The organism is Allokutzneria oryzae (assembly GCF_042429765.1).
Classification (GTDB): Bacteria; Actinomycetota; Actinomycetes; order Mycobacteriales; family Pseudonocardiaceae; genus Allokutzneria; species Allokutzneria oryzae.
Genome location: NZ_JBHLZU010000027.1, coordinates 179,806 through 237,476, shown reverse-complemented (window position 1 = coordinate 237,476; position 57,671 = coordinate 179,806). Strand labels below are relative to the sequence as shown.

Sequence of the window (57,671 nt, the reverse complement as noted above, 5' to 3'; positions counted from 1 at the left end):
GCGACCGGTACTCCCTGCCGACGCGGGCCCACGCGCAGCTCGCGACCACGGCGATCACGTCCGACTTCGTGCTGGAGCAGGTGAACCTGCCGTTCGACGCGCGGGTTCTGGCGGAACTGCGCGCGGTCGACCCCGACGCCGTCGCCGCCGCGCTCCGCTCGGCGGGCCTCGGTGAGTACGAGGTCCAGGCCGCGCTCGGGCGCCTGTGGGAGATGCGGGAGCACGGCACGATCACCGGCCAGTCCTGGGACCGCCGCATCCGGGGCGAGAACCTGCCCGGTGAGTACCTCCCGATCGCCGAGGACTCCCTCACGACCGTGCCGCAGCCGGGCACCGCCCTGCCCATGACACCGGAGGTCGTCCAGCGCGCGGCGCAGCTGGCAGGTCTTGAGGCCGATCTGGCCGCGATCGGCAACCTCGTCCTCGACCACAGCGAGGAGACCCTCGGGTGGTTCGAGGAGGAGAACGCCCTTGGTGCGACCCCGGTCGTGGTGACCGGCGAGGACGGCACGCCGCGCAGGGGCGGTGACGAGATCTGGCTGGCGCCCGCGGCCTTCGCGAACATGGACACGCTGGTCGAGGTCCTGGCCCACGAGCTCGCCCACGCCAAGCAGCTGCGCGCCGGGCTCACCCCCGCCAACACCTCCGTCGACCTGCTCGAAAGGCACGCCCACGCCGAGGCACACGCCGCCATCAGCAGAGCACGCGGCTTCGCGCCCCAGCCGGTGCCCATGCCCACCCTCGGCCAGGAACCGCCGGTCCCGGGTACGGAACACCGGGAGTTCCTGCTCCACGGCGAGCACCACGAGCGACAGCTGCTGGAGCGGCTGTCGGGCAACGTGAGCGTGCGGAGGCTGGAGATCGGCGGCAGCGGGGCCTACGTGGTCAGCGACGCCGACGGCATCATCGGTGTCTACAAGCCCGAAGAGGAGCTGCCCGGCATGCCGGGGGTGCCCGACGGCAGGCCGATGCGCGAGGTCGGCGCCTCCGAGCTGGCGAAAGCCCTCGGCTGGCAGGACCTCGTTCCCGTCACCGCGTGGTGGGAAGGAGAGCACGGCCGGGGTTCGGTCCAGGTGTGGGTCCCGAACACCAGGGCGGGCAACCGCAACGCCCAGGGCTACGACGCCGTCGACGTGCAGCGGGCCGCGGTGCTCGACTACGTCATGGCGAACATGGACCGGGGCGGCGCCAACTACCTCTCGATCGGCGACAACCGGTTCATCCTGATCGACCACGGCTACTCGTTCCCGCCCATGGCCCAGCTGACCGGGCCGGAGCGCCCGCTGTTGTCCGACTTCGTGCGGATGCAGCGCAACGAGCCGCTCGGCGCCGGGGTGATGGCCCAGGTCCAGGCCCTGAGCGTCGACAGGCTCGGCGAGATCCTTCGCGAGCTGGGCTTCGGCGAGGAGCAGATCGCCGGCGCGCAGGCGCGGCTCGGTGAGATCCAGCAGCGCGGAATGATCACCGGCGAGAAGTGGGACGGGCACTTCGAGTGGCCGAAGGACGCGTGGCACAACGGTGCCGTGCCGGTCGAACCGGCGCGGCCGGAGGTGGCACCCCTCACGGAGAACGTCGGGGACGGTGTTCCGCTCGCGGCCATCGACTTCATCGCGCAGGACGCGCATCGCTTCTTCGGCGCGGGCGGGCAGCTGCTGGTCGCACAGCCCGGGACACCGCAGTGGGAGTGGTTCCAGCGGCAGGCGGACGAGTCGCTGTTCGACGCCGACGCGAACCTCGCGGTGGTCGCCTACGCCCCCGACGGCACGATCCTTGCGGCGACCACCGCCTCGGTCACCGAGGACAGCCTGATGACGCGCGGAGGAACCCCCTTCGAGGGCGCGCCCGGCGCCAGGACGGCGACGCAGCTCATGCTCGCCGAGGTCGCCATGCAGAACGGGCTCGCCGTGCTCGACGCGGTCGAGGACCCCGCCGCCGAGGGCTACCACAACGCGCTCGGCCGTCGCCTCAACGAGCACGCGCTGGAACTCGACTGGCTCTACCAGGAGCTGGTGGCAGAACACGGTGTGGAGAACGCTTTCACCAAGTTCCAGGAGACGTATCCCGGGGAGACGCTCTACACCTCGGTGTGGACTTCGGAGGACGCCGAGCAGGTCGCTCTCCAGGTCAGGCACCAGCTGGGCCGCCTCGCAGAACAGGACCAGGCAGCGGCGACCGCCCGGGGCGCCGAGGCACCGAACGAGGCGCGGGAGGCGACGGAAGCCGTCGACCACGAAGTCCTGCTCCACGACGGGGACGGCATCGCCGAGGACGGATCCAGCCCGGCCGAGCGCGCGCTGCGGGCGCGGCTGGACGACGTCACCGCCACGCCTTACCGCTACGGCGGCTCTATGGCCAAGATCACTCCGCTCGACGGTGACGACAAGGTCGTCTACAAGGCGGAGGGGGAGGACGACTGGCCAGCCAGCCAGGAGGCGCGCGAGATCGCCGCCTTCCGGGTGGTCGAGGAACTCTCCTGGAGCGACCTGATGCCGGTCACCACGGAGTGGACCGACGGGCCGGACGGTCGCGGTTCGGCTCAGCTGTGGGTGCCGGACTCCCGTGCCCCGCACCAGGACATCGCCGAGTACGGGATGTACGACGTGCAGCGGACAGCGGTCGTCGACTACGTCATCGGCAACTTCGACCGCAACACCAGCAACTACCTCACGGCGAACGGCAAGCTGGTGCTGATCGACCACGGCCTCAGCTTCCTCACCGAGCTCATGCGCGACGCGGGCGACGAGATGCCGCTGCAGTCGGAGTTCGTGCTGCGGATGCGGGGCGAGACTCTCGACCCACGAGTGCTCGCGGCCGTGGACAACGTGAACGTGGACCGGTTGACGCAGCGACTGCGGGCGCTCGGCATCGAGGACTCGGAGATCGCGGACGCCGTCGCCCGACTCCAGGAGATCCGGGACAACCGGAAGATCACCGGGGAGACCTGGGGCGGCGTCATCGAGGCCGGCACGCGAACCCATGGCCGTCCCGCGGCCGAGGTGGGTGCCGACTCCGTCCCGGCGACAGCGGCCGGCCTGCCGCAGACGATGCAGACGGTGCGGGAAGCCGCCGAGCTCGCGGGTCTCACCAGCGCGCTGGAGACGCTCGACAACGTCGTGATCGCCAATGACACGCTCATGACCGCGCGGCTGGAGCGGGAACAGAAGCTCGGTTCCACGCCAGTCGATCAGGACGGCAGGGTCGTCCTGTTGTCCCCCAACGCGTTCGTGGACATGGACACGCTGACTTCCACGCTCGTCGAACAGCTGGCGATCGCGAAGCGGCTCCAGGCAGGGCTCAGCCCCGACAACACGGAGGAGGGCGCGTCCCTCGCCCGCGGTGCGACGCCAGACTCCGTGGAGATGTCCACCGAGGGCCGACGCCCCCTGGAGCCCGGCAGGGAGAACGACGAGTTCCTGCTCCACGGCGGGGACGGCATCGCCGAGGACGGTTCCAGCCCCGCTGAGCGCGCGCTGCTCGCGCGGCTGGACGACGTCACCGCGCCGCCCTTCCAGTACACGGGCTCCAGGGCCGTCATCATCAGGCTGGACAACGACGACAAGGCCGTCTACAAGTCGGACGAGCACGGCAACTGGACGGACAGCCAGCCAGCACGCGAGGTCGCCGCCTACCGGCTGGCCGAGGAGCTGGGGTGGGCCGACCTGGTTCCGGTCACCACGGAGTGGGCCGACGGGCCGGACGGGCGCGGCTCGGCGCAGCTGTGGGTGGCGGATTCGCGGGCTCCTTACCCCGACATCACCAGGTACGACGCGTTCGACGTGCAGCGGGCCGCGGTGTTCGACTACATCATCGGCAACATCGACCGCAACACCGGTGACTACCTCACGGTGAACGGGAAGCTGGTCCTGATCGACAACGCGGCCAGCTTCTACGACGCGAGCATGGGCGAGTTGAGCGACCGGTTGCCGCTGCAGTCCGAGTTCGTGCTGTGGGTGCTCGACGAGCAACTCGACGCGCGCGTGCTCGAAGCGGTCGCCAACATCGACGTGAACCTCCTGACGGAGCGCCTGCGCGCGGCGGGCATCGAGGACGCGGAGATCACCCGTGCGCTCGCCCGGCTCCAGGAGATCCAGAACAACGGCAAGATCACCGGCGAGACCTGGGACGGTGACATCCAACGCGGTGCGAGCTTCCTCAGCGCGGTCGAGTCGAGCAGCGACACCGACGTGGCCGCGGCGGAAGGCGGTCTGCCCCAGACCATGCGGACCGTCCGCCAGGCCGCCGAACGCGCGGGCCTGACCGAGTGGCTGAACACGCTCGACAACGTCATCATCCTCAACGAGTCGCCTGCGGTCGGCCGGCTGGCGGAGGAACAGACACTCGGTTCCACACCAGCCGATCAGGGCGGCAAGGTCGTCCTGTTGTCCCCCAACGCGTTCGCGGACATGGACACGCTGACTTACACGCTCGTCGAACAGATGGCGACCGCGGAGCGGCTCCAGGCGGAGCTGACCGCGAACGACACCGACGTCGACGAGCGGACCGGCGCGAGCGCGGCCGAGCGCGAGCTGGTGGCGGAGCTCGCGAGGTTCGAGGACCTCAGGCGGCTCGGGCTCGGCGGCTCCCAGGCCGATCTCGTCACCCTCCCCGACGACACCGACGCGGTCTACAAGGCGCTCGACGAGCGCTTCGAGTGGGCCTTCAGCGACGAAGCGCGCGAGGTCGCCGCGTTCCGCATGGCGGAGGAGCTCGGCTGGGCCGATCTCGTCCCCACGACCACCGAGTGGCCGGACGGGCCGAAGGGACGCGGCTCGGTCCAGAGGTGGGTCCACGGCGCCGATGTCGGCCACAGGGACATCGCCGCCTACGACGAGCTCGACCGGCAGCGGGCCGCGGTGTTCGACTACGTCATCGGCAATCTCGACCGCAACACCGACAACTACCTCACGGTCAACGGGAAGCTGGTCCTGATCGACCACGGGTTCACCTTCCAGCCCCAGGAACTGCTGACGGAGAACCCGGATCTGGGCATCGCATCGGCGTTCGTCGTGGAGTGGCTGAACGAGTCGCTGGACGCCTCGGTGGTCGAGGCGCTCGCGTCGGTGGACGTCGACCGGCTGGCCGCGCGGCTGCGCGCGGCAGGGCTGGACGACGCGGAGATCGACGCCGCGCTGGACCGGCTGCGCGAGGTCAGGGACAACGGCATGATCACCGGCGAGCGGTGGGACGGCCTGATCGAGCCCGGGATCAGCAGCTCCGACGTGGTCGGCAAGGCCGCGCCGATCAGTGCGGCCGAACAGGAGCTGCTGGCCAGGGTCGCCGGGGCCGACATCACCGAGCTCGGCGAGGGCGGCAACGGCCTCTACCTGGCCGAGTTCCCCGACGGGCGTGCGGTGTACGAGGCGGAGCTGTCCGCCCCGGACAACCCGGACTGGGAGGACACGGGGCCGCGCAGGGAGGTGACCGCCTCACGGACGGCCGAGCTGTTCGGCTGGCAGGACCTCGTCCCGACCACCGCGGACTGGGTGCGGGGCCCGCACGGGCGCGGCTCGGTGCAGGCATGGGTCGAGGGCGCCCGGCCCGGTCACGACGACATCACCCGGTACGAGCGCGAGGACACCGAACGGGCCGCCGTCATGGACTACGTCCTCGCGAGCATGGACCGTGGCAGGGACAACTACCTCACCACTGAGGACAACGGGCTCCGGCTGATCGGCAACACCCTGTCGTTGCCCACCGAGGACCAGTGGCGGGACACCACGCCGACGATCGTCTCCCCCTTCGTCGTGGAGCACATCGGTCTCGAGCTCAGCGAAGCGGTGCTGGACGCCGTCCGCCGGGTCACCCCGGAACAGCTCACCGCGGTGCTGCGCAAGTCCCGGCTGAACCAGCGGGAGATCTCCGACGCCGTGGAGCGGCTGCGGGAGATCCAGGACAACGGCATGATCACCGGCGAGGCGTGGCAGGGGGAGATCGAGAAGGGCTCCCCCGCCGAGCCGGACATCGCCGAGGACGGCACCAGCGCCGCGGAGCGCGAGCTGCGCAGCCGGCTGGCCGCGGGCTCGGAAGCGGACCGGAAGATCAAGCCCATCGGGAGGGGGAGCACCGCCCCCTCCGTCGCCACGCTCGCGGACAGCACCAAGGTGGCGTACAAGCCGCTCTCCGGCTCCAGCACCTGGGTGAACAGCGGCCAGGTGCGGGAGATCGCGGCGTCCCGGGTGGCCGAGGAGCTCGGCTGGGCCGACCTCGTGCCCACCACGACGGAATGGGCCGACGGGCCGACGGGGCGAGGGTCGGCGCAGCTGTGGGCCGAAGGCTCCCGGCCCTCCCTCCGGTTGCACTCCAGCTACTCCGAGTACGACCTGGCGCGGGCGGCGGTCTTCGACTACGTCATCGGGAACACCGACCGGAACCCCGCCAACTACCTCACCGACAGTGAGAACGGCCTCATCCTGATCGATCACGGCTACGCGTTCCCGAGCGTCGCCGACATGCTGAGGTTCCCCGGCGGTACCGAGATCGACGACGTGTTCGTCGGCGAACTGGTGGGCGAGCCCCTCGACGCCGATGTGCTCGACGCCGTCAGCTCGGTGGATGTGGACCGGCTGGCCGAGCGGCTCCGTGCGACCGGCATGGGTGAGCTGGAGGTCCTCGCCGCGCTGGGCCGGCTCAACGAGATCCGCGAGCACGGCATGATCACTGGCGAGGCGTGGGGCGGCCAGATCGGCGAGGTGGAGGAGTCCCACGCCAGCGACGAGTCCTCGTTCGGGGATCCCGGTATGCCGGTGGAGCCGGTCGACGACGGCCGCCAGCCCTCGGACGCGGCGCTGCGGGCGGTGCTCGTGCAGGTCGCCAAGCTCGCGGGCCTGGAAGCCGACCTCGCCGCGGTGGACCGCGTCGTCTTCGTCCGGCGGTCGGACAACCTCGGGTGGATGGCGAACAACGACGCCCTCGGTGTCACCCCGGTCTTCGCCGAGGGCGATCCGAGGAACGGCCGAGAGATCTGGCTGGCCCCCGGGGCGTTCGCGGACTTGGACACCCTCGTCGGAGTCCTGGCCCACGAACTCGCCCACGCCGCGCAACTGCGCGCCGGTGTCCGTCCCGGCAACACCTCCGTCGAGCTGCTCGAGGAGCACGCCGAGAACGCGGCGGCGGTCGCCGTTGCCCGGCCGCACCCGGAGCGGCCGCAGCCGGAGGCCATGCCCCTGCCCGAGATCGGCCAGCGGGTACCGGACCCGGGCAGGGAACCCGTCACCCGGCCGGACGCCGAGCACGAGGACTTCCTGTTCCACGGCGAGCACGGGCACGACGAGCACGGGGCGATGCTCCCGTGGCTGGCGGCGATCCCCGGTGTCTCGGTCGACCACGCCCCTGGCGCGATGTGGACGGGCATCACGTCCGCCGAGTTCGGGCAGAGCCTGATCCTCAGGGTGGTCCACGACTCCTCGAAGTTCCGGGACTACCACACGATCGAGATGGGTCCCTCGGGGCGCCCCGAGGTGACGATCGCGCTCCACTGGCGGATCAACGCGGCCCAGATGACCTGGGCGGTGGCCGAGCAACTGGGCGACGCACTGGTGGAGCTCTACGACGCCCAACCGGCGCACGACGACCAGTACGAGCTCAACGGGCGGGTCGTGGGGCAGCTGGCCAAACTCAACGTGGTCGCCGCACTGCTGCCGCACGCCACCGACGGGGACGTGCGCCAGCGATTGGACGACGCGGCCGACGCCGCTGTCGCCGCGCTCACGCTCTGGGCGAACGACTTCCTGGACCACTCGGTCGTGACCAGGAACCTGTCCCCCGCGGCGCTCGCCCTCACGACGGAGAAGGTCGTGGGCCCCGTGGTGGAGGACGCGGACGAGCCGTTCATCGGTCCGGACGGCCTCGACCAGTACGGCCGCGGTGACGCCGAGCGCGAGCTGCGCCACCGGCTGTCCACCGAGGAGTACAGCCACTGGCTGCTCGGCACGGGAACGTCCGCGCCACGCATCATCGACTTCGGTTCGCGGGATGACTGGCTGATCTACAAGGCGGCCGACCCGGACACCGACTGGGCCGACGACAAGGGCGTCCGGGAGGTCGGCGCCTACCAGGTCGTCGAGGAGCTCGGCTGGACCGACCTCGTCCCCGCCACCGCGGAATGGGGCAACGGCCCGAAGGGACGCGGCACCGTGCAGCGGTGGGTGCCCGACGCCGCTCCGGCGATCATCAACCCGGACAACGCCAACGACGTCTCGGGCTACGACATCGAGGACGTCGAACGCGCCGCGGTGTTCGACTACGTGATCGGCAACACCGATCGCCACGGGGGGAACTACCTGACCCGGGACGGCCGTCTGGTGCTGATCGACCACGGGAACTCCTTCCCGAACGACGGCAGGGTCGTCGAGAAGGAGATGTTCATCGACTCCCCCTTCGTGTGGGACCGGCGGAACAAGCCCCTCAGCGCCGCGACTCTGCGCGCCGTGCGGCAGGTTGACCTCGGACGGCTTGTCGAGCGGCTGCGTAGCACCGGCATGGGCGACGAAGCGCTGGACGCGGCGGTGAAGCGCCTGATGGAGATCCGGAACAACGGCAGGATCACCGGCCAGGCGTGGAAGGGGTTCTTCGAGGACCAGCGCGTGAAGAGGTTCCAGGAGCAGCAGGCCGCCGAGGAGGCCGCGCTCGCCGGGGAGAACCCGGACGCCGCCCCCGCGGCGACCGAGCCGGTCGAGGACGAGGCACCTGCGGAGGTCACCAGGGAGATCACCGAGCAGGACCTGCGGGCGTGGTTCTCCGTGGCCTCGGAGGACGTGGAGCTCTGGCGAATCGGCGTCGGCGCCACCCAGCCGATGCTGGCCCGGATCGACGAACACGACGTGCAGGCCGTCTACAAGCAGCAGGACAAGGGAAGGCAGTGGGCGGACTCCGGACCGGCGCGCGAGATCGCCACGTTCCAGTTGACCAAGGCGCTCACCTGGACCGACTTGGTGGCCCCCACGATCGAGTGGGAGGGCCCAGGGGGCCGCGGTTCGCTGCAGCTCTGGCACGCCGGCGCCGGCCCCGGTCACGGCGACATGTCGAGCTACCGGGAGCTGGACCGGCAGCGAGCGGCCGTCGTCGACTACGTCATCGCGAACGCGGACCGGGGGCCGGAGAACTACCTGACCGGCCCGGACGGACAGCTGCTGCTGGTCGACCACGAGATGGCCTTCTCCCGGTTGAAGCACTCGTCCTACATCCACGCGCAGTTCATCGGCGAGTGGCAGGGCAGGCAGCTCGACGCGTCGGTGCTGGAGGCGGTCCGCGCGGTCGACACCGGTGAGCTGGCCGAGCAGCTCCGGCTGACCGGACTGGGCCATGCCGAGATCGATGCCGCGATCGCCCGGCTCCGGGAGATCCAGGACAACGGCAAGATCACCGGCGAGTCCACGGAACTGGCGATCGCGCAGCCGTCGAGCCCCGAGGACGTGGCGGCGTCGCTCGACTGGCGGGCGGAGCCGGAAGCCGAGCGCGTCACGACCGCGACGCCACCACCGGCCGAGACGACCCCTGTCACCGAGACGACCGCTGCCACCGAGACGACCGCGCCGGTGGCACCGGCGCCGGGCGCGCGGGCCGTCGACGCGCCCGTGCCCGCGTCGGCGATCGAGCTGATCGGCAAGGAGACCAACCGGTTCTTCGCCGAGGGCGGCCGGGTGCACGTGGTCGAGCGGAACACCGACGCCTGGCGCTGGATGGAGCAGCGGCTCGCGGCGGCCGCCGCCGCTGACCCGCTGGCCGCCGGACTGCACCAGGACCTGCCGAACGCCCACTTCGTCGTGGTCGCCTCCGACGGAGGCGGCATCCGAGCGGCCTCGACCGTCTCGGTCACCGGGACCGAGCTGATCGTGCGGCGGGGCGGCGCCCTGGTCACGGGCGCGCCGCACACCGAGACCGCGATGCAGTTCGTGCTCGCCGACGTCGCGAGGAAACGCGGTGTCGGCGTGTTCGGGTGGGCGGAGAACTCCGGCGGCGAGTACCAGACCGCGATCGGACGGCGCATGGGCACGGCGGCGATGGAGGCCGACCCCGTGTACCAGCAGATGGTGGCCAAGCACGGGCAGCAGGGCGCCTACACCGCCCTCACCAGGGAGTACCCGGGCCGGCCCAGCCCAACGTCGGTGTGGACCGCCGCGGACGCGCGTCAGATCTCGACGGCGGTCCAGCAGCGGCTGGCCCGCCCCGCGGCACCGCCCCAGCAGCCGAGGCCGGTCGGCACGGCTCCGGTCGCGCCGCCCGCTCGCCCGTTGCCGAACGTCGGAGACGGCACCAGTCCGGCCGAGCGCCAGCTGCGCGCCCGGATCGCCACCGTCGCCACCGTGAGGCCCGCGAGGTTGCAGAACGGTCCCAGTGGCACCTACGTCTCGTCGCTGGCCAGGGACCAGCACGTGGTCTACCGGACGCTGGAATCGCAGCAGGGTGTCTCGTGGGGCGACAGCCGGGCGGTGCGCGACATCGCGGCCTACCGGGTCGCCGAGGAGCTGGGCTGGGCCGACCTCGTTCCGGTGGCCACGGAATGGGTGGACGGGTTCTTCGGCCGCGGCTCGGCGCAGCCACTGCTGCCGGGTGCGCGCCTCGGGTCGGTCCGCCTCGCCGACTACGCCATGTACGACCGGCAGCGGGTGGCGGTGTTCGACTACGTCATCGGTAACCTCAACCGCGGCCCGAGCACCTACGTCGACGACGCGCAGAGCCGTCTCGTCCTCGTCGACAACGGGTCCTCGTTCCCCACGGCGGACGAGCTCGCCCGCGGAACCGCGATCATCCACTCGCAGTTCGTCCTGGACGAGCTGCGCAACCCGGCACAGCTCAGCCCGGAGCTGCTCGCCGCGGTGCGCGCGGTGAACGTGGACCGGCTGGCCGCACGGCTGCACGCGGCGGGGATCACCGACCCCAAGGTCGTGGCGGACGCGATCGCCCGGCTGCGTGAGATCCAGCAGTACGGGACGATCACCGGCCAGGCGTGGGGCCGGCCGATCGGCTGAGCCCGACCTTCCCGAAATCGCGAGGAGAGCACACGATGACCGAGAAGACCCCGACCCTGATCACGCTGTACGCCTATGCCTCCGGAGAGCCGAAGCGTGCCGCGGAGTTCCGCTGGAGCGAGGACAAGGGCGTCACCGTCACCGTGGTCGACCCGGAGTGGGGCGTTGTCGGCAAGCAGTTCTACGACGAGGGCGTGCTGTGGCGCGAGCGGGCGCGGCGGGTCCTGCCGAGCGAGGGGCCCGCGTTCATGCACGCCCTGCTCAGCCGCACCAGCATGAGCTACTACGGGCTGGTGGACGAGAGCGACGGCCCCGCCGCGTAGGGCTCAGCCGTTGCCGCTGATGGAGTGCAGCAGGTCCTCCAGGGAGAGGGTGCGCAGGTCGTCGCGGGTGGGGCGCCTTCCGAGGCCGCGCAGGCGGGTGGACTGGGACTTGCGCATCCGCTCCAGCAGCTTGCGGGCCTCGCGGGCGTTGCCGAAGTTGGCGTCGCGCTCGATCTGGTTGAACCACTCCAGCAGCGCGACCTCGACGTCGGAGCCCAGCTGGTAGTCGGCGCTCTTGGCGACGAACTGGCTGATCTTGACCAGCTGCTCGGGGCTGTAGTTCTCGAAGGTCAGCGTCTTGGCGAACCGCGAGGCCAGACCGGGGTTGGTGTCGAGGAAGTCCGCCATCTCCTTGGTGTAGCCGGCGACGATCACGGCGACCTCGTCGCGGTGGTCCTCCATCAGCTTCACCAGGGTGTCGATGGCCTCCTGGCCGAAGTCGGCGCCGCTGCCGCTGGAGCGGGCCAGCGTGTAGGCCTCGTCGATGAACAGCACGCCGCCGCGGGCCTCGTCGAAGACCGAGGCCGCCTTCTCGGCTGTGTGGCCGATGTACTGGCCGACGAGGTCCCGGCGCGAGACCTCCTTGAAGTTGCCGTTCGGCAGGATGCCCAGCGCCTTGAGCAGGCCGCCGTAGATGCGCGCGACCGTGGTCTTGCCGGTACCCGGGGCGCCCGCGAAGACCAGGTGGTTGCTGACCGCGTCCACCGACAGGCCCTCGCTGCGCCGCCACTCGTTGACCTGGATCTCGTCGATCAGCGCCCGGACCTCGTCCTTGACGCTGTCCAGGCCGACCATGCCGTCGAGGTCGGCGAGCAGCTTGTCGACCTGTGCCAGGTCCTGCTGGTTGCTGCGGGCGACGGTGGCGCCCACCGGGGCCTTGCCCGCTGGGGAGTCGCCCTTGCGGATCTCGGTGCGCGCGCCGTCGGCGAGCTGGATGCCCGGCTCGGCGGTGTTCTCCACCCGGCAGTCCTCGATCACCCCGCCGCAGCCGCGGCCGACGGTGATGCCGACGCCCTGGGTGTCGTGCACCCAGCACTCGACGATGTTCGGCGAGGTCTGGTCGGCGACCGCGATACCGGCGTCGCCGGTCTGGGAGATGTCGCAGCGCTCCACGCTGGAGCTGCCCGCCTGGTACATGTACACGCCGCGGAAGCCGCAGCCGGCGATGGTCAGGTTGCGCAGCGCCACGTGCGCGCCCAGCCGCAGGATCACCGCGTCGTCGGCGATGTCGCGGATCTCGCAGGTGTCCACGACGCCGTCGGCGTCCTCGACGATGAGGCCGTACTGGCCACCGAGGATCTTGGAGGTGCGCAGCTCCATCGAGGCGCCGTCGGTGACCATGATCACGGCGGCGAAGCCGGAGGAGACGACGACGTCGGTCAGCTTGAGCTTGCCGCCCTTGACCCGGATCGCCGGGTGGTCGACGCACTTCACCTCGATGCCGTGCAGTTCGAGCGTGCCCTCGGTCGAGGTGATGGTGGGCTGGTCCCCGGACGGCGGCAGCAGGGTCACCGTGCCCGCTTCCTTCGCCCGCAGCACGATGTCCTGCCGGTTGAGCACCAGCTCCTCGGCGTACTCACCGGGCGCGATGGAGATCACCGCGTCACCATCGGCGGTGTCGATGGCGTCACGGATGGTCGGTAGCGCGCCCCGCTGCCCGGGTGCGACGAGAAGTGTGCGAGTCATGGGTCCTTGGCGGGGTCCGTCGGAGTGGGGCACTAGCCTTCCGGACAAATTACCGCAGAGAGGTGGTCCCGCGTGGAGTCCGGATGGGCCCCGGCCAACCAGGTCGAGCAGAACATGGCGGCGGCGCTGGAGGAAGGGGACGGCAAGCGCTACGCGAACACGGTGATGTCCGCGCCGCTGTTCCTGCCGGTGCTGCCGGAGCGGGGCAGCGAGCGCTGGCGTGAGCTGAACACCCAGCTGCCGCTGGACCAGCCGCACGTGCTGGTCTTCACCTCGACCGAGGCGATGGAGCTGCTGCTCGGCAGCTACACCCGCGGTCACATCCAGACCGACTACCCGTCGCTGGCCAAGCGCTGGCCGAGCCCGGACTTCCACCTGGCGCTCAACCCCGGGCTGCCGATCGGCTCGGTGATGCCGTTCGGAGCGCTGGAGCAGCTGCGCACCGGCCAGGAGTCGCTGGTCTCCGCCGAGGCCGTGGCCGAGAGCGTGCAGGAGGAGATCCGCAAGCAGGTGCGCGTCGCCTGCCTGACCGGGCTCGGCCTGGCCGCGACCGCCGCGCCCCGCCCCGGCCCGCCCGCCAACGAGCTGGAGGTCAACCTGGCGGCGGCGATGGCCGATGCCGACGGCGAGGCGTTCCTCACCTCGGTGCTGGAGGCGGAGCTGGTGGTGCCGACCAGCGCGCCGGTCGCGGACCCGGAGGCCATCCACGAGCCGGGCTTCCCGTGGCTGGAGCTCGGTCCGGCGATCCCGGCGTTCACCTCGCAGGAGATGCTGGACCGCACGGTGGCCGACGCGCCGGAGCACCTGGTGACGGTGCCGTTCCTGGCGTTGCTGGCGAACTGGCCGGACCCCGACCACGCCCTGTGCCTCAACCCGGGCGCGGACACGGAGCTGATCCTGACCGGCGAGACGCTGTTCACCATGCTCATCGAGATGGCGGACGACTTGCCGCAACAGGACGGGACCCCCGACCTCCCGCCGGTGCACGGCGCCCCGATGGACGACCACACCCCGCCTCCGGTGGATGACCACATCACGATCACGCCGCCGTTCGACTGATCTCCAGTCCCTGTCCCGGAGCGGTACTCCTCTCCCGGAACACCAGGCGGGCCAGCGCCACGGTGACTCCGCCGATTGCCATGGCGCACAACAGAACCATGAACACCGGATAGAAGTAGAACAGGTGCGTCCACCCCACGTCGCGACCGCGGTAGAGGTAGCTCACCACGTGGTGCGCGGTGAGGCACAGCATGAGCGGAGCGACGAGAACGGCCAGTGACAGTCCCGTGCGCCAGGGTCCGCGACGCACGGGGCTGCGCACCGCCCGCCGGACTCCGCGAGCGGAGAACGCCACCACGAAAACGGCCAGGGCGAGCATCACCGCGTCAGTGACGACGAGGCCGGTGCGACTCGGCTCCCCCGGTGTGGCCTGCCCTTCGGCGGCGGCGATCACCGTGCGAGCGAGGGTCGACGCGTCGCCGTACACGGTGCCGGTGTTGGCCATGACGGCGATGCCGTAGCCGGAGCTCGGGAGCACGGCCTGGTAGGCGGTCGACGTGAACAGGTCGCCCGCGTGCTCGATGACCGGTGATCCGCTCGCGGTGGTGTCCAACGACCAGCCGAGCGCGTACGAGCCCGACACCGGCGTCGGCGTGCGCAGTTCGGCAAGACCGGCGGGAGACACGACCGCTCCCCCGCCGTAGTTCTGCGCGATCAGCCAGGCGGCCATGTCCCGCGCGGTGCTGAGCACGCCGCCGGAGCCGTTGCCGAACGAGGTGGGCTCGGGCACCGCGAGCGGAAACCCCAGGGGCATCAGGTGACCGCGCGCGGACGGTGGCAGGTCACGGTCGGTGTCGGCGGTGGTGCTGTCGTTCATGCGCAGCGGTGCGAACACGTGGTCGCGAAGGTAGGTCGCGAACGGCTTCCCGCTGACGACTTCGACCAGGCGGGCGGCCACGACGTAGTTGGGGTTGTGGTAGCTCCACGCGGTCCCGGGCGCGGCGGCGAGCGTCGCCGGTTTCAGCATCGCCACCGCCTCGCCCAGTGTCGCGGCCTGTGGCCCGCTTGTCGCGGCGTAGGTGCTGTCGGACATGCCCGAGGTCTGGTTCAGCAGCTGCCGCACGGTGATGCCGGCGGAGCGCGGGTCGGCCATCGTGAACTCCGGCAGGAACTCCCTGACCGGAGCGTCGAGCCGGACCCACCCCGCCTCGGCGAGCTGCACGACGGCCAGCGCGGTGAACGACTTGCTCACCGAGGCGACGGCCATCGGAGTGCGGTCCGTGATGGGCCGCCCGTCCGGGGAGTGGCCGTACCCGGCGGCGTGCACGACCTCCGTCCCCTTGGTCACCACGACCGCGACACCCGGTAAGCCGGTGGCCTCCCGGTGCTTGACGACGAGGGCGTCGATGGCGGCCGCGGTGAGGGCACCGGGCTCTGCCGCTGTCGCGGGCGACGCCGCGAGCAGCAACAGGACAGCTGTGAGGATCCAACGCATCGCTTGAGTGTCGGAGAAGGGCGGGCCGGGCGCATCGGACTCAGCTCCGTCATACCCAGGTCTGACCCTAGCCGTTGCTGACGAGGTGGCGCCGGGCAGACCACGCGGTGAGCGCGGCGGCGATGGCTTCGGGCCGGTCCTCGGGAGCCATGTGACCCGCCGGGCCGCAGTGCTCCGTCTCCAGCGCGGCGATGTTGTCCACGCACCACTTCGTCAGCACCTCGCGCACCATCAGGGTCGGCGAGGTGTCGAAGGTCAGCAACAGCTTCGGCACGTCCGGGCTGGCCACCAGCCACTTGTCGTAGTCCTCGATGCGGGCGACCACGTCCTCAGGAGAGCCTTCGAGCGGCATCGCGCGCGGCCACTCCAGCAGTGGACGGCGGCTCTCGCGAGTGGGGTACGGCGCGCGGTAGACCCGCGCGTCCTCGTCGCTGAGCCCGTTCAGCACGGTCTGGGCGAGCGCTTGCTCCAGGAAGACGTTGCGGTCCAGCACGAGCTCCTCGCCCACTCCGGGCGTGCGGAACGCCTCGAAGCGGGGCCAGGCGGCTTCGGGGAACTCCGCACGGCTCATGGGTTTGACGATCGTCTCCATGAAGGCCACCCCGCGCACTCGGCCGGGGTTGCGCGCGGCCCAGTCGAAGGCGAGCGCACCGCCCCAGTCGATGCCGACGAACACCACGTCCTCCAGGCCGAGCGCGTCCAGCCACGCGGCGAGGTAGCGGGCGTGGTCGTCGAACCGGTACGCGATGTCCGGCTTGCCGGAGCGGCCCATGCCGATCAGGTCCGGAGCCAGCCTTCTGCCCCCGACAAGGGGTAACACCTTGCGCCACAGGTGCGAGGACGCGGGGTTGCCGTGCAGGAAGACGAAGGGCGTCCCGCTGCCCTGGTCCTCGTAGTACATGGTCGAGTCGAGCACGTCGGTCGTCGGCACGTGAACCTCCCAGTTCGTTAGTGCGACTAACGTTAGTCGCACTAACGATAGGAGTCAACGGCTAGGATCCGCGACATGGAGGAGACCCCCGCCCGGCTGGCCGCGCTGCCGAGCTGGCTGCTGACCCAGACAGCCGCGCACACCCACCGCCTGGTGATCGACGGCCTGGCGACGTTGGGCGCGAGCGGGTACCACTACCGGCTGCTGGTGGCGTTGGAGGAGTTCGGGCCCGCCAGCCAGGCCGCACTGGGCAGGCGCGCGGGCATCCACCTCAGCGACGTGGTGGCCGCGCTCAACGAGCTGGCCGGGCAGGGGCTGATCGAGCGCTCCCCCGACCCGGACGACCGGCGGCGCAACATCGTCACGATCACCGCACCCGGGCGGCGGCAGCTGAAGAAGCTGGACAAGCAGCTCGCCAAGACGCAGGACGAGCTGCTCGCCCCGCTCTCCGAGGACGAACGCGACCAGCTCACGCGGATGCTGGCGCGGCTGCTAGAGCACCACAAGCGGTGACAGCTCGTCCCACGTCGGCACGCGTGGGGCGAAGCGCAACCGCATACCGGCCTCCTCGGGCAGCCGGTCGGCCTTGCGAGCGTTGCAGCTGCGCGAGGTCCCGCCGCACGCGGCGACGGTGTTCAGCCACGCGGTCTTGGCACCGCCGCGGCTGATCGGCGTGATGTGGTCGACGGTGGTCGCCGTGCGGCCGCAGTAGGCGCAGATGTGGTTGTCGCGCTTGAGAACGCCACGACGGGACCAGCGTGGCGCTTGGGAGTACCGCCACTTCATCACGACGTAGCGCAGCAGGCGGACCGAGCGCGGCCTCGGGAACAGGCCGTAGGTCACCTCGGACTCCGACTCGTGGATCTCCGCGACGTGGCGCAGGAGCATGCGGATCGCGTGCGGAACCGACACCGTGTGCAACGGCTCGTAGCTGGCGTTGAGGACGAGGACACGCATGACGGAACACACTCCTTCCGAGACGGACACGGGATTTCGTTGCCGGACAACGGGTTCATCTTCGGTAGGCGCCCCGGGGGCGGCAACTTCATTTCACCCGGCCGCGAAAGAGGGCAGACTGTGCGGCATGTTCGTGAAGATCTGCGGCCTGCGTACCGTGGCCGATGTCGAGTGCGCGGTCGCCGAGGGCGCCGACGCCGTGGGGTTCGTGCTGGCCGCGAGTCCCCGGCAGATCAGCGTCGATGACGTCGCGCGGCTGGTTCCGGTGGCGTCGGAGAACGTGCTGACCGTCGGCGTGTTCCTCGGGCAGACCACCGCCGAGGTGCGCGACGTCGTCGCGGCGACCGGTCTCGGAGCTGTGCAGCTGCACGGAAACGCTTACACCGCAGAGAACTTCGCGGAGCTGACCGATCTCGGTGTCACCCTGGTCCGAGCCACGTCGGTCACCGGCGAGGAGCGGGTGACCGTGGGTTCGCACGGCGAGGACATGCTGATCCTGGACTCGCCACGGGCCGGGTCGGGTGAGCAGTGGGCGTGGTCGGGGCTTCGCGGGCAGTCCGGCCGGTGGATGCTCGCCGGTGGCCTGGGTCCGGACAACGTGGCGGAGGCGGTCGCGTCGGTTCAGCCGTGGGGCGTGGACGTCTCCAGCGGCGTCGAGGTGACGCGCGGGACCAAGGACCACGGCCTCATCCGCGACTTCATGAAGGCCGTCCGGGAGTCCTAAGAGGACAGCCATAGGCAGGCCGGGTCGCGCATCAGGACCCGGCCCGGCTCCTTGGCCGAGGTCTACCTCGGTGCGAAAGCGTCCACACCGGTCAGCTCGGCGGACAGCGCCCACAGCCGCGCGGCTTGCTCGGGGTCGGCGGCGTAGTCGCGGACGCCGACGCGCTCGCCGTCCGCGGGCGCGGGCTCGGCGATGTCGCAGTCCTCGCAGTAGACGCCGCCCTTCCCGTCGAGCTGGGGCGAGGTCGCCGCCCACACCTGGGTGGCCGCGCCCTGTTCGATGGTCTTGACCTCGCCGATGACGTTGCCGTCCTGGTCGAACATGCCCATGTCGATCAGCTCCTGGAGCTCCAGGTGCCGCCCGAGGTTGGTCTGGATCCGGCCGGGGTGCAACGAGAACGCCCGCACGCCGTGCTCCTTGGCGAGGCCGTCGAGGTGCAGCGCGAACAGCACGTTCGCGGTCTTGGCCTGACCGTAGGCGGCCCACTTGTCGTAGCCGCGCTCGAACTGCACGTCATCCCACCGGATTCCGGAGAAGTGGTGGCCGCGCGAGGACACGGACACGATCCGGGCGCCCTCGGCGAACACGGGCCACAGCCGGTTGACCAGCGCGTAGTGACCGAGGTGGTTGGTCGCGAACTGCGCCTCCCAGCCCGGGCCGACGCGAGTCTCCGGGCACGCCATGATCCCGGCGCTGTTGATCAGGATGTCGATACCGCGACCCGAGGACAGGAACCGCTCGGCGAAGCCACGGACGCTGTCGAGGTCGCCGAGGTCGAGCTCGTCGGTCTCGACCCCCTCGATGCCTTCCAGGGCTTCCACCGCAGTGGCGGGCCTGCGCGCGGGGACCACGACGTGCGCGCCCGCCTCGGCCAGGACCCTGGTGGTCTCCAGGCCGATTCCGGAGTAGCCGCCGGTGACGACCGCGAGCTTGCCGGTGAGGTCGATGCCGTCCAGGACGTCGGCGGCGGTGCTCCGGGCGTCGAAGCCGGACCCGATCTTGTGCTGGGGAGTGGTCATGGCGTCGACGCTAGGACTTGGAGCGCGCTCCAGCTCAAGTCAGCACCGCCAGGATCGCACCGACCAGGGCCATGCCCGCGCTCATCAGGATCGCGCCGTTGCCGCCGCCCGCCGCGACGACCATCGCGGTACCGAGGGCGGAGCCGAGGTAGCGCACCGTGTTGTTCGCGCCCGACCCCATCGCCGACCGGTCAGCGGGAACGCTGCCGATCGCCAGCCGGGCCAGGGTCGCGTTGAGCAGCCCGGTCGCCACGCCCGCCACCGGCAGCGCCACCACGAGCCGCACCCAGTCGTGCCGGTCGACCGCACCGAGCAGCGCCACCTGCGCGACCGCGATGACCAGCAGGCTCGCGACGACTTGGTGCCGGTCCGTGAACCGGCCGGCGAGCCGTTTCGCGTGCAGTGAAGCCAGGAACGAGGTTCCGGACCACAGGCTGAACACCCCGGCGACGGCCAAGGACGACAGGCCGGTCGCGTTCCGCACCATCGTCGGCAGGTAGCTCATCAACCCGATGACCGCGAGCCCGATGAACAGCGCGCCGCCGACCGCCAGCAGGAACGCGGGTCTGCGGAACAGCGCCAGGTCCAGCATGGGCGCCCGTGCGCGTGACTCGACCCGCACGAAGGCACCGAGCAGGACCACGGCCAGCGCCAGCGGGACGAGCACCCCCGGTCGCGCCCAGCCCTCTCTCGTCCCGGTCACCGCGGCGACGAGGAACGCCAGCCCTGGCCCGAGGGTGATCAGCCCGAGCACGTCGAGCCGTTGCGGCGCAAGTGACTTCGACTCCGGCAGAGTGAGCCGGGCAAGGACGGCGAGTACCGCGGCGGAGAGCGCGAACAGCCAGTAGACGACGCTCCAGTGCGTCAGGTCGGTGAGCGCGCCCGCGACGATCGGGCCGAGCGTGATCCCACCGCCCAGCATCGCTCCCCACAGCCCGGCAGCCCGCGCCCGCTCCGGTCCGGGCGGGAAGGCGTGGCCGATCAAGCCGAGGCTGGTCGCGAGCAGCGCGGCGCTCGCGGCGCCCTGCGCGACCCGGCCGACGGTGAACGCCAGCGGGTCCCACGCCACCGCGCTCAGCACCGACGAGGCGGCCAACCCGGCGGCACCCACGACGAACACCAGCCTGCGGCCGTGGTTGTCGGCCAGGCTGCCCGCGGCGAGCAGCAGCGCGGCCAACCCGACGCTGATGCCGCTGAGCAGCCAGGTCTGTTCGGTCGCGCTCGCCCCGAGCGGCCCGGCGATCTGCCCGAGCACGGTCATCGGCGCGGTGAAGTTCATCAGCACCAGCAGGGTGGCGGCACTGGCCACCGGTAGGACCGCGCTGCGCTGTCCGGGCACTGTCAGCATGCCGCCTCCTCGGTTCGGTGAACGAACCTAGCATGTAAGTTCGTTCACTGAACTGACTGGGAGTACACTGTGTCCCATGGCACTCGGCAAGAACTACGACGGGCAGGAGTGCGCGCTGGCCGCGGCACTGGGGCTGCTCGGGGAGCGGTGGACGCTGCTGGTCGTGCGGGACGCCTTCTACGGGGTGCGCCGCTACAGCGACTTCCTCGCCCATCTCGACGTGCCCAGGGCCGTGCTGGCCGACCGCCTCCAGGCCCTCGTCGACGCCGGAGTGCTGGAGAAGCAGCGATACCAGGAATCACCGCCACGCGACGAGTACGTGCTCACCGAGCGCGGCGAGGAGCTGTGGCCGGTGTTGCACCGGATCGCCCGCTGGGGCGAGCGGAACATGGCGGGCGTGAGCCCCAGGCGGCTCTTCCGGCACACGGAGTGCGGCACCCGGATCGACCCCTCCGGGCACTGCCCGGCCTGCGGTGGCGAGATCCCACCGGCCGAGGTGGAGACCGTTCTCGCACCGGAGGTGACGTCGAGCCGCCGCGACGACCCGGTCACCAAGGCACTCGCGGCCGGTCCGCACCGACTGCTGGAACCTCTGCTGCCCCGGTCTAGCTGAGCGTCGCTCGCGCGATCGCGCCGATCTCGGTGCCTACCTCGGCGATCACGCTGCCGTCGGCGTCCCAGATACCCGACCGCGCCGCGACGTGGTCGTACCCACCGCCCGTCGGCCCCGCGAAGCTGGCGATCGCGACCCGGACTCCGTGCGTCAACGCGACCCGACGCGCTCGCTCGGCGTGCTGCGTCGGCGTTTCCCCCGACTCCAGCACGCCCGCGACGTAGACGTCCATACCCAGCGAGGCGGTGTCGGCCGCATGCTGGAGAACACCGGTGTCCTTGCAGATGGCCAATCCGAGCCGCCAACCGTCCACTTCGAACACAGCGGGCGCGTCACCGGGGACGAACCTCTTGGCCTCCTCCTCGACGAGCCACATCTTGTTGTAGGCAACGGAAACCCCGTCTGCGTCGATGGCGAGCATCGCGATGTGCTCCCCCTGGACCGGAGCGCCCGCCAGTGCCACGGAGCCCGTTTCGGCGCAGGCCGCGACGATCGGTGTGAGGCGCGGGTCTTCGACTGAGATGACCGATGCGTCCAGCTCGTAGCCGGTCAGGGAAAGCTCGGGGAAGACGACCACGCGCGCATCGGCGGCACGAACCGTCTCGGCATGCGTCATCGCGTTCGCATCGACGTCGAAGGACACGCACTGGGGCTGGGCAACGGCGATGACAAGCGGCTCACGCATGTGAGCCAGCCTGCCACAGGGAAATTCGGATGCGTCGCGACGACGCGGCTGCTACGTTCCCGCGCGGCACGCATCCAACTACCGGGAGGACTCCATGCGCCGAGTGACGACAGGCCCCATCCTCTGTCGCCCACTCGCACGTAAGGACCTCATCCCGCATGCGGATGCTCAACCTTGGCATCGTCGCGCACGTCGACGCCGGTAAGACCAGCCTCACCGAACGCCTCCTGTTCGACTCCGGCGCCATCCGCCGCCTAGGCTCCGTCGACGACGGCAGCACCACCACGGACGGCATGGACCTGGAACGCCGCAGGGGCATCACGATCCGCTCCGCGGTCGCCGCGTTCACCGTGACGGGCCACCGCATCCATCTCATCGACACACCTGGCCACACCGACTTCGTCGCCGAGGTCGAACGCGCGCTCGGCGTGCTCGACGGCGCGATCCTGGTGCTGTCGGCGGTAGAGGGCGTGCAGGCGCACACGCGCGTGCTGATGCGCACCCTGCGCGCCATGGGCGTGCCGACGATCTTGTTCGTCAACAAGATCGACCGCGTGGGCGCCCGCCACACCTCCCTCATGGCGGACATCCGCCGCCTGCTCAGTCCGTCGGCGGTCGCGATGAACCGCCCCACCGACATCGGGACCAAGTCGGCGGACGTGATGGCCCTCTCCCCCGGCCTGGAGCTGGCCGAGGTGCTCGCCGAGCACAGCGACGCCGCACTCCGGTCCTATGTGGACGGAATCGACCCGGTGGTGCTGCGCGAAGAGCTGGTGCGGCTGTCCAAGGCCGGAGCCGTCCACCCGGTGTTCTTCGGCTCGGCCATCACAGGTACGGGAATCTCCGATCTGCGCAAGGGAATCACCGACCTCCTCCCGTCCACGGAGCCGACCGGGGCCGGTCCCCTGGACGGCGTGGTCTTCGCAGTGGAACGAGACCGCGCCGGTCGGCGGTTCGCCCTGGCACGCCTGTTCTCCGGCGCGCTCGCCGCGCGCGACCGAGTCACCTTCGCTCGCCGCGACTCCTCGGGATCGGTGATCACGGACTCCGGTATCACCACCGGAGTCCTTGACGCAGAAGGCAATCCCGCACGCGTGAGTGCCGGCGGCATCGCGCGCGTCACCGGCTTGCCCAGCCTTCGCGTCGGCGACCGGCTCGGTTCGACCGCAGCAGCTCCCACGTTGGCCCGGTTCCGCCCTCCGACGCTGGAAACCGTTGTGACACCGCGGTCGGCGGCCGAGGCGCCCGCTCTCTTCACCGGCCTCACGCAGCTCGCCGACCAGGACCCGCTCATCGACGTGCGTCGCGGGCCGAGCCCGGGCAGCCTGGTCGTCTCGCTGTACGGCGAGGTGCAGCGCGAGGTGATCGCGGCGCGCCTGGCCGAGGAGTTCGGCGTAGTGGCGGAGTTCTCGGCACCGCGCGTGGTCTGCGTGGAACGACCGGCGGGCACTGGCTCCGCCGTCGAGACGATCGGCGACACCAGCCCGGTGCTGTTCTGGGCGACCATCGGCCTGCGGGTCGAACCCGGTCCGCTGGACTCCGGTGTGCGGTTCCAGCTGGAGGCGGAGCGCGGTTCGCTGCCAGCCGCGTTCATCACCGCGATCGAGGACTCCACCCGCGCCACGCTCCGCGAGGGCATCCACGGCTGGCAGGTGGTGGACTGCGTGGTCACCCTCACCCACACCGGCTACTGCAGCCCGATCAGCACGGCGGCCGACTTCCGTGGCCTCACCCCGCTCGTGGTCGCGGAAACCTTGCGGCGAGCGGGAACCGTGGTGTGCGAGCCGCTGGACGACGTGGAGCTGGAGGTGCCGGAGGACACGCTCAGCCAGGTGCTCTCCGCGATCGTCCGACATGACGGTGTTCCAGAGACACCGTTGGTGCGCAACGGTTCCGCCTCGGTCGAGGCCGTCATCCCGTCGGCAAGGCTCCAGGAGCTCCAGCGCGTGCTGCCAGGGCTCACGGCCGGAGCCGGGGTAGTGACCTCGCGGTTCGGCGGTCACCGCCCCGTCTCCGGAGAGCCGCCGAACCGCCCGCGCACCGACCACAACCCCTTCGACCGAGAGGTGTACCTGGCGGGTTAGCCGAAAGTGGCGCGGAGAGCGTCCTCCAGCGGGCCCTCTCCGCGCCAGCACACCGTGGCGTCCGGCCGGACCAGCATCGCGCCGAGGTCCTCATCGGCCTTGGCGCGCACCAGGTCCACCCGGCCCGACCACTCTTCGGGCAGCTCCACGGAGCCGGTCAGGTCGAGCAGCACACCGCGACCGGAGCGCAGCAGCTCCGCCAACCGCGTGGGGCCGTCGTCGGTGACCAGGTCGAGGTCGGGCACCCTGCCCTCAGCGTCCAATCCGGACATCATGCCCGCGAGGTAGCGGTTGGTGTCGGGCAACCGCATCAGGTCGGTGAAGATCTCGCGGAGTGCGAGCACGTCCTCGGTCGGCTTCGGGTTGGCCAGAACCCGTTGCGCCGACGTGTGGTGCAGCACGCGCGCGGCCTCCGGGTGCCGCTCGGCGTGGTAGCTGTCGAGGAGGCCCTCAGGCGCCCACCCGGCGATGGTCGCGGCGAGCTTCCACCCGAGGTTGATCGCGTCCTGCACGCCGAGGTTCAACCCCTGGCCGCCCAGCGGCGAGTGGATGTGCGCGGCGTCGCCCGCGAACAGCACGCGCCCGTGCCGGTACTGCTCCAGCTGGCGGGTCGCGTCGCTGAAGCGGCTGCACGTCAGGACCTCCGCGAGCGTGGTCGGCTCCCCGTAGATCGCGGTGAGCGCCTGCCGCACGGCCTCCTCCGACGCCGGGGTCTCCTCCTCGTCGAGCTTGCCGAAGGTGAACCGGTACTTGTCGCCGCCGACCGGCACCAGCATCCCCCAGTAGTTCTCGACCTCCCGGGTCAGCGTGCTGAAGTGCCCGGCGGAGGTGGGCACCAGGTCGGAGACGGCGGACAGCCGGACATCGGCCAGCACGGCGCGGTAGCTGCCGGACCGCCCGGGGAACGGCAGGTCGAACAGCTTGCGCACGGTGCTGTGCGCGCCGTCGCAGGCGACGACGTACTGGGCGCGCAGCCGAGTACCGCCGGCGGTGACGGTCACCCCCGCGTCGTCGGCCTCGACCGCGGTGACCGGGTGATCGCGCAGCACTCGCACGCCGCGCTCGGTCGCCGCCGCCTCCAGCACCTCCTCGACCCTCCACTGTGGAATGGCGATCGGATGGGGGCACCTCGTGCGCCAAGGCGTGCAGTCCAACGCAACCGGCAGCCCGCCGAAGTGCCCGCCGGACTCCGAGCGGGGCAGCGCGCGCTCCTTGATGGCGTCGAGCAGGCCGCGCGCGTCCAGCAGCTCCGCCGTGCGCGGCTGGAGGGCACCGCCCTTGGTCTGCTCGACCCGCTCGGTCAGCTTCTCCACGACAACGGCCCGCGCCCCGCCCAGCGCGAGCTCGTGGGCCAGTGTCAGCCCGGTTGGCCCAGCTCCGACCACGATGACGTCCACAATCTCTCCTCAGTGCAAAAGTAGACTGAGTGCAATATAGCTCCGGGTGCAGCGGAGCGCTAGCCTGGTTCCGTGGACGAGCGGATCGGGCTGCGGGAGCGGAAGAAGCAGCGCACGCGCGAGGCGATCTCGAACGCGGCCATCTCGCTGTTCTTCGACAACGGCTTCGACCAGGTGTCGATCACCCAGATCGCGGCGGCGGCGGAGGTCTCCCGCCGCACCCTGTTCGCCTACTTCCCGGCCAAGGAAGACCTGGTGCTGCACCGCATTGCCGACCACGAGACGGAGAGCGGACGGGTGCTGCGCGAGCGCCCCGGCGCGCCGCTGGCGACGCTGCGCGCGCATTTCCTGGACGGACTGGAGCGGCGGGACCCGATCACCGGCCTGAACGACGCGCCGGAGGTCCTGGCGCTCTACCGGCTGATCATGGACACGCCGACCCTGGCCGCGAGCCTGCTCCGCTACCGGGAGAACGGAAAGCAGGCGCTGGAAGAAGCGTTGCGGGACAAGGAGAACCTGCCCCAGCTCACGGCCCGTCTCGCGGCGGCGCAGATCATGTCGGTTCAGTGGGCGCTGTCGGAGGACAACTACTGGCGCATCGCGGGCGGCACGAGCGCGGACGACGCCTACCCGGCGGCCCGAGCCGCCGCTGAGCAGGGCTTCGACCAGTTGGCCGGGGGTCTGGGCGGGTTCTTGTAGAGCCGGTCCCCTGCTCACGCCGTCGAGGCTGGCGGGGTGCGTCCGCTGGAAGCGTTGGTAGCGCTCGGGGTGTGGCGACGACGTACGCCGCGCCGGTCTCCGGGGTCGATGGCCGCGGTCCCCTGCTCACGCCGTCGACGCTGGCGGGGTTCACCAAGCTCCACACGCAAGGCGTTGATCTGGTCACCGGCGAGCGCGATCACTTCTCGCCTTCGGCCGCAGTGGGCCGTTGGGGCGCAGGAGAACCGCGTGCGCTCTTGTTGGCTGGCGTGGTTTAAGGGCCGTTCTGCCGCCCCGACTCCGTCGGGTTGCCTCCGGATAATTCTCCCGAACTCGGGCGCGCATTTCCTTGACCACCCACTACCGCTAGCCCGCTCACCTAATACGGTGGCGGGCTAGCCGGGGTCGGGTCTAAAACGGTGGACCAGGATCCGCGATCGGTTCGGGTTCCCGGACATACGTTCGTCCCATCGGCGTGGTCCAGATATGGATACCGCCCGGAAGCTGGGTTCGTTTCCACCGGGTGTGATGTTTCATCACGTGATGTCGGCGGCATTTCGCACCGAGATCGTCCGCGATGGTGTTGGTGCCGTCGAAGGGTTCGCAATGGTCGAGGTCGCATCGGTGGGCCGGTTGGCGGCAGCCGATCGCTACGCAGGTGACATCGCGTGCTCGCACCAGGTCCGCGAGAGCCGCTGATGGGCGGTAGTTGGTGCGGCCCACGTCCACCGCCACCCCAGTCACCGGGTCGGTCAGGATCCGCTTCCACGTGCCACCCGCTGCGATGTCCCTCGCCACGTCTGCGGGAATTGGCCCGTACCCGGCCAGCATCCCGGGCTCCTGGTCCATCCCCATCAACGTCGCGGCAGGGAGGGTGACCAGGACCTTCACCTCGCCCTGGGGTGCGCCGGTCTCCTTGCCCATCAGCAGGTCAAAGGCGACATCGGCCCGCCGCTGGTCCATGGTCCGCTCATCATCGCCCAGGCCTCGGGCGATGCGGTCGATCCGATCCCACACCAGGGCGCCCTGGACGGCGGTGAACTGAAACCGCAACGCACACATCGCGTCGTCGAGGTTGAGCTTCTCCACCCGCCGGGTCCGCTTCTTCTCCTCATGCCGCCGGGCCGCTGCTGCGGGGTCGAGCTTGGCGATCAGGCGTTGGGCGTGTTGGCGGATGCGGCTGTAGTGGTGGGTACGGGCGTACTCGATCAGTACTGCTTCCACGATCTCGGCCTGCACAGCCGTGAGCGGCTCCAGTTGATCGACGATCAGCAGGGCCTTGCCCTGGTCGATCCGGCCCTCCTCCAGGGCGGCGAGGACGGCCGGGCGGGAGGCGAGGTTCTCGGCGTGGTTGATCAGCGTGCTCGCCTTGCGCGAGGAAATCGACAACAACGCGCCGACCTCATCGCCGAGGTAGGGGTATTCGGCGAAATCCGTGCTGACCACCAAATCGGCGAGACGGCGTGCCAGGACCGCGTGCGCGTGATTCACCGCGCGGTAGGCGTCCTCGATTGCGTCGAGGGTCTCGTCGGGGGTCATATTCCTATTCTATCTCGCCGAGAATAGTGATTATGGCCCTACAGGGTGAAATAGCGCCAATTCTTTCGCTGTTGGCGAACGGGAAAACATCGCCAAAGTCGGGTGGGTGCTCAGAGGGCGTCCCATTCGGTTTCCGGCGCGGGGTGGTCGTTGAGGCTGGCGGCGGACACCCCTGCCATCGGGGCGGGAAGGAAGGGCGTGCCCCGGTCCACCGGGTTCGGACCGGATCAGCGATCCCCCCTTGCCGCCCGCGCCGCGTCCAGCACCGCCAGCGACCAGTCGATCAGCCCCTGCGAACCCAACTCATCGAGCACGGCCCGGTGCAGCTTCGCCCACACCCCGGCCCGGGCCCAGGTGGTGAACCACCGATGCGCGGCGGGCACCGCCACCCCGAACGACGGCGGCAGATGCCGCCAGGCGCACCCGCTGGTCAGCACGAGCATGATCGCGGTGACACCGCACGGGGCCCGGCCCCGACCGCCCTCCTGCGGGCAGGAATCAACGGCTCCGCCAACACCACAACTCATCGGCACCAACCGCCGCGACAAATCATTCACGCCCGAGAACCATGCTCGACGTCCCATCGGGATCCAAACGAGGCATGCCCTTATCGCGTCCAGAACGCGCCTTGCGATCTTGCCGCGTGAGGTCGCGTACCCACCTGGTGCGCCGGAGCGGGTGGCCACGGTGATCGGCCCACCGAGCCACCCGCCGCCGCGCTGTCCCTGCGACGGGAACACCAACGGACCGCCGCCGGAACAGCGAGCCCCTCAGTACCTGCTGATGCGGAACACGCCCAGGTCGTCGGCCGATCGGCCCTCCGAGGGCGAGCTTTGGTTCAGTGACGCCTCCACCGCGACCCAGCCGTGGAAGTTCCCGTCGCTGTCGATGATCTGCATCATCGGCTTCACGTGGGAGTTGCCGGTGTAGCAGTGCTCTCCCCTGCCGTCGGCGAGTGCGGTGCGCCAGTGCCAGATGGTGTCCCTGCGGTCGGTCGCGCTGGCGTTCGCCGTCGACAGGTAGTACTGCGTGCTGGGCGTCTTGCCTCCGAGGCACCGCGAGCTGGAGCACTTCTTCCAGTCACGCATCCAGAACGGGCTGCCGGAACCCTCGTCAAGGTAAGGCTTTCCGGCGTTCGTCTTCCACAAGTGGTACTGGTGCTCGAATGCGCTGTGGTCGGCCGCGGCGATCTTCGCCATGGACGCGCGCTGGTCCCACCGCGCGTTGCTGCCGTAGCCGTAGCCGTGGGTGGCCTTGAACGAGCTGCCGCGGAACACCAGCTTGGCCAGCTTGCCCGGGATCGGCTGGCTGATCGTCCACTCCTCCCATCCCGCCGTGGCCCAGGTGATCCGCAGCACCGAGCCGTTCACCGTGTACTTGCCGCTGAGCTTCTGCGGCGGCGACCCGGCCTGGAACCCGTTGGCGGTCTGCACCTGGCAGGCGCGCGCGACGCAGTCCTTGCCGGTCACCCCGGTGTAGCTGCGCTTGACGCGGTTCTTCTGGCTCCAGTGGAAGTGCGACTCCGTCACCGAACCGGACGCTGTGAGCGAGTAGTTCGCCAGGCGCACCCAGTTCGACGTCGAGCCCGTGCTGAGTCCACCGACCGCCACGACGAAGCGGGACATCCCCGCAGGCAACGCCGCTGTCGCCGAGGCGGGCAGCACTGCTGTGAACGAGGCGACCAGGGAGACGAGCAAAGCGGCCAGAACCGAAGAACGCGCTGTGCGCACGGCACTCTCCTACCGTCAGGGTGCGGTGTGGCTCGCCAACCTAGCCAGCCACACCATGGTTCTCACATGCAGGTCACTTGCGGCTCACTGGTCGCGCACCCCCAGCACCGGCTGTCCTCCTCGGACGCCGCGATACCCGCGTTCCCAGGGCCAACGGCCGTGGAGGTCCGCGTGCACCAACTGCAACGCGCGCACCTCGGGGCCGTACAACCCAACGGCCACATGCAGGTGTGCGCTCGGCACGGCCAGCTCGACGACCTCGATGAGGAGTGCTTCCCCGAGCTCTATCCGTTCGCCTGCCTGGACCGTTTCCGGCGCGATGACGTTCAGCAGGCCGGCGGCGCCCTGGAACGGCATTCCGGTCACCACCAGCTCCGGTTTGCCACGGGGCGTGAGCCCGACCGTGTAAGCCCACGGCGGGTGCACCCCGTCGCCCTCGACGCCCTGGACCGCCCAGCCATGGCTGTCGATGATCCCGCGCAGATGGGCGAGGTAGTCACCGTCGGGGTTGTCGCAGTCCCAGCACATGGTTCCTCCGCAAGTCGAGTCGACGGATCGGCCCGCCACTATGAGGAGGTGCACCGACAAGATCGGGTTCAGCGCGCCCGGTGGATCTTGCCGACCAGCGCGTGCAGCCGCTTGCGCTCGGTCTCGGTGAGCGGCGCCAGGGTCTCCTGCTCGACCTTGGCCACCACCGCCTTCGCCCTGCGCAGTGCGGCGCGGCCGGTCGTGGTCAGGGTGACCCGGTAGCGTCGCCGGTCGGCGGTGTCCCGCTCCCGCGCGACCAGGTCGGCGGTCAGCAGCTCGTCCATCAGCCGCGCCAGGTCGCTCGGGTCGAGGCCGAGCGAGTCGCCGATCTCGCGCTGCGCGGCCGGTCCGGTGTCGGCGACGGCGGCGAGCACCGCGAACTGCCACAGCCCAAGACCGGCGTCCCGCGCCATCCGCTCCGCCACCGCGCTCCGGCTGGTCACCGCGACCCGGTGCAGGACGAAGGTGGTGATCCCCAGCAAAGTCGGTGGCAGGTCCATGCCCCAACTGTAGGGTAAAACCAATAGTTGGTGACTACCCACTAATTTGGAGGCACGGATGGACGCGTTGTACCCCCGCCTGCTGGTGCGCGACTTCGCCAGGGCGGTCGAGTTCTACCGGGCGGCCCTGCGCGATCTCCTCAACGCCGAGCCGGTGAAGGTGCTGCCAGAAGCGCAGTACGCGAACTGGGACGTCGCGGGCGAGGCGGGACTGGTGCTCTACGGCCGCGCCACGATCGCCGAGGTCGTCGGCACAACCGACCTGCCGGAGGCCGCTCCGGCACAGGACTCCGCGATGCTGGTGATGCGGGTCGGCGACGTCGACGACGCCTGCGCCCGCCTCGTCCGCCATGGAGCGCGGGTCGCCTCACCGCCGCAGGACCGCCCCGACTGGGCGCCCACGATGCGCACGGCCCACCTCCGCGACCCGGAGGGCAACCTCATCGAACTCCAGTCGTACTAAGGGAAGTCCCAGCCACGCTCAAGGAGCTCGAAGATGCGGTCGAGCGCTTGGCCGCCCTCGGCGCGCCCGTGGACGAGGAACGGGGCGTCGAGGGCGAAGCGGGCCAGCGCCGCGCACGCGATGTCGTCGGCCGGAGCGCCGACCTCCTCGGCGATCGCCTGACTGAGCACGGCCTCGTGCCGCAACCACATGCGGCGGCCATACTCGTTCAGCGCGGGCGTCTCCTGGACCAGCCGAATGAAGTGGGCAAGGCGGGGGTCTTCGGCGCGACCGCTGAGCTGGATGCCCTTCAACCACCCCAGCAGGGCCTGCGGAATCGACTGCCCAGGCTGCCGCTCGCGCACCGCGGCGACGAGGGCGGCCTCCCGATCGGCGTCCTCGTCGAAGACCAGCGCCTCCTTGCTCGGGAAGTGCTTGAACAGGGTGGTGGTGGAGACGTCGGCGGCCTCGGCGACGTCCTTGACGCTGACCTGGTCGTAGCCGCGCTCCAGGAACAGCTCCAGCGCGGCGTCGGCCAGGGCCTTGCGGGTGGCGGCCTTCTTGCGCTCCCGGCGCCCCACGGTCTCGGTCATGACACGAGCCTACCCCGTGGGTTGTCTCACTCAAAAAGTTGACTCGTTGCACTTATGTATCGAGTGTGCTTTTCTGGTCGCATGACACCTCGAACCGCGATCGTCGGCGCCGGCCCCGGCGGCCTCACCTGCGCCAGAATCCTTCAGCGGCAAGGATTTCCGGTCACCGTCCTGGACCGCGACCCCGCGCCGGACGCCCGCCCCCAGGGCGGGACCCTCGACATGCACGCCGACTCCGGCCAGCTCGCCCTCCAGGCCGCCGGGCTGCTGGAGGCCTTCCTGGACCTGTCCCGCCCGGAGGGTCAGGAGATGCGGCTCTACGACCACACCGGCGGACTCCTGCACCAGCACGCCCCGCCCCCTGGCGAGTCGTTCAACCCGGAGATCGACCGCGGCCAGCTGCGCGCCCTCCTGCTGGACTCGCTCACCCCGGGAACCGTCCAGTGGGGCCGCAACCTCACAACCCTCACCCCACTGGGAGACGGTGTTCACCGAGCACACTTCGAGGACGGCAGCACCGCCGACTACGACCTGGTCATCGGGGCGGACGGAGCCTGGTCACGCGTCCGCCGCCTGCTCTCCGACGCCGTTCCCGTCTACACGGGCGTCACCTTCGTGGAGATCAGCCTCAACAACCCGGGCACCGAGATCTCCGAACTGGTCGGCGAAGGCACCATGATGGCGCCCTACGACAACAAAGCGCTGATCGCACAGCGCAACAGCGGCAACCGCGTCCTCGTCTACGCCGCCCTGCGTGTCCCCCAGGACTGGAACCGCGGACCCGTCTCGATGCGCGACGAGCTGCTGGAGAGGTTCGCCGACTGGAGCCCGCGCCTGCTCTCCCTGATCGCCAAGCACGACGGCGACTTCGTCAACCGACCGCTGTTCGCGCTCCCGGTGCCGCACAAGTGGGACCACACCCCGGGCGTCACCCTGCTCGGCGACGCGGCGCACCTGATGTCGCCGTTCTCCGGCATGGGCGCCAACCTCGCCATGCTGGACGCGGCGGACCTCGCGAACAGCATCATCACCGAGCCGACCATCGACGCCGCCGTCCAGGCATACGAAACGGTCATGATCCCGCGCGGCGCCGAAGCCGCCCACGGCGCGGACGAGGGCCTGAACACCGCGATCTCCCCCAGCACCGATCAGGCCCTCGCTCACCTGACGAAGCACCTCTGACGCCATAAATGAATACTTCTCACATTTATCGTTCGCACGTGCGGCACAATGGTCATCGGAAAGCTCCCCGGACCGAACGGAGCAGGCGATGACCGAGCCGAAGCCGCACGACCCCGCGCCGATCGAAGGCGAGGTCGTGGCGAGCACAGTGGAGCCGCCCGCCCCGGTCACGCCGCAGTTCGACTACGACGACGGCGGCGTGCCGACGCTCGACTACGTGCGCGACCGCATCGAAAGCCGCTTCACCACGTCGATCGGCGCGACGGAGCTGGCCACGGACGCCACGTCGGTCGACCAGCAGATGGCCGACCGCGACCAGGCGGGGCGCGACCGCCTGGAGCAGATCCGCCGCTCGATGCGCGGCGAATGACGACGTCGGGGCGGCGGCGTCAGCCCCAGGCAGAAGCTGTTCACAGCAAGATCGACTGGCGCTAGCATGGGCCGCCCTTGAGACCGGCGGAGGTAGACCCCATGTCCCGGCAACTCCCCCAGCTCAGCCAGGAGCTGTTCCTCACCGACTCCGGTCTCGAAACCGACCTGATCTTCAACAAGGGCGTCGACCTGCCGGAGTTCGCGGCCTTTCCCCTGCTCAGCGACACGAAGGGCAGGCGGGCGCTCGGCGACTACTACCGCGAGCACATCGCCGTGGCCAAGAACGCCGACGCGGGCTTCGTGCTGGAGGCGCCCACCTGGCGCGCCAACCCGGACTGGGCCGCCCGCCTCGGCTACGACGCCGCGTCGCTCGCGGCTGCGAACCGGGACGCCGTCGCGCTGATGGTGGAGCTGCGCGACGAGGCGGATTCCGGCAAGCCCATGGTGATCAGCGGCTGCGTCGGCCCGCGCGGCGACGGCTACCAGCCGGACGACGTCATGACCGCTGACGACGCCGCGAAGTACCACCAGGCACAGGTCGACGCGTTCGCCGAAGCGGAGGTGGACCTCGTCACCGCGCTCACCATGACTACTCCGGCGGAAGCTCTCGGAGTCGCCCGTGCCGCGAAGCGCGCCGGGTTGCCGTCGGTGGTCTCCTTCACCCTGGAGACCGACGGCAACCTCCCCGACGGCACCACGCTGGCCGACGCGATCGCGTCGGTCGACGCCGACACGCCTCCGGCGTACTACATGGTCAACTGCGCCCACCCTTCGCACTTCGCCGACCGCCTCATCCCCGGGATGCAGCGGCTGCGAGGCTTGCGCGCCAACGCATCCCGCCGCAGCCACGCCGAGCTGGACGAGGCGACCGAGCTCGACGACGGCGATCCCGTCGAGCTGGCCGACGACTACGCCCGGCTGCGTGCCGCACTGCCCCAGCTGACGATCCTGGGCGGCTGCTGCGGTACGGACGTCCGTCACGTCGCCGCCATCGCGGGGTTGTCCACGTAGCGAACAGCGAGGTCGCTGGACGTCCGCCCGGTTGACCGGCGCCGCGATCGCGGCGATCCGCACCTCGCCGTCCCGACCGTCCGAAAGTCCACTGCGGACCAGTGGGACGATTCCTTCCTGTCCTCGGCCCCTCCGCCATGGGGCGGCTCTCGGCGTGTCGGCGAGAGGTGACGGCCGATACTGAGGACACTCGGCAACCCACGAAAGGGAGGCGCCCCATCATGCCCCGACAGCTGCATTTCTGCGGCAGCCTGCCGCCCGAGCTGACAACCAGCGACGCCGAGGTCATGCAATGGTTTCTCCGCCACAGCAAGGGCCACGAGATCACCGCGCTGCCCACGAGGCAGGACCCGCGGTGGGTGATCAACTACCTGCTGGGACTCGCCGAGAACACCGATGTCTTCGAGGTGACCGCGGCCGGTGAGTACGAGGACTACGACGACATGCGGGGCTACCGCGTCCGGAAGGGCGCTGTCTTAAAGCCGGAGCACGTCTCACACGGGGACGTCGACGCCGCGCTCGCCCAGGTCGCCGAGTTCAAGGCTCTCAACCTCGGTGACACGCGACTGATGCTGTCGGTGCCGAGCCCCATCGACCTGTCGTTGTTCACCTTCGTCGGCCCGAGCTTCCAGAACGCGGTTCCCGCGCTGTCCGAAGTCCGGCGGGCGTTGAAGTACATGCCGGTCTACACCGACGCGATCGTCGACTACGTCACGAAGGTCACCGAGGCGCACGGCGACGACGTGCTGTGGCACGTCGAGTTCCCGTCGGCGCTGGTCGGGATGTGGAAGGCGCGGATCTTCCCCGGCGGCCCGGCCCTGGCGTCGTCCTTGCACAGCAAGTACATCGCGAAGATGCTGGCGCGCTTCCCCAAGCAGGCCAAGGTGATCCTGCACCTGTGCTACGGCAACTACAACAACACCGAAGTGTTCGTGCCCAAGGACCTGACGTGGTCGGTGACCTACCTCAACAAGCTCGGCCGTGAGCTGACGCGCAGACAGATCTCCTTGCCACCAGTGCACATCCCGGTCGCGTTCGGCTCGCACTCCCCGTCTCTGGACGAGAAGTTCTACGCGCCGTTGCGACGGCTCTCCCGGTCGTGGCGCCAGCTCATCCCCGGCGTGGTCGCCGAGTCCGACGAACTGTCCTCCGTGGCCGCGCTGCACCTGTTCGAGACGGCAGCCGGCCGTTCGTCGACGGGAGTGGCGTGCGCGTGTGGACTCGGCAGGCACACGGGTCCCGCCGCTGAGCGTGCCGCGACGGCGATGGGCGTGGTCGCGAAGGCACAGCCCAGGATGGACTGACCGGTCAGCGCACTGTCGCGGCGAGGGCGTCGCGACAGGCGACCACGGCCGGGTGAGCTTGCGTTCCGGCGCGGGCGGCGGTGAACAGCGTCCGTGCGTGCGGACCGCCGGGCAGCGCCCGCAGGACGGCAGCGGTCGTGGTGCTCCGCCAGACCAGATCCGGCACCAGCGCCACCGCGTGCCCCTGCTCGACCAGGTGCACGTGGAACAGGATGTCGGTCGACTCGAAGCACACGTCGGGTTCGAAGCCCGCGGCGCGGCACACGGCCACGGCCCACTGCCGCGCCGCGGTTCCTTCGGGCTCCATCACCCACGGCCGCTCCGCCAGGTCCGCCAGCTCCAGCCGACGCCTGCTGTCCTGCGGGGGCAGTGCGAGCCGGAACGGGTCCTGGCACAGATCGCGGCGCTCGATCCCCTCCGGTCGCGGAAGCGCGTTGCCGGGGTACTCCTCAGCGATGACGAGGTCGAACTCGCGAGCCAGCAGGGCGGGCAGGGCGAGCTCGGCCTCGATGTGCCGCACGTGGACACGCAGTCGCGGGAGTTGTGCGCGCAGCGCCGTCAACGCGTCCGGGACGAAAGCCAGTGCGGCGGTCTGGAACGCGGCCACCCGCAGCGTGCCGACGACCTCGGCGGAAGCGCGGGCGAGGTCGGTGTGCGCCTGCTCCAGGCGTTGCATGATCGCGTCGGTGTGGCCGACCAGGATCTCGGCGTGGGCGGTCAACCGCACGCCCCGGCCCACGTGCTCCAGCAGTGGCACACCGGCTTCGGCTTCGAGCTGGGACAGCTGCTGGGACACCGATGACGGGCTGTAGGACAGCGCCTTCGCCACCGCCGCCAGGGTGCCGCGTGACTTCAGCTCCCGGAGCAGCCGCAACCGGTGCAGGTCGTACACGATGTGCCCCCATCGTTCGGAATTTCTGACGATTATCGCTCGGAAACATTCGCTGGACCAATGTCTCGGCCGTTTTTACGGTGAGCCCATGACCTCAGCACCTGGCGACTGGTTCTTCCGGCCCACCGCGCGCGCCTGGCGGCACGCCCCGGCGTCCGAGGCCGCGTACCGGTTCCACCGCGACGTGGAGGGCTACCGGCCGACCCCGCTCGTGGAGCTGCCCGCCTTGGCCGAGGAGCTGGGTGTGCGCCGGGTGCTGGTCAAGGACGAGTCGGACCGGTTCGGGCTTCCCGCGTTCAAGGTCCTCGGAGCGTCCTGGGCGGTGCACCGGGTCCTGTCCGAGCACGCGGACGCCCGGGTGCTCGTCACCGCGACCGACGGCAACCACGGCCGTGCAGTGGCCCGCACCGCTCGGCGGTCCGGGCTCAGCGCCCATGTCGTTGTGCCAGCTGGGGTCCACTCGGATGCCGTCGCGGCGATCGCCGCAGAAGGCGCTGTGGTGGAACACATCGACGGCTCGTACGACGACGCCATCGATCACGCCGTGCGTGTCGCGAAAGCCCCGGCCCACGTGCTCGTGCAGGACACCGATGTCCCCGGTCACCACGACGTTCCACAGTGGATAGTCGAGGGCTATTCGACCCTGTTCCGCGAGATCGGCGAACAGCTCACGCCGGACCTGCTCGTCGTCCCCGTCGGCGTCGGATCGCTCGCCCAGGCCGCGATCACCCACCACCGCGGCACCGCCCCTGCCGCGCGAACGGCGCTGCTGGCGGTCGAACCCAGCACGGCGGCGGGCCTTCTGGCCAGCCTGGCGGCGGGCGAGCTCGTCAGCGTGCCCACACCAGGCACGTCCATGGCCGGACTGAACTGCGGCACTCCGTCCGCGTCGGCGTGGCCCCTCCTCAACGCGGGCCTCGACGCGGCGGTCAGCATCACCGACCGCGACAGCCGAGCGGCCGCCACCGCACTGGTGGCCGCTGGCGTGTCGGCGGGTCCCTGCGGAGCGGCGTCGCTCGCCGGTGCCCGAGCCGCTCTGGGTGATGAAGACCGCAGAAGGCAGCTCGGAGTCGACGCGGACTCGACCGTGGTCCTGCTCAACACCGAAGGCACCGCCGCGAATCCCGCCTACGCCAGGGAGAACTGACCAATGCTCATGGAGATCAACGGTGACCGGCTCTGGAACTCCCTGATGCGCCTTGCCGAGGTCGGGGCGTACGACGACCCGAACACCGGCCTGCGCGGCGTGAACCGGCAGTCCCTCACCGACGAGGACGCGGCGGGGCGGCGACTGCTCGTGTCGTGGTTCACCGACGCCGGCCTGACCGTCCGCATCGACCGGATGGGCAACATCTTCGGCCGCCGCGAGGGCTCCGACCCGACCGCGGCGCCTGTGATGGCGGCCTCCCACATCGACAGCGTCGCCACCGCGGGGGCCTTCGACGGCTGCCTCGGCGTGCTCGGCGCGCTCGAAGTCGTCCGCGCCCTCAACGAACGCGGCATCACCACCCACCGCCCCATCGAGATCGCCGCGTTCACCGAGGAGGAGGGGGTCCGCTTCGGCACCGACATGCTCGGCAGCGCCGTCGCCGCCGGGCGGATCACTCTGGAGCACGCCCACGACCTGACCGACCGGGACGGGCTGCGCTTCGGCGACGAGCTCGACCGCATCGGCTTCCACGGCCCCCACGACGTGCGCCTGCGACCGCCACACGCCTACGTGGAGTGCCACATCGAACAGGGGCCCGTCCTCGCCGACGCCGGCGTCCCGCTCGGTGTCGTCACGGGCGTGCAGGCCATCTCCTGGCAGAAGATCACCGTTCACGGCCGCGCCGCCCACGCGGGGACCACGCCCACCGAACTCCGGGTCGACGCCGGTCTCGCCGCCGCCCGGATCGTCTGCCGGGTCCGCGACATGGTCGACTCCGGCGACTACGGCCGCCTCCGTGGCACCGTCGGCCATCTCCGCACCTCGCCCGGCCTGCCCAGCGTCGTTCCGGAGCTGGCCGAGCTGACGGTGGACCTGCGCAACCCCGACGACGAGCACATGGCCAGGGCGGAGCACGACCTCGCCGACTTCCTCGCCGAGCTGCGCCGCGGGCAACCCGGGCTGACCATCACCGCCGAGCGCATGGCCAAGACCCACCACGTCCCGTTCGACGAGGGCGTCCAGAAGACGATCTCCCAGGCCGTCGAGGACCACGGGCTCGAACACCTGTCGCTGATGTCCGGCGCGGGCCACGACGCCCAGGAGATCGCCGCCATCGCGCCGACCGCGATGATCTTCGTTCGCGGCCGGTACGACGGCATCAGCCACAACCCGCGCGAGTACTCCACCCCGGAGGACTGCGCGCACGGCGTCACCGTCCTGGCCACCACGCTGCTGCGGCTCGCCGACCAACGTTGACTACCGGGCGAGGGCGGTGACGACCACGACCTCGGACTCGTCGTGCGGCAGGTACTTCGCCCGCACGACGGCTCCCGGCTGCACCTGCGGCACCGTGCTCGCGGCGAGCGCCTTCTCCTGAGTCAGGTCGAAGGTGCTCCCGTCCGGCCGGGTGACCCGCATGGTCAGGTGCGCAACCGCCCGGTCGCCACGGATCTCCCCGGTGGGGACCATGGCCAGCACCACCGCTTGGGTGTCGATCCCCTGCTCGGCGATCATCAGCTGCTTCTGCGTCATGGTGCCTTTCGCGAGCTGTACGCGGTTGAGGGCCGCCTGCATCTCCTGCTGGGAGGCCCCGACCGCCAGCACGACCTTCCGCTCCGGGCCACCCGCCAGGTAGCGCACGGGCAGCACGGCTCCCGGGGCGACCATGGCGAGTTCGGTCAGGTCGACGATCTGCCTTGCCACACCTCGGAAGGACTGCCCGTCCGGGGTGTCCACGTCGAGCACGATCTCCAGCTGCGGCTGGTCGTTGATGCTGAGGCCGGTCCGGCTGACCGAGACGACCGTGCCCATGCCGATCGGCGCGTCCCGATACGCCTTCGCCGTGCCACCGCCGAGCATGCCGCCCACGCGGAACAGGGTCGGGACGACGAAGAGCAGGATCACTGGGCCGGCCATCCAGCCGTTGAGCCAGGGCAGCTCGGTGTCGTCGGTGAGGCCGGTCATGACGAACATCGCGGTACAGGCGAGGCTGACTGCCAACACGATCCAGGCGACCGTCTTCATGGTGGTTCCTTTCCGATCAGAGTCCGAAGACGTTCGACGTGCCAACGGAGAAGTGAGTGATCCGGCCGTCCGCGCCGACGACGGCGAGGCCGTTGGGATGGCTCTTCCCTTCCGTTGCGACGGTGACGGCCGTCTTGTCGTCCGAAACCGTCTGCGCCCTGCTTGATCCGACGACGAGGGAATCGGTCACCGCTCCGGTCGCCAGCGACACAACGCTGAGGACGTTGGTCTTGTCGTTCACATTTCGTTCGTGCTGGACAAGGACGTGCCCCGACCTGGCTCCGGCCGCAGTACGCGGAGAACTGCGTTCGAGCACGATCTGCGCGTTGTGGAAGACCGTGTCGCCGACAGGACTGATCCGGCCACCCGGTACCCGGCGAAACAACGTCGCACCCATTGGCTTGTCCTTGAGCACCAAGGACTCCGTGGGATTGAGCATGGCTTCTTTCGCCGTCGTGCTTGAGGCGTCGGGAAGGGGCCGCTTGCCGGAGAGCTTTCCGTTCCACATCGCGGCCGTCGCGGCGTCAGCGGGAGTGGTGACAAGGGAGTCCAACGCGATGGTGTGGACGTTTCCGGTCGCGTCCATCGCGACGACGACGTTGCGGTCGGCGTCGAAGGCGTATGCCGACCGTGAGGCGACATAGGAGTCACCGAGCCCGCCAAAACCGGCCCTCTCGGCGAGAACCTCCCCGTTGGCCAGGCTAACCGCCACCAATCCCGCGTCCGTTGACACATATGCCGTGGTCTTACCCGCGGCGAGGACACTGGCGTTCCAGAGCAGCTTGTCGGACAACTGGATGTCCCACAGCCGCTCACCGGTGCGCAGATCCATCGCGGCCAGGCGAACCTGGAACATGTCCCGGAACATCAGCTGGAACATTCCGCGCGAACCGCTGCGCTCATATGGCAGCAGTGCGGCCTCGCGTCCGTTGACCGTCGCGAACCCGACATCGCGCTGCACTTCGACGTCCGGCTCCGGAGAGAGCAGGTACGAGCCGCCGAAGAACATGCAGCCGAACAACACCAGCGGCAGCAATACGAAGGCCGATCGCGGACCACGCCGCTGCCTGGGCCTGTGAAATGTGATGTCCACGAGTTCGCTCCCCACCTGACGCAGTGACAATGCGGCCAGCATCGGGCGAGGCGGCTTCCTACCGATCACAGGTTTCGGGCGGCGCTAGGCTGCTCACCATGAGCGTCAGCAGCGCGGGCCCCGAAGCGGCAGCCGTCGCGTTTCCTCGCGGAATGCTGCTCGCGCAGGTCTGGGCGCAGCTGGGGGACTCGGTCGCCGCACTGAGCAACTCGTCCGGACGGCCGTTGGCCCGCACGGTGAAACTCATTCTTGACCCGCTGGTGCTGCGCCCGGTGCGGAACCCGCAGTTCGCTGGGACCTCGGTGCGCGCCGAACACGCCGAGGACTTCCGCCGCGCGATCACCGACGCCGCCGAGGTGCTGGCCGCCACGGCCGCGTGGTTCCTGGAGCTGAAGCGGGCCAGGCGCCACGCGAAGATCACCGAGGGCAACCCGCAGGACCTGTACTTCCAGCGCTGTTACGAGCTGGCCCACATCCACGGCACTCCGCGTGCGGCCATCGCGGCGGAAGCCGTGCGCGAGATCCACACCGGCACGACCGTCTCCGAGCTGCGCGGCTACGTCACCGACCCGGCCCACTCCGGGGAGCTCGGGCGGCTCCTCCGGCTGGCCTGGGCGGGAAAGCGCGACGTTCCCGCGGTCTCCGGCTCGCAGCGCCGCGTCGCCGACTTCCTCACGACCTGCGCCACGGCTCCGGAACCCGATCTGTTCGAGTCGCTCGTCTCGGCCCGGGTCGGTTCGGGTGCGGCCGCCGAGCTGGAGCAGCCGGGCGTCGCGGCCGGCTACGGGCTGACCGACCACGCGCGCATCGTGCCGCCGGAGCTCGGCGAGAAGGCATCCAAGAAGACCCTTCCGAAGCCGCTGGACCGGTCCATACTCGAACGGCTCTTCTCCGGGTTCCACCTCCAGTCGAAGAGCGACGTCGCTTCCCTTGTGCGGCACGAGATCCACCGCTCCGCGCAGCCGTGGCAGCTCGCCGAGGAGCACAGCCGGATCACGATGGTCCTGGGCCGGGACGCCAGCGCCGACCTCGACGGGACGGTAGCGGCGACCGACGCGCAAGCCCGGTTGAGATCACGGTGGCAGCGCGAGGCGTACGTGCACCGAGTGCTGCGCATGCCTTCCGGCGTTCCCGAGGCGCTGCGCGACGACGTCCGCTCGGTGCACGGCGCGTACCTGCGGCGGCTGTGGGTCCGCCTGCACGGCCGCGAGCTGCGGGACGAGGAGCTGGCCGCGCACGAGCTGTGGGACGTGCTCGACGGGGTCCTGCGCTCGGTGATCATGGACCAGCGCGACCGGCTGCGTTCGGCGTTGGGAGCCCGGCAATGACCGAGCCCCTGCCGATCACCCGAGTCGGCACCGAGATTCTCGTCGGAGTCGCACCCGAGCACCCCGAGCAGACGGCGCTGCTGGAGGCGCGTGGCGCGCTGTTGCACTGGGATGTGCTGTCCGACGCGGTCGTGCCGGCCGCGAGGATCTATGACGCCGCCCGCGCTGCCGACTGGCTGTGGGAGATCTACGGGCTCGACACGGCGACGGCGATTCTCGACGGCGCGCACACCGTCGAGGCTTCTCCCGGTGAGAGCCCGGTCCGCGACGCGGCCCGCACCGTGGCCCACCTCACGTGGGCCGAGGCATGGTGGCCCGCCTCGGCGATCGCGGAGGTTCCGCCGCTGGATGATCACGTGCTCCGCGCCGAGAAGGCCGTGGCGACGGGCGCGATCGACCACCTGCTCGACGACGAGGAAGCGACCGAGCGCGCGCTGACCGCCGCGGTACGGGTGGACGAGTTCGCCGACCAGTTGGCGGAACTGGCCGACAACTACGGAATCACCTTGTCCGACAAGGTTTCCAGCACCCCCAGCCGTGAGGACTTCGCCCTCGCCGCGAGTGGCGGTATCGAGGCCGACGGAGTTGTGGTCATGCGAGGAACGAGCCCGGTCGACTGGGCACTCCTGCCCCACGCGGTGCTGGACGCCGCCGCCGACGCGGCCTGGACAGTCCACCGACGCGACGGCCAGTCGATCCTCCAGGTCTCCGTCCCCCGCGCTCCGGCGGCACAGGCACAACCACGTCTTGCAGCCAGGTTCGGTCCGGTCGAGTTCCCATTGGAGTACCTGCCGAGGACCGTCATCGGGCGGACAACACTGGCGCCCGCAGCGCTCTTGCTCCCTGCGGCGCAACGCACGCTGACTGTCTACGCACCGGATTTCGCCGGGGACCAACCACAACCCGATCCTGGAGCCGCTGCGCGCAGAACCGCGATCATCGCTCGCGCGCGAGCACGGGTCGGAGCCTCCGACGCCACCGTCACCGAGCGATCGGCGGGTACCACATGACCGAAGCCCGCTGGCAACGCTGCGTCGAACTGAACACTCGGGGCGCCGAGCTGTCCCAAGCCGGTGACCACCAGGCGGCCGCGGAGACGCTCGACGAGGCATACCGCGAAACGTTCCAGTACCAGGACATCGAGGCGTTGATCCTGCGAGCGGCGATCGCGGGGAACCGCGCGGGAGTCGCCGCGACGCTCGGGGACTTCGACGGGGCGCTGCGGTGGAGCACCGAGACGATCGAGTTGGCCAGGGGCATCGAGTCGCAGGCGGGAAACTCTTACGGGACAGCGGCTTTCCGCGCGAACGCGCTGGGAACCCGTGCCCAGTACCTGCGCTTCCGGTCGCAGTACGCCGAAGCTCTCGCGGATCTCGACGAGGCGTTCGATGCGCTCGAACTGGTCACTGCGGGGCGTGAGCACATCGCCGTCTCCCTGCACGCCATCCGGGCGTCCGTCCTGGCGATGAGCGGCCGGTTCCAGGAAGGCACCGCCGAAGCGCAGTCAGCGCTCGACCTCGCCTACGAAACGGCACCGCACTACGTCCCGTACGCTCACATGTCGCTGGCCGAAATCGCGGACTCGACCGGTGACCAGGCCGCGAGCACCGAGCACTTCCGGCTGGCACGCGAGCTCTTCGCGGCGACCAACGACGCCAACGGCGAGGCGACCGCACTGCTCAGCCTGGCCCGGCTGGCTCACCTCGGCTCCCGCGACGACGAGGCCGAACGGCTGTACGCGGCGGCTGAAGGACTACTCGAAAGCATTGGTAACAAACAACAACTCACCACCTGCCTGCACGGACGCGCCGCCGTGGCGGTGAGCCGTGGACAACCGCGCGAAGCTCTCGCGATGCTGGAGCGCATCGACGCTGTGTCTCCCGTCGTGCGCATCGCGACCTACCAGGTCCAGGGCAGCGCCTTCGAAGCGCTGGGGGACTTCGACAACGCCGACGAGCGCTATCACGCCGCGCGCGAACTGGCCGAACAAGCGGGTCTGTGGCACACGACGCTGACCACGGACTGGTGGTGGGCGGAGACGATGATCCGCCGCGCGACGGACCCCGAGCTGTACCGCCGGGCACTGGACCGTGCGCTTCCGGCGGCCCTGGCAGCGGAGGCCCTTCGTCATCGCTTCAGCCCAGGGCCGCTGCGGGAACGCTGGGTCGCCCTCGCCGCCGCCCCGGCGACCCGCGCGGCGTTCACGGTCATAGCCGCCTTGGGAGAAGTCGAGCTCGCGGTCGCGTACATCGACCACGTCACCGCGACGGTGTCCCTTCAGCCCTCACAGTCAGCCGCTACGGAACCATTGGCGCCCAACGAGTTTATCCCTCTGCCGTTCGCCGCCTCGGCTCTCGTCGGTCCCGCCTTCCCGCTGCCGGACCTCGACCTGCCGCCGCGAGTACGAGTCGAGCCCGATGTCCCTTCAGCGCTCGACAAGTGGATCGACCTGGCTGAGCAGCGCTATGGGTTCGCGGTGCGGTCGAACGAGGTGATCCGGTCATGGTGACGGTCCAGCTGAAGTTCGTCGACGCAGGCGACCTCTACCTGTCATGGCGTTGGGAACACGCGCCGACCGAGCCCCGAGCCCTCAGAGTGCCGCGCGATCTCGTACGCGCGCCGCTGGAAGACCTGTCCCAAGCGCTCCCCTCCCCGCTTCCCGGGGAGACCGTGGAGCAAGCTCTCGCACGGTCCCTTGCCCACGGCGCTCTTGTCGACCGCTCCCGCGAGACCGCCCTCGCCGAGAACCTCGCGAAGGCCCTGCTCCCCTACGGCCTCGCCATGGAGCTGAACACCTTCATCGAGCGCGGAATCCGCCCACACCTGCGCATCCAGCCGTCGCCGTCGACCGCCCAGGTCCCCTGGGAAGCGCTGCGGGTGGACGCGGGCGAGCGAACCGTCCACAACGCCGACGTGTCGCTGCTCCCACCCGCGACGGTGCGCAATGCCCACGACAGAAGGGTTTCGCCCTGGCAGCCGTCCGGCAAGGTGGTCGGAGCACTGGACCCGAAGGTTCCGGGCATGGGCTCCGTGCTCGGCCGGTCCACCCTGACCTCGATGGTGGACCAGCTCGGCTCGCGCCTGGTGCCGCAGAACCGGAACGTGCACCGCGACGAGCTGGAACGCGAGCTCACCGACGCGAGTCGCTTCGTCTACATAGGACACGTCACCACGGCGGACCACGGACTCGACGCGCGCATGCACCTGTCCTGCGGCGCCGAGACGACAGGGCGTGCTGCCCTGGTCGGTGCGCACCGCCCGCTGACCGCCGCCGACATCGCGCTGGGCCACCGGCCGGACTCCCCACGACCGTGGCGCATTCCGAACAGGGTCGCGCTCATCGCATGCGAAAGCGGCGGGGACTCCCGCTTCGCCGAACCAACGGGGCTGGTGACGGTGATGGTGCGCGGCGGAGCCGAGTACGTGACGTCGACGAGGTGGACGCTGCCCACCGACGCCGGGCTCACGAAGCTGGTGCCGGGTTTCTCACCGGACGACGGCTCGGTCTTCACCGACGCCGTCCTCGCGGTGAACGACGCGCACGAGTCGCCCGATCCGATCGCAGCGTTGTCGGCGTGGCAACGAAAGCAGGCGGACAACTGGGAGGCGACCGGAGACCCGCGTTTCTCCCCCGTGCTGTGGGGCGCGTTCTCCACCACGTATGGAGAGGAAATCCGGATGCGGTGACAGCGCGGTGTTGCCAGACTCGGCCGTCGTTGCGATGTCCTCGACCCGAACGGGAGGCGACGTGTCCCAGTCCAAGGCCGCGATCTCACCGCGCAGGGCCGAGAACTTCCCGTCCTGGTACCAGGAAGTGGTGCGCCAGGCCGATCTCGCCGCCATGTCCCACGTGCGCGGCTGCATGGTGATCAAGCCCTGGGGCTACGGCATCTGGGAGCTGATGCAACGCGAGCTGGACCAGCAGATCAAGGACCGAGGGCACGACAACGTCTACTTCCCGCTGTTCATCCCGCTGTCCTACATCGAGAAGGAAGCCGAGCACGTCGAGGGCTTCGCGAAGGAGATGGCGGTGGTGACCCACCACCGCCTGGAGAAGCGCGACGGCAGGCTCGTGCCCGCAGCCCCCTTCGAGGAACCGCTCGTCGTGCGTCCCACCTCGGAGACCGTCATCGGCGAGACGATGGCGGAGTGGGTCCAGTCCTACCGCGACCTCCCGCTGAAGCTCAACCAGTGGGCCAACGTGGTCCGCTGGGAGATGCGTCCCCGGGTTCTGTTGCGCACCACGGAGTTCCTGTGGCAGGAGGGCCACACCGCACACGCCACTGAAGCGGAAGCGGTGGCAGAAACCCTTGAGATGCACCAGGTCTACGAGAGCTTCGCCCGCGACTGGCTGGCAATGCCCGTCGTGGCAGGGGAAAAGTCGCCTACGGAGCGCTTCCCCGGCGCGAAGCGGACCTACACCATCGAGGCGATGATGCAGGACGGCAAAGCGGTCCAGGCGGGCACATCGCACTACCTCGGCCAGAACTTCGCCCGCTCGGCGGGAATCGAGTTCACCGACACCGACGGTGCGCGCAAACACGCCTACACAACCTCGTGGGGAGCCTCGACCCGCCTGGTGGGCGCGCTGGTGATGACCCACGGGGACGACGACGGGTTGTGCGTGCCTCCCGCAGTGGCACCGCACCAGGTCGTGATCGTGCCCGTGCTGCGCGACTCGTCCCCCGCTGTCCTCGACTACGCCAACCGCCTGGCCGAGGCTCTGCGCGCCCAGCGCACCCGCTTCGGCCGCGTCCGCGTCCACCTCGACAACCGAGCGACCCGCCCCGGCGACAAGAAATGGCAGTGGATCAAGCGAGGTGCCCCGCTCCTGGTCGAAGTGGGCCCCCGCGACGCCGAGTCCGGCACGGTGAGCTTCCGCAACCGCTTCGAGCCCCATCGGCAGCAGCAGCTCCCCTTGTCGGACTTCGTCACCTCGGTCGGCGAGGAGCTGGCCGGTCTTCAGGACAGGTTGCTGGCACGGGCAACCGACCGCCTGGACGAGGGCATCCGCCGCGACATCACCACCCGCGAAGACGCCGAGTCCCACTTCCGCGAAGACGGCGCGGGATTCGCACTGGCGGGCTGGTGTGGTTCGTCCGGCTGCGAAACGGGCCTGAAGCCGCTCGGCGTGACGATCCGCTGCCTCCCCAGCCACCTGAGCGCGGACGCCACAACATGCCTGGTGTGCGGCACCCCGTCGAACCACTCCGCGATCTGGGGCCTGTCGTACTAGCCCCCCCCCGCGCCCCCCTGCCCCCGCGCCCCCGTGCCCTCATCCGGGCCAGCCGGCGTGGTCAGTGTTTTCGCGTTTTGTCACCTTGATGCGCAAAAGAACGCTCCCAAATCGCATTATGACTACAAAACGCGAAAAGAGGGGCGCACGCGGGTGAGGGCGCCAGGGGGTGGTGAGGTGGTGTTGCCACGTGCAGGACACGACCACGTGATGCTCTTGATCACCAGAGTCGCGTTCTCAGTCAGGGCGAGCACAGCCACTCCGGACCGGAAATCAGGTGCGGGCTGTCGGCGCGGTGGTGTGTGATCGGGGTTATGGCGATCGTGCTGGGCAAGCCAGGAGTCGACGGGCTGAGCGAGGCGGTGGGCGTGCTGCGGGAGTGGCAGCACGACGGGGCTCCGTGGCAACTGCATCCGGGGGACCTGGGCTGGTTCCGGCGGTTCGGCGCGGAGGCGACGGCCGAGGCGGTCCGGACGTGGAGCCGGGACGACCGGGTTCTCGCCGTCGGACTGCTGGACGGTCCCACGCTGTTGCGGCTGACGATCGCGCCGGACGCCCAGCGGGACGAGGAGCTGGCGCAGCAGCTGGTTGAGGACGTGACCGAGCCGGAGCACGGCGTGCTGGCCGAGGGGAAGGCCTCCGTCGAAGCGCCAGCGGGCACCCTGGTCCAAGACCTGCTGTTCGAGCACGGCTGGAACGCCGACGAGCCGTGGACGCCGCTGCGCCGCGATCTCACCGAGCCGGTGGAGTACCCCGGCATGCGGATCGAGGTGATCGGGCCGGAGCAGGCGCCAGTGTGGTCCGCCGTACTGCGGGCATCGTTCGACGGGTCGACGTTCACGGACAAGCGCTGGCACGCGATGGCGGCCGGATCGCCGTACGCCGACGCCCGGTGCCTGGTCGCGTACGACGACCAGGGCGACGCGGTGTCGGTGGTGACGGTGTGGTCGGCCGGCCGGGGGAAGCCCGGGTTGCTCGAACCGATGGGCGTGCACCGGGACCATCGCGGTCGCGGCTACGGCAAGGCGATCACCGTCGCCGCGGCGGCCACACTCCAGGAGCTGGGCTCGTCGAGCGCGATCGTCTGCACCCCGAGCTCCAACGTGGGCGCCGTAGCCACCTACAAGTCAGCCGACTTCCAGCAACTCCCTCAGATCCGAGACTGCTATCGGGACGCCTAGCACCTGTCCTGCAAGTCGCCCCGATCCCCCGGGGTCACGCCACCTCGTACCCCGGTGCACGCGTGGACTAGCTGGTGTGGTCAGGCTTTTCGCGTTTTGTCACCTTGATGCGCAAAAGAACGCTCCCAAATCGCGTTATGACTACAAAACGCGAAAAGAGGGGCGCACGGGTGAGGGGCGCACGCGGGTGAGGGCGCCAGGGGTGTGAGGGCGCCAAGGGGTGGAGAGGTGGTGCTACCACGTGCAGGACACGAGCTAGCAGTCCTCGGCGCTGACCACGCCCAGTTCCACCCGTGCGCAGGACCGAACGCGATCAAGCGCGCTCAGCGCCTCCAAGTACGGCTCGCGGACGTTCGCACTGCGCGGCGACGGCGCGGAGTCCAGTCCCACCCGGTGCTCGTGCTTCAGCACGCTCCGCGCGGCGAACATGAAGGTGAAGGACTTCTCCTTGAACTCGCGAACACGGCGATGGATCTCGCCGCTCCAGCAGAGGCTGGAGGGCACGTACTCGGCCGGAACTCTCAGGGATCCCCACACCCACTCGTCGACGGCCACCAGGGCGCGCTTGCGGAGGTCCTCATCCGCCGTCTGACACGCGCTCCACACCTCGTCCACGGTCCGTTCGAGGAGGTGCGTCCACCTGGCCAGGTCGTCGTACACGTCGCGCAGGTCGCGTCGGCTGTCCCGGTCGCGCACGGTGTCGAGGAAGGCCTGGTGCTGCCGCCCGGCCAATTCGAGGTGGACGTCGATCTGGCGTTCGAGGACGAGCACGTCCTGCCGGGTCTTCCACCGCGAGACCAAGGCCCCCAAGGCAATGCCGAAGCTGAGGAGAAGGGCGACCAGGGCCGCCGTCTGCAAGTCGAACGCCACAAGATCATCCTGTCATGGGGCCAGGCGACCCCTGACCGCGCCGGGCCAGGTCTGCGCGACCATGCGCCGCACCGGGCGCCCACGTCAGGATCAGGCACCGGTGCGGGTCGGGGCCTCGGTGTGCGAACACCCCGAGGCCCCGCGCCCGTGTCCGGGTCAGTCGGTGCCGAACTCCATCGCCGCGTGGTCGAGCAGCTCGTCGTCGGCGGGGGCCTCGCCGCGGGAGGCAATCGCCTCGGCCCCGCCTTCGGGCATCGCGCCGATCAGCTCGGTCGAGGCCGCCGGAGCGGCACCGATGAGCGCGGCATGGGCGGTGCCCACCATGCCAAGGCTGGCGTACTGCTCCAGCTTGGCTCGTGAGTCGGCGATGTCGAGGTTGCGCATGGTGAGCTGGCCGATCCGGTCCACCGGGCCGAACGCCGAGTCCTCAGTGCGCTCCATCGACAGCTTGTCCGGGTGGTAGCTGAAGGCCGGGCCGGAGGTGTCCAGGATCGAGTAGTCCTCACCGCGCCGCAGCCGCAGCGTCACCTCGCCGGTGACCGCGGTGCCGACCCAGCGCTGCAGCGACTCCCGCACCATCAGCGCCTGCGGGTCGAGCCAGCGGCCCTCGTACATCAGCCTGCCGAGCCGCCGTCCCTCGTTGTGGTAGGTGGCCAGAGTGTCCTCGTTGTGGATGGCGTTGACCAGCCGCTCGTACGCGGCGTGCAGCAACGCCATGCCGGGCGCCTCGTAGATGCCGCGGCTCTTGGCCTCGATCACCCGGTTCTCGATCTGGTCGGACATGCCCATGCCGTGCCGACCGCCGATCGCGTTCGCCTCCAGCACCAGGTCGACCTGGGTGGCGAACTCCTTGCCGTTGATCGCCACCGGGCGGCCCTGGTCGAAGCTGATCGTCACGTCCTCGGTGTCGATCTCGACCGAGTGGTCCCAGAACCGCACGCCCATGATCGGGTCAACGGTCTCGATGCCGGTGTCCAGGTGCTCCAGCGTCTTGGCCTCGTGGGTGGCGCCCCAGATGTTGGCGTCGGTCGAGTAGGCCTTCTCGGTGCTGTCGCGGTAGGGCAGGTCGTGGGCGAGCAGCCACTCCGACATCTCCTTGCGGCCACCGAGCTCGGTGACGAAGTCCGCGTCCAGCCAGGGCTTGTAGATGCGCAGGTTGGGGTTCGCGAGCAGGCCGTACCGGTAGAACCGCTCGATGTCGTTGCCCTTGAACGTCGAGCCGTCGCCCCAGATCTGCACGTTGTCCTCGAGCATCGCCCGGACCAGCAGCGTCCCGGTGACGGCACGACCGAGTGGCGTGGTGTTGAAGTAGGCGCGCCCGCCCGAGCGAATGTGGAACGCTCCGCAGGTGAGCGCCGCCAAACCCTCCTCGACCAGCGCGGCACGGCAGTCGACCAGGCGCGCGATCTCGGCGCCGTAGGTCAGGGCGCGGCCGGGCACCGAGGCGATGTCGGGCTCGTCGTACTGGCCGATGTCGGCCGTGTAGGTGCACGGGATGGCGCCCTTGTCGCGCATCCACGCGACCGCAACCGAGGTGTCGAGGCCGCCCGAGAAGGCGATGCCGACGCGCTCGCCGGTGGGCAGAGAGTTAAGCACCTTGGACATGAGTGAGAGTATGCACCGTGACGCATGATCATGCAAAGCCCTGATTGGTGCACATCACAGCCCGCCCGCCACCGAGCGTCAGGGAACCGCCGGCCACCCACCTTGACCAGGGCAAACCCGGGTGCACCACTGGACGCCCCCGGCGCGCGTCACCCTTTCACCGTCAAGGCGCAGTTGCTTCTGATCGTTGCCACCGCGAACACCGACCCGCGAGCCCGAGTATGTATTTCAACCCACACTGAAGCCTTCATGCTTGGCGACATCAGGTGACAAATCTGTATGATACAGATTTATGACAGGTTCCCGATCGCAGTGGCTCGCCGGTGAGCTGCGAGAACGGATCGCGCTCGGCGACTACGGACCGTCCGGGGCACTGGAAAGCGAAGCCGACCTGGGGCGCCGGTACGAGGTGAGCCGAGTGACCGTACGGCGGGCGCTGGAGCACCTACGCGGAGAAGGACTGCTGGCGTCCCGAAAAGGCGCGGGCTGGTTCGTCGTCTCCGGCGCTTCGTTCGGGCAGTCCCTGGCGCTGGGCAGTTTCCAACACGCGGTCTCAGCGATCACCGAAGCCGGGGTGTCTCTGGCGCGCACGGTGGTCGAGTACGGATATGGGGCCACTCCAGCTGCCGTGGCCCGTCTCCTGGCTGTGCCCGACGGCACGGAGACGCTGCGAGTCCAGGCGGTGCGACGAGCTGACGCGACCCCGCTGGACGTGGTCACCGAGTGGGTTCCGCTCGCGCTCGCGGCACCGATCAGCCGCATGGACGCGGAGGACCCCGGAACCTGGGAAACCCTTCGGCGCCACGGCCATCAGGTCGCTGTCGTCCGGCAGAGCATCACAGCCACGACCGCCGGCTCGCACGTCGCGGCCCTGCTGAAGGTTCCCGTGTCCACCCCCATCCTGCTGATCCGCCGCCTCGCCGTGGGGACGGATGACAAGCCGATCGCGCTGTCCGAGCACCGCTATCTCGGACACCGGTTCCGGCTGGAGGTGGAGTTCCGTGGCTGGCCCGCCACTGCAGCCGCCGAACCGCCCGGCGTCGCCCCGATCACCGGCACCGACCAGGAGGACTGACATGCGTCTGCTCGTCACCGGCGCTGCCGGATTCATCGGTTCCCACTTCGTCCGTCACTGGGTGCACGAGCACCCGGAGGACGGTGTGGTCGCGTTGGACGCGCTGACCTACGCGGGCACCGAGAGCAACCTGACCGACGTGCGTGAACGGATCACCTTCGTGCACGCCGACATTGCTGATGCCGAGCAGGTACTGCGCGATCACGGCATCAACACGATCGTCAACTTCGCCGCCGAGTCGCACAACAGTCTCGCCGTCCTCGACCCCGGCCGGTTCTTCCGCACGAACGTGCTGGGAACTCAGGCATTGCTGGAAGCCGCGCGCCGAGTCGGTGTCGAGCGCTTCCACCACATCTCCACCTGCGAGGTCTACGGCGACCTCGCGCTGGACGCCGAGCAGGCGTTCACCGAAGAGTCGCCGTACCGGCCGCGCACGCCGTACAACGCCAGCAAAGCGGGCGGCGACCACGCCGTGCGGTCCTACTACGAGACGTTCGGCCTGCCTGTCACGATCACCAACTGCGCCAACAACTACGGCTCGCACCAGTTCCCGGAGAAGGTGCTGCCGCTGTTCACCACTCACGCGCTGGACCGCCGACCACTGCCGGTCTACGCGTCAAAGGACAACCGTCGCGAGTGGATCCACGTGCTCGACCACGTGCGCGCCATCGAAGCCGTGCTGTACAGAGGCCGTATTGGAGAGACGTACCACGTGGGCACCGGTGTCGAGGCCAGCGTCGAGGAGATCGCGAACCTGGTGCTGGACGAACTGGACCTGCCCGCGTCTCTGAAGCAGGAAGTGCCCGACCGGCCAGGTCATGACCGCCGATATCTGCTCGACTCCGCCAAGATCCGCCGTGAGCTCGGCTGGGAACCAGTGGTGGAGTTCGAGACCGGAGTGCGCGACACCGTCCGTTGGTACGCGGACAACCGCGACTGGTGGGAGCCGTTGCTCGGACGCTCACCGGTGACCGAAGTGGCGTGGGCGCACAAGTCCTGAGCCGTCGGTCAGTTGGTGGCCACGACGCGGCTCGGCGAACGAGGAGATCGTGAATTCGCCCCCAGGCACTCTCGCGCGTGCTCGGCGCCGGACTTGCCCAAATTGGGGAAGTTTTCCCATTTGTGGGCCGACTTGGTTATCAATTAACTGTTCGTCGGTTGGACACCACAGCGCCCCGCGCTCGTCGTCTGCGGCGATCACGCTCCATGACGACCGCCGACCACACCCCGGTCGGCCTTGGTCCCGGTCCCTGACAAAGGAGATCCCGATGACCACCATCCCGCGCGCACTCATGGGCGTCGCCGCGCTGATCGCAGCAACCTGCATCAGCGATCTTCCCACCGCTGCGGCAAGTCCGAGCGCACCCGCCGCCAGCTGCTCGCAGTCGTTCCTGCCGCTGCCGGACCCCGCCTGCACCCCAGGCGCGACCAACCCCAGCGTCACCCAGGCGACGATCGGCTCGACGATCTGCGTCTCCGGCTGGACCGCCACCATCCGCCCGCCGGTCGACTACACGAGCCGCCTGAAGAGGCAGGGCATCATCGACTACGGCTACGCCGACACGAGCATGGGTTCCTACGAGGAAGACCACTTCCTTCCCCTTGAGCTCGGTGGTTCGCCACGGGATCCCCGCAACCTCTGGCCCCAGCCGCGCCACGGGTCGGACGGCGCCCTCACCAAGGACACCGTCGAGCACGCGGTCAAGAAGGCGGTCTGCGCGGGCAAGGCCAAGCTCGACGCCGCCCAGCACGCCATGCTGACCAACTGGACAACCGCGCGATCCGTCCTCGGCATCGACTGACGCGACGCCACCCCGTGCGACGGCCCTCGCGAGTTACCGGACGTCTTCACGGCCTCCTGGTTTCCGCTATGAGGATCCGAAGCGAGGCGCCGATCGCACGGGCGGCATCGCGCAGAACAACAGTCCACAAAGGTCTCTCATCGGTAGCCTGCGAGGCCGTCCTCCAGTTCCTCCTCGTCCCCGTCACGCCGGGCGGAAAGCGCCTGCTGGAGAGCGAAGGTCCCACGGACTGCCGCGATGCGGCCGACGAGGTCCGCTCCGCCCCAGCCTCCGAGCGAAAGCACGTGGTCCAACATCGCCTCGCCATAGCTCGCCCCGATGGCGGCCAAGTCCTCGGCAGGGTCTCCGATACTGACCTCATCCCAGTCGATGACGCCGCTCAGGCGGGGTACGCCGTCCGACGTCTCCCACAACACGTTCTCGCCGCCGAGGTCACCGTGGACCACGGCGGACGCGAGCGGGGGAAGCGAGTCGAGCGCGGCGAGCTCGCGCTCGGCCCGGACCTGCCCGCTGCGCGACATCAGCGGGAACAACTCGGACCGCACGTCTGCCGCGAACTCCTGCCATTCGCCGTGCGGCGCGGACGGGATGGCGGCACGCACTTCGGCGTCGAGCCCGGCGGCCGCGAGCCCGTTGAGGAGATCGACGAACTGCCTGGCGACCGCTGCGGCGACCTCCGGCCGCTCAAGTGCCTCCTCCTCAAGCGGTGCGCCCGGAATCCGGCTCATGACCAGGTAACGCGCACAATCCGTGCCGCCTACATCAAGTGGCTGCGGCGTCCGGAAGCCCAGGTCAAGCCGCGAGAGGACACGCAGTACGGCCGCCCGCTCGGGCAACCGCGCCGCGGCCGCCTCCGTGCGGGCAAAGCAGACCACCCGCTCCCTGCCGATCACAACCTGGTGGAACTGGCCCTGGCGCAGGACCAGGTCCCTCTCGTCGTCGGACAACAGCCTGCTGAGCACATCACGTTGTGTCTCAATGACATTCACGGCGACCGATACTAGAGCTCAATGCCGCCGCACCAGACTCGGATTGGTGCTGGACGCATTTGCCGACCTGGTCACGGGTTTCGAGGACACGCCGCTGCCCCGGGCTGGCACCTTGCGCGGCGACCTGATCGCGCTGGTCGTCGCACCGAGGCAGCGGCTGCTGGCCGAGTTGCTGGCCGCTGCGGCGAAGCGCGGTGCGGTCCGGGCCGAGGCCGTCACGCCACGGATCACCGGGGTCGGCCCCGACTGGTCATCCGGTCGACGACGGAGAACGCCGCACAGAATGGTCCTCGCCTGCGATCAGCCCAGCCAGGCCCGACTCTTCCACCGCGAGATGTCGGTTACCGAACTCACCTTCGCGGACTTCGTCCCTGGCCCAACCACCCCGTACTGGGAGCTGGTCCGCGATGCCGAGCACCGCCTGTTTGAGGACGGTCGCGAGCAGACACCTGAAGCGCGGCTGCCTATGCTGGCAAACATTGTGGAACCGCAGCTTTCGCCCGCGCTCAGGCCGCTCTGGCAAGCCGTGCACGCACGGCTGTCGACCGGCCGGCCGGTCAGCCGGATCCGAGTCGGGCCGCTCGATCTCGACCAACGGACGGCCATCGCAGACCTGCTCGGCTCCGCACGGTTGCCCGGCGACAACGTCGACATCACCTTGGCTCGGCTCGACCAAGTGTTACGAGAGCGGACCGGCCGGGACGCCCGGGACCTCGTCACGCAGCTCATCGGGCCGGTTGGCGACCGTGCGGCCCAGCGACGCGAGGCCGCGGCCCGGCGAGCCGAGCTGTGGGACTGGCTTGCCACTCACCCGGTCATCTCAGCCCAGCCCGCGTTGACTGACTGGGCAGCCGGTGTCCGGCGGGCCGGGCTCATCGATGGCTCTGTCGCCCGGACGAAGGAGGAGCTCGGCAAGGTCCTGGAAGTGCTTGCCGAGCTGCCCGCCGCCGGGCAGCCGCTTCCCGCGTTCTCCGACGATGTTCTCGATGACCCCCATGCGCTCGACGAGGGCAAACGCTGCGCGAACCTCGTCATGAAAGCCCTGGTCGCCATCTACGACGTCCCGGCCCCGGTCGACGCGCCCGAGCGCCGAGCGCTGTGGGAGCGGGCCGGGATCGCCGATGATCAGTTGTCTTCGACGGTGCTCGGCGCGGGGTTGCGGATCGTGGGCGACGACGTGGTCAGCGGCATCCTCCGGTTGTGCGCCGATTCCGGCGTCGCGGCGGCGCTCACCTTGCAGCAGCTCCGAGCGGCGTCCACGCTGACCAGCGCGCCGCGCGAGGTGTGGGTCTTCGAGAACCCCAGCGTCCTCGCGGTGGCACTCGACCGGTTCGGTGCACACTGCCCGCCACTGGTCTGCACGTCGGGGTGGCCGAACAGCGCGGGCATCCTCTTGCTCAACCGGTTGCGCGAAGCCGGGTCGACTCTTCACTACCACGGTGACTTCGACGGTGAGGGGCTCCGGATCGCCGCCAACGTCGTCGCGCGGACCGGTGCCGCGCCGTGGCGGATGAGCAGCGCCGACTACCTCACCGCGGCTGCCGACGGACCTCCCGTGGGGCGAGTCACGCCGGTGCCGTGGGACCCGGACCTCGCCGGGCACCTCAGCGAAGTCGGTCGGGCCGTTCCGGAGGAGCGTCTGGCAAACGCCCTACTGGACGAAATCGTCCGGCGCACAACGAGATGACCAACAACGTGCGACCGGGACTTGTCGGTGTCGTCCCGTAGCGTGGCCGGTGACCACCGGGAGGCAGCATGGATCCGATCCGTGTCCCGCCCGAGATGTTCCGCTTCACCAGTGGAGATCGGGCCGGGCTGTACATCTCGATCCTGCAAGGCTTCGGCGAGGCGAACGAACGGCTTGAAACCGCGCTGAGCCTCACCGACGTCCGCGCCCGGCTGCGCTCGGTGGGCTGGCTCGAAGCCCTCGAAGACGAGGAACTCACCAAGGCACTGGAACAACTGCGCGACTGGAACCTCGTCGACGTCGTCCAGAACCACTCCGAGAACTACCGGACGGCCGACGAGTACGAACGGCGCAACCTTCAGTATTCCCTGACCCGTCAAGGGGAAGCCGCCTTCGCGGGTGTCGTGCACGCCATGGGTGTCCTGGCCGCGACCGGTGCGCTGCAGACAGCTGTGCTCGACGCGATCGCCGACCGGCTCGGTGACCTGGCCCGGGAGCTGGAAACCGGCACCGATCGGCGGATCTTCAGCACGGTGGTCGAACTCGAAGCGCATCTCGAGGCATTGCGCGGCAACACCAAGCAGTTCAACGGCGAACTCCAACGGCTCCTGCGTGCCGACGGCGCGAACATCACGACGTTCCACGAGGTCAAGGCCAGCACCGTTGCCTATCTCCAGGAGTTCCTCACCAATCTGGAGCACCGCGCGCACACGATCGCGGTGCGGATCCAGCGGGTCGAGGAACACGGCGTCGGTTTGATGCAGCAACGCGCGCTGACCGGCGCGGATCTGCCACGGCTCGCCGGCACGGATCCGGGGCCGGCCTGGCTCGAACATCGGCGGGCGAAGTGGGAAGGCCTGCGCGCCTGGTTCCTGCCGATCGACGACTCCACCCCGCGAGTCGAGCAGCTGCACATCGTGGCGCGCAAGGCCATCATCGCGCTGCTCCAGGTCCTCGACCGCATCACGGAGTCGCGACGGCGGGCGAGCAGCGCTGTCACCGACTTCCGCGAACTGGCCCGGTGGTTCACCGTCATCCCCGCTCATGACGATCTCCACCGGCTGTGGTCGACCGTCTTCGGACTGAGCTCCGCCCGCCACGCCCACCTGGCGCACGCCGACCCCGAGCTGATCAGCTCGACCTCGTCATGGGCGGACGTCCCACCGGTCGAGGTCTCCCCGCTGCTCAGGACGAGCGGACGGACCGAGCGGTTCAGCCGCACCGGCAAGGTGCGCGACGTCGCGGCGGTGCGCGCGGCCAGAGCCGAACAGGCGCGAGCCGAGCGGGCGGAGCTGGAGGCGGCATGGGACCTGCTCGACACGGGCGGCCGGATCTCGCTGTCCTCCTTCGGCGCGCTGGACCACGGCGTGTTCGAGCGGCTGCTCGACCTGCTGGGCCGGGCACTCGGCACCGCGCCCGGCCACGGCGGCACCCGGCGAAGCACGACCTCCGACGGGCGGATCGAGATCCTTCTGCGCCCGCCGCGCGACGGAGCGACCGCGACGCTCACCACTCCTCGCGGGTACTTCCACGGCCCGGACTACAACGTCGAGATCCGGGCCGCCGGACAGCAGCACATGCGGAAGGCCGCCGGAGGCCGCCGATGACCA

Annotated in this window: 46 protein-coding genes and 1 pseudogene (2 of these 47 only partly in view); 27 read left to right on the top strand and 20 right to left on the bottom strand. The window is 69.8% G+C overall.

The window, feature by feature from the left end; genetic code table 11:
• Together ACFFQA_RS31755 and ACFFQA_RS31750 are read left to right on the top strand one after the other, a co-directional pair.
• Positions 1 to 10,967 carry the final stretch of a hypothetical protein gene (locus ACFFQA_RS31755; protein ID WP_377860329.1) on the top strand. 48,649 nt of this gene lie to the left of the window's left edge, so 10,967 of the gene's 59,616 nt are visible here — the last part of the coding sequence; its start codon lies beyond the left edge, outside the window; the stop codon is at positions 10,965 to 10,967.
• 35 nt (positions 10,968 to 11,002) lie between these two features.
• Positions 11,003 to 11,290 (top strand): hypothetical protein, encoded by a 288-nt coding sequence (locus tag ACFFQA_RS31750; RefSeq protein WP_377860327.1) that lies wholly within the window; start codon positions 11,003 to 11,005, stop codon positions 11,288 to 11,290.
• A 3-nt stretch (positions 11,291 to 11,293) separates the two neighbouring features.
• Here the strand turns inward: ACFFQA_RS31750 and ACFFQA_RS31745 are convergent, their stop codons facing one another.
• Positions 11,294 to 12,976, bottom strand: a complete 1,683-nt coding sequence (locus ACFFQA_RS31745) for a right-handed parallel beta-helix repeat-containing protein (protein ID WP_377860325.1) — start codon at positions 12,974 to 12,976, stop codon at positions 11,294 to 11,296.
• A 72-nt stretch (positions 12,977 to 13,048) separates the two neighbouring features.
• Between ACFFQA_RS31745 and ACFFQA_RS31740 the strand changes: the two genes are divergently transcribed.
• Complete coding sequence (locus tag ACFFQA_RS31740) at positions 13,049 to 14,035, top strand: SseB family protein (protein WP_377860324.1); 987 nt, start codon at positions 13,049 to 13,051, stop codon at positions 14,033 to 14,035.
• Here ACFFQA_RS31740 and ACFFQA_RS31735 read toward each other — a convergent pair.
• Positions 14,016 to 15,470: a serine hydrolase domain-containing protein gene (locus ACFFQA_RS31735; RefSeq protein ID WP_377860322.1), complete on the bottom strand. Its 1,455-nt coding sequence runs from the start codon at positions 15,468 to 15,470 to the stop codon at positions 14,016 to 14,018. The genes ACFFQA_RS31740 and ACFFQA_RS31735 overlap by 20 nt on opposite strands.
• A gap of 67 nt (positions 15,471 to 15,537) precedes the next feature.
• Entirely contained in the window at positions 15,538 to 16,401 is an 864-nt protein-coding gene (locus tag ACFFQA_RS31730) for a haloalkane dehalogenase (RefSeq protein ID WP_377860321.1), read from the bottom strand.
• Positions 16,402 to 16,476: 75 nt separating this feature from the next.
• Between ACFFQA_RS31730 and ACFFQA_RS31725 the strand changes: the two genes are divergently transcribed.
• On the top strand, positions 16,477 to 16,914 hold the full coding sequence (locus tag ACFFQA_RS31725) for a MarR family winged helix-turn-helix transcriptional regulator (protein ID WP_377860320.1): 438 nt from the start codon (positions 16,477 to 16,479) through the stop codon (positions 16,912 to 16,914).
• On the opposite strand, the gene ACFFQA_RS31720 is transcribed toward ACFFQA_RS31725, so the two are convergent.
• Positions 16,894 to 17,358: an HNH endonuclease gene (locus tag ACFFQA_RS31720; protein WP_377860318.1), complete on the bottom strand. Its 465-nt coding sequence runs from the start codon at positions 17,356 to 17,358 to the stop codon at positions 16,894 to 16,896. The genes ACFFQA_RS31725 and ACFFQA_RS31720 overlap by 21 nt on opposite strands.
• A 127-nt stretch (positions 17,359 to 17,485) precedes the next feature.
• Between ACFFQA_RS31720 and ACFFQA_RS31715 the strand changes: the two genes are divergently transcribed.
• A complete protein-coding gene (locus tag ACFFQA_RS31715; RefSeq protein ID WP_377860316.1) occupies positions 17,486 to 18,082 on the top strand; it encodes a phosphoribosylanthranilate isomerase in 597 nt (198 codons plus the stop codon).
• A gap of 62 nt (positions 18,083 to 18,144) precedes the next feature.
• Here ACFFQA_RS31715 and ACFFQA_RS31710 read toward each other — a convergent pair whose 3' ends face one another.
• Both ACFFQA_RS31710 and ACFFQA_RS31705 read right to left on the bottom strand, forming a co-directional pair.
• Entirely contained in the window at positions 18,145 to 19,101 is a 957-nt protein-coding gene (locus tag ACFFQA_RS31710; protein ID WP_377860314.1) for an SDR family NAD(P)-dependent oxidoreductase, read from the bottom strand.
• A gap of 34 nt (positions 19,102 to 19,135) precedes the next feature.
• Positions 19,136 to 20,449, bottom strand: coding sequence for an MFS transporter (locus tag ACFFQA_RS31705; RefSeq protein ID WP_377860313.1), 1,314 nt, complete (start codon positions 20,447 to 20,449; stop codon positions 19,136 to 19,138).
• 76 nt (positions 20,450 to 20,525) lie between these two features.
• Between ACFFQA_RS31705 and ACFFQA_RS31700 the strand changes: the two genes are divergently transcribed.
• On the top strand, positions 20,526 to 21,062 hold the full coding sequence (locus ACFFQA_RS31700; protein ID WP_377860311.1) for a winged helix-turn-helix transcriptional regulator: 537 nt from the start codon (positions 20,526 to 20,528) through the stop codon (positions 21,060 to 21,062).
• Here ACFFQA_RS31700 and ACFFQA_RS31695 read toward each other — a convergent pair.
• A complete protein-coding gene (locus ACFFQA_RS31695; RefSeq protein WP_377860309.1) occupies positions 21,055 to 21,747 on the bottom strand; it encodes a carbon-nitrogen hydrolase family protein in 693 nt (230 codons plus the stop codon). The two genes, ACFFQA_RS31700 and ACFFQA_RS31695, sit on opposite strands and share 8 nt — an antisense overlap.
• A 158-nt stretch (positions 21,748 to 21,905) precedes the next feature.
• On the opposite strand from ACFFQA_RS31695, the gene ACFFQA_RS31690 reads away from it, so the two are divergent.
• Positions 21,906 to 23,831 (top strand): GTP-binding protein, encoded by a 1,926-nt coding sequence (locus tag ACFFQA_RS31690; RefSeq protein ID WP_377860307.1) that lies wholly within the window; start codon positions 21,906 to 21,908, stop codon positions 23,829 to 23,831.
• On the opposite strand, the gene ACFFQA_RS31685 is transcribed toward ACFFQA_RS31690, so the two are convergent.
• Positions 23,828 to 25,228 (bottom strand): FAD-dependent oxidoreductase, encoded by a 1,401-nt coding sequence (locus ACFFQA_RS31685; RefSeq protein ID WP_377860305.1) that lies wholly within the window; start codon positions 25,226 to 25,228, stop codon positions 23,828 to 23,830. The two genes, ACFFQA_RS31690 and ACFFQA_RS31685, sit on opposite strands and share 4 nt — an antisense overlap.
• Positions 25,229 to 25,300: 72 nt before the next feature.
• On the opposite strand from ACFFQA_RS31685, the gene ACFFQA_RS31680 reads away from it, so the two are divergent.
• Positions 25,301 to 25,927, top strand: a complete 627-nt coding sequence (locus tag ACFFQA_RS31680; protein WP_377860303.1) for a TetR/AcrR family transcriptional regulator — start codon at positions 25,301 to 25,303, stop codon at positions 25,925 to 25,927.
• A gap of 411 nt (positions 25,928 to 26,338) precedes the next feature.
• On the opposite strand, the gene ACFFQA_RS31675 is transcribed toward ACFFQA_RS31680, so the two are convergent.
• The 5 genes and pseudogenes from ACFFQA_RS31675 to ACFFQA_RS31655 form a co-directional block, all read right to left on the bottom strand.
• Entirely contained in the window at positions 26,339 to 27,466 is a 1,128-nt protein-coding gene (locus ACFFQA_RS31675; protein WP_377860301.1) for an HNH endonuclease signature motif containing protein, read from the bottom strand.
• Positions 27,467 to 27,696: 230 nt separating this feature from the next.
• Positions 27,697 to 28,050, bottom strand: a pseudogene (locus ACFFQA_RS31670) (transposase); the annotation flags it as partial.
• A gap of 186 nt (positions 28,051 to 28,236) precedes the next feature.
• A complete protein-coding gene (locus tag ACFFQA_RS31665) occupies positions 28,237 to 29,196 on the bottom strand; it encodes a hypothetical protein (RefSeq protein WP_377860299.1) in 960 nt (319 codons plus the stop codon).
• 84 nt (positions 29,197 to 29,280) lie between these two features.
• Positions 29,281 to 29,724 carry a DUF4262 domain-containing protein gene (locus tag ACFFQA_RS31660; protein WP_377860297.1) on the bottom strand — a complete coding sequence of 148 codons (444 nt, stop codon included), beginning with the start codon at positions 29,722 to 29,724 and terminating at the stop codon, positions 29,281 to 29,283.
• A gap of 68 nt (positions 29,725 to 29,792) precedes the next feature.
• Positions 29,793 to 30,224, bottom strand: coding sequence for a MarR family winged helix-turn-helix transcriptional regulator (locus tag ACFFQA_RS31655; protein WP_377860295.1), 432 nt, complete (start codon positions 30,222 to 30,224; stop codon positions 29,793 to 29,795).
• Between the two features lie 58 nt (positions 30,225 to 30,282).
• Here ACFFQA_RS31655 and ACFFQA_RS31650 point away from each other — a divergent pair, with 58 nt between their 5' ends.
• Positions 30,283 to 30,687, top strand: a complete 405-nt coding sequence (locus tag ACFFQA_RS31650) for a VOC family protein (RefSeq protein WP_377860293.1) — start codon at positions 30,283 to 30,285, stop codon at positions 30,685 to 30,687.
• Here the strand turns inward: ACFFQA_RS31650 and ACFFQA_RS31645 are convergent.
• On the bottom strand, positions 30,684 to 31,259 hold the full coding sequence (locus ACFFQA_RS31645) for a TetR/AcrR family transcriptional regulator (protein ID WP_377860291.1): 576 nt from the start codon (positions 31,257 to 31,259) through the stop codon (positions 30,684 to 30,686). The genes ACFFQA_RS31650 and ACFFQA_RS31645 overlap by 4 nt on opposite strands.
• An 81-nt stretch (positions 31,260 to 31,340) precedes the next feature.
• Between ACFFQA_RS31645 and ACFFQA_RS31640 the strand changes: the two genes are divergently transcribed.
• From ACFFQA_RS31640 to ACFFQA_RS31625, 4 genes are all read left to right on the top strand, one after another.
• Positions 31,341 to 32,441, top strand: coding sequence for an FAD-dependent oxidoreductase (locus ACFFQA_RS31640; RefSeq protein WP_377860289.1), 1,101 nt, complete (start codon positions 31,341 to 31,343; stop codon positions 32,439 to 32,441).
• An 88-nt stretch (positions 32,442 to 32,529) separates the two neighbouring features.
• Positions 32,530 to 32,811 (top strand): hypothetical protein, encoded by a 282-nt coding sequence (locus tag ACFFQA_RS31635; RefSeq protein ID WP_377860287.1) that lies wholly within the window; start codon positions 32,530 to 32,532, stop codon positions 32,809 to 32,811.
• A gap of 101 nt (positions 32,812 to 32,912) precedes the next feature.
• Positions 32,913 to 33,824 carry a homocysteine S-methyltransferase family protein gene (locus ACFFQA_RS31630; RefSeq protein WP_377860285.1) on the top strand — a complete coding sequence of 304 codons (912 nt, stop codon included), beginning with the start codon at positions 32,913 to 32,915 and terminating at the stop codon, positions 33,822 to 33,824.
• 221 nt (positions 33,825 to 34,045) lie between these two features.
• Positions 34,046 to 35,128 carry a hypothetical protein gene (locus ACFFQA_RS31625; RefSeq protein WP_377860283.1) on the top strand — a complete coding sequence of 361 codons (1,083 nt, stop codon included), beginning with the start codon at positions 34,046 to 34,048 and terminating at the stop codon, positions 35,126 to 35,128.
• A gap of 4 nt (positions 35,129 to 35,132) precedes the next feature.
• Here ACFFQA_RS31625 and ACFFQA_RS31620 read toward each other — a convergent pair whose 3' ends face one another.
• The gene (locus ACFFQA_RS31620) at positions 35,133 to 36,020 is read right to left on the bottom strand and encodes a LysR family transcriptional regulator (RefSeq protein ID WP_377860281.1); all 888 of its coding nucleotides are present in this window, start codon (positions 36,018 to 36,020) and stop codon (positions 35,133 to 35,135) included.
• A gap of 88 nt (positions 36,021 to 36,108) precedes the next feature.
• On the opposite strand from ACFFQA_RS31620, the gene ACFFQA_RS31615 reads away from it, so the two are divergent.
• Positions 36,109 to 37,167, top strand: coding sequence for a pyridoxal-phosphate dependent enzyme (locus ACFFQA_RS31615; protein WP_377860279.1), 1,059 nt, complete (start codon positions 36,109 to 36,111; stop codon positions 37,165 to 37,167).
• Positions 37,168 to 37,170: 3 nt separating this feature from the next.
• Positions 37,171 to 38,427 carry a M20 family metallo-hydrolase gene (locus tag ACFFQA_RS31610; protein ID WP_377860278.1) on the top strand — a complete coding sequence of 419 codons (1,257 nt, stop codon included), beginning with the start codon at positions 37,171 to 37,173 and terminating at the stop codon, positions 38,425 to 38,427.
• Here ACFFQA_RS31610 and ACFFQA_RS31605 read toward each other — a convergent pair whose 3' ends face one another.
• Both ACFFQA_RS31605 and ACFFQA_RS31600 read right to left on the bottom strand, forming a co-directional pair.
• Entirely contained in the window at positions 38,428 to 39,195 is a 768-nt protein-coding gene (locus ACFFQA_RS31605; RefSeq protein WP_377860276.1) for a hypothetical protein, read from the bottom strand.
• A gap of 16 nt (positions 39,196 to 39,211) precedes the next feature.
• On the bottom strand, positions 39,212 to 40,288 hold the full coding sequence (locus tag ACFFQA_RS31600; RefSeq protein WP_377860274.1) for a PA2928 family protein: 1,077 nt from the start codon (positions 40,286 to 40,288) through the stop codon (positions 39,212 to 39,214).
• A gap of 98 nt (positions 40,289 to 40,386) precedes the next feature.
• Between ACFFQA_RS31600 and ACFFQA_RS31595 the strand changes: the two genes are divergently transcribed.
• From ACFFQA_RS31595 to ACFFQA_RS31570, 6 genes are all read left to right on the top strand, one after another.
• On the top strand, positions 40,387 to 41,616 hold the full coding sequence (locus ACFFQA_RS31595; RefSeq protein WP_377860272.1) for a hypothetical protein: 1,230 nt from the start codon (positions 40,387 to 40,389) through the stop codon (positions 41,614 to 41,616).
• Positions 41,613 to 42,626 (top strand): hypothetical protein, encoded by a 1,014-nt coding sequence (locus ACFFQA_RS31590; RefSeq protein WP_377860271.1) that lies wholly within the window; start codon positions 41,613 to 41,615, stop codon positions 42,624 to 42,626. Before ACFFQA_RS31595 ends, ACFFQA_RS31590 begins: the two co-directional genes overlap by 4 nt.
• On the top strand, positions 42,623 to 44,125 hold the full coding sequence (locus ACFFQA_RS31585) for a hypothetical protein (RefSeq protein WP_377860269.1): 1,503 nt from the start codon (positions 42,623 to 42,625) through the stop codon (positions 44,123 to 44,125). The genes ACFFQA_RS31590 and ACFFQA_RS31585 overlap by 4 nt, the downstream gene beginning before the upstream one ends.
• Complete coding sequence (locus ACFFQA_RS31580) at positions 44,119 to 45,303, top strand: CHAT domain-containing protein (RefSeq protein WP_377860267.1); 1,185 nt, start codon at positions 44,119 to 44,121, stop codon at positions 45,301 to 45,303. Before ACFFQA_RS31585 ends, ACFFQA_RS31580 begins: the two co-directional genes overlap by 7 nt.
• A gap of 61 nt (positions 45,304 to 45,364) precedes the next feature.
• Positions 45,365 to 46,852 (top strand): proline--tRNA ligase, encoded by a 1,488-nt coding sequence (proS, locus tag ACFFQA_RS31575; RefSeq protein WP_377860265.1) that lies wholly within the window; start codon positions 45,365 to 45,367, stop codon positions 46,850 to 46,852.
• Positions 46,853 to 47,166: 314 nt separating this feature from the next.
• On the top strand, positions 47,167 to 48,033 hold the full coding sequence (locus ACFFQA_RS31570) for a GNAT family N-acetyltransferase (RefSeq protein WP_377860263.1): 867 nt from the start codon (positions 47,167 to 47,169) through the stop codon (positions 48,031 to 48,033).
• Between the two features lie 255 nt (positions 48,034 to 48,288).
• Here ACFFQA_RS31570 and ACFFQA_RS31565 read toward each other — a convergent pair whose 3' ends face one another.
• On the bottom strand, positions 48,289 to 48,903 hold the full coding sequence (locus ACFFQA_RS31565) for a hypothetical protein (RefSeq protein ID WP_377860261.1): 615 nt from the start codon (positions 48,901 to 48,903) through the stop codon (positions 48,289 to 48,291).
• Positions 48,904 to 49,059: 156 nt separating this feature from the next.
• Positions 49,060 to 50,508, bottom strand: a complete 1,449-nt coding sequence (argG, locus tag ACFFQA_RS31560; protein ID WP_377860259.1) for an argininosuccinate synthase — start codon at positions 50,506 to 50,508, stop codon at positions 49,060 to 49,062.
• 292 nt (positions 50,509 to 50,800) lie between these two features.
• On the opposite strand from argG, the gene ACFFQA_RS31555 reads away from it, so the two are divergent.
• The 3 genes from ACFFQA_RS31555 (at position 50,801) to ACFFQA_RS31545 (ending at position 53,385) form a co-directional block, all read left to right on the top strand.
• On the top strand, positions 50,801 to 51,583 hold the full coding sequence (locus ACFFQA_RS31555) for a GntR family transcriptional regulator (RefSeq protein ID WP_377860257.1): 783 nt from the start codon (positions 50,801 to 50,803) through the stop codon (positions 51,581 to 51,583).
• 1 nt (position 51,584) lies between these two features.
• A complete protein-coding gene (rfbB, locus tag ACFFQA_RS31550) occupies positions 51,585 to 52,583 on the top strand; it encodes a dTDP-glucose 4,6-dehydratase (RefSeq protein WP_377860255.1) in 999 nt (332 codons plus the stop codon).
• Between the two features lie 268 nt (positions 52,584 to 52,851).
• Positions 52,852 to 53,385 carry a hypothetical protein gene (locus ACFFQA_RS31545; RefSeq protein WP_377860254.1) on the top strand — a complete coding sequence of 178 codons (534 nt, stop codon included), beginning with the start codon at positions 52,852 to 52,854 and terminating at the stop codon, positions 53,383 to 53,385.
• Positions 53,386 to 53,522: 137 nt separating this feature from the next.
• Here the strand turns inward: ACFFQA_RS31545 and vph are convergent, their stop codons facing one another.
• Positions 53,523 to 54,374, bottom strand: a complete 852-nt coding sequence (gene vph, locus ACFFQA_RS31540) for a viomycin phosphotransferase (protein WP_377860252.1) — start codon at positions 54,372 to 54,374, stop codon at positions 53,523 to 53,525.
• Between the two features lie 46 nt (positions 54,375 to 54,420).
• Here vph and ACFFQA_RS31535 point away from each other — a divergent pair, with 46 nt between their 5' ends.
• The 3 genes from ACFFQA_RS31535 to ACFFQA_RS31525 all read left to right on the top strand — a co-directional run.
• On the top strand, positions 54,421 to 56,061 hold the full coding sequence (locus tag ACFFQA_RS31535) for a TIGR02679 family protein (RefSeq protein WP_377860852.1): 1,641 nt from the start codon (positions 54,421 to 54,423) through the stop codon (positions 56,059 to 56,061).
• 68 nt (positions 56,062 to 56,129) lie between these two features.
• Positions 56,130 to 57,668, top strand: coding sequence for a TIGR02677 family protein (locus tag ACFFQA_RS31530; protein WP_377860250.1), 1,539 nt, complete (start codon positions 56,130 to 56,132; stop codon positions 57,666 to 57,668).
• Positions 57,665 to 57,671: the 5' end (the start) of a TIGR02678 family protein gene (locus ACFFQA_RS31525; RefSeq protein WP_377860248.1), read on the top strand. Its footprint extends 1,238 nt past the window's final position; the window shows 7 of its 1,245 coding nt (coding positions 1-7); it begins with the start codon at positions 57,665 to 57,667; the stop codon falls past the right edge of the window. The genes ACFFQA_RS31530 and ACFFQA_RS31525 overlap by 4 nt, the downstream gene beginning before the upstream one ends.

Bases quoted from the DNA above. Each gene is read 5' to 3' on its own strand.
- ACFFQA_RS31660 (WP_377860297.1), bottom strand. From the start codon at position 29,724: ATGTGCTGGGACTGCGACAACCCCGACGGTGACTACCTCGCCCATCTG.
- ACFFQA_RS31555 (WP_377860257.1), top strand. From the start codon at position 50,801: ATGACAGGTTCCCGATCGCAGTGGCTCGCCGGTGAGCTGCGAGAACGG.
- ACFFQA_RS31615 (WP_377860279.1), top strand. From the start codon at position 36,109: ATGACCTCAGCACCTGGCGACTGGTTCTTCCGGCCCACCGCGCGCGCC.
- ACFFQA_RS31720 (WP_377860318.1), bottom strand. From the start codon at position 17,358: ATGCGTGTCCTCGTCCTCAACGCCAGCTACGAGCCGTTGCACACGGTG.
- ACFFQA_RS31745 (WP_377860325.1), bottom strand. From the start codon at position 12,976: ATGACTCGCACACTTCTCGTCGCACCCGGGCAGCGGGGCGCGCTACCG.
- ACFFQA_RS31585 (WP_377860269.1), top strand. From the start codon at position 42,623: ATGACCGAAGCCCGCTGGCAACGCTGCGTCGAACTGAACACTCGGGGC.
- rfbB (WP_377860255.1), top strand. From the start codon at position 51,585: ATGCGTCTGCTCGTCACCGGCGCTGCCGGATTCATCGGTTCCCACTTC.
- ACFFQA_RS31645 (WP_377860291.1), bottom strand. From the start codon at position 31,259: ATGACCGAGACCGTGGGGCGCCGGGAGCGCAAGAAGGCCGCCACCCGC.
- ACFFQA_RS31715 (WP_377860316.1), top strand. From the start codon at position 17,486: ATGTTCGTGAAGATCTGCGGCCTGCGTACCGTGGCCGATGTCGAGTGC.
- ACFFQA_RS31650 (WP_377860293.1), top strand. From the start codon at position 30,283: ATGGACGCGTTGTACCCCCGCCTGCTGGTGCGCGACTTCGCCAGGGCG.
- ACFFQA_RS31640 (WP_377860289.1), top strand. From the start codon at position 31,341: ATGACACCTCGAACCGCGATCGTCGGCGCCGGCCCCGGCGGCCTCACC.
- ACFFQA_RS31710 (WP_377860314.1), bottom strand. From the start codon at position 19,101: ATGACCACTCCCCAGCACAAGATCGGGTCCGGCTTCGACGCCCGGAGC.
- ACFFQA_RS31530 (WP_377860250.1), top strand. From the start codon at position 56,130: ATGGATCCGATCCGTGTCCCGCCCGAGATGTTCCGCTTCACCAGTGGA.
- ACFFQA_RS31690 (WP_377860307.1), top strand. From the start codon at position 21,906: ATGCGGATGCTCAACCTTGGCATCGTCGCGCACGTCGACGCCGGTAAG.
- ACFFQA_RS31725 (WP_377860320.1), top strand. From the start codon at position 16,477: ATGGAGGAGACCCCCGCCCGGCTGGCCGCGCTGCCGAGCTGGCTGCTG.
- ACFFQA_RS31610 (WP_377860278.1), top strand. From the start codon at position 37,171: ATGCTCATGGAGATCAACGGTGACCGGCTCTGGAACTCCCTGATGCGC.
- ACFFQA_RS31605 (WP_377860276.1), bottom strand. From the start codon at position 39,195: ATGAAGACGGTCGCCTGGATCGTGTTGGCAGTCAGCCTCGCCTGTACC.
- ACFFQA_RS31675 (WP_377860301.1), bottom strand. From the start codon at position 27,466: ATGACCCCCGACGAGACCCTCGACGCAATCGAGGACGCCTACCGCGCG.
- ACFFQA_RS31590 (WP_377860271.1), top strand. From the start codon at position 41,613: ATGACCGAGCCCCTGCCGATCACCCGAGTCGGCACCGAGATTCTCGTC.
- ACFFQA_RS31695 (WP_377860309.1), bottom strand. From the start codon at position 21,747: ATGCGTGAGCCGCTTGTCATCGCCGTTGCCCAGCCCCAGTGCGTGTCC.
- ACFFQA_RS31655 (WP_377860295.1), bottom strand. From the start codon at position 30,224: ATGGACCTGCCACCGACTTTGCTGGGGATCACCACCTTCGTCCTGCAC.
- ACFFQA_RS31625 (WP_377860283.1), top strand. From the start codon at position 34,046: ATGCCCCGACAGCTGCATTTCTGCGGCAGCCTGCCGCCCGAGCTGACA.
- ACFFQA_RS31700 (WP_377860311.1), top strand. From the start codon at position 20,526: ATGGCACTCGGCAAGAACTACGACGGGCAGGAGTGCGCGCTGGCCGCG.
- ACFFQA_RS31630 (WP_377860285.1), top strand. From the start codon at position 32,913: ATGTCCCGGCAACTCCCCCAGCTCAGCCAGGAGCTGTTCCTCACCGAC.
- ACFFQA_RS31705 (WP_377860313.1), bottom strand. From the start codon at position 20,449: ATGCTGACAGTGCCCGGACAGCGCAGCGCGGTCCTACCGGTGGCCAGT.
- ACFFQA_RS31570 (WP_377860263.1), top strand. From the start codon at position 47,167: ATGGCGATCGTGCTGGGCAAGCCAGGAGTCGACGGGCTGAGCGAGGCG.
- ACFFQA_RS31580 (WP_377860267.1), top strand. From the start codon at position 44,119: ATGGTGACGGTCCAGCTGAAGTTCGTCGACGCAGGCGACCTCTACCTG.
- ACFFQA_RS31750 (WP_377860327.1), top strand. From the start codon at position 11,003: ATGACCGAGAAGACCCCGACCCTGATCACGCTGTACGCCTATGCCTCC.
- ACFFQA_RS31595 (WP_377860272.1), top strand. From the start codon at position 40,387: ATGAGCGTCAGCAGCGCGGGCCCCGAAGCGGCAGCCGTCGCGTTTCCT.
- ACFFQA_RS31545 (WP_377860254.1), top strand. From the start codon at position 52,852: ATGACCACCATCCCGCGCGCACTCATGGGCGTCGCCGCGCTGATCGCA.
- ACFFQA_RS31735 (WP_377860322.1), bottom strand. From the start codon at position 15,470: ATGCGTTGGATCCTCACAGCTGTCCTGTTGCTGCTCGCGGCGTCGCCC.
- ACFFQA_RS31635 (WP_377860287.1), top strand. From the start codon at position 32,530: ATGACCGAGCCGAAGCCGCACGACCCCGCGCCGATCGAAGGCGAGGTC.
- argG (WP_377860259.1), bottom strand. From the start codon at position 50,508: ATGTCCAAGGTGCTTAACTCTCTGCCCACCGGCGAGCGCGTCGGCATC.